We start from the raw sequence: 57,671 nt of genomic DNA, 5'->3' as shown, positions 1-57,671 counted from the left end.
ACTCACCTCACTGGAGCGCCTCGACGGCGTCGACCTCATGGCCCACGCGGACGAGCTGTCCTCGCAGCTCGATCCCGACGACCGCCGCGACGCCGTCCTCATCGCCGCAGCCGAGCGGGAACAGACCGAGAATACTCGACGAATCATGTTGCGGTACAAACTCTCTCCGTTGTCCATCCAGGGAGATGGCCACGTCGAATCGATAACGTTCGCACGATGGGACGGCACCACCGAGACGATCGACACTCCGCTGGTGCTCCGGGCCATCGGCTACCGCGGCCGCGCGAGTGTCGGCCTTCCGTTCGACGACGCCACCGGCACAATCCCCCATGAGCAGGGGCGCGTCGTGGAGGGCGGCGAACGGGTGAGCGGTCTGTACTGCTCCGGGTGGATCAAGCGGGGCGCGACAGGAGTCATCGGTACGAACAAAACCGATGCAATGGAAACCGTTGCATCACTGATCGACGACTTCGTCACCGGCAAACTCGACGAGCCCCCGCGCGCACCGGAGGAATTCTCGGCCCTTGTCCGCTCCCGCAAGAATGACGTGCTCGACTACGACGCGTGGCGGCGGATAGACGATGAGGAGAAGGCGCGAGGCCGCGCGACCGGGCGTTCGCGCGTCAAATTCGTCAGCGTCGAGGACATGCTCGCCTTTTCCCGATCATCCACTGCCTGAATAATTTTCGCTGTGCCGCGAGGCGCCGGAACACTCCCTTGACAGCCGCTGCGATGTAAGTCATAGTTAGAAAACAATCACTTGTTTTTGGTGGACACTCGGCTCACCCTTCCTTCTCGCAGAAAGTCGAAGAATGGACGTAGTCGGTACGGTCAAATCATCGAAGATGCGCCCCTATCAATGGCTCATCATTTTCTTGTGCATGTTCTGCAACATGGTCGACGGGTTCGACTTCTTCGCCATGGGGTTCGTCCTACCGCATCTGCCGGAGGGCTTTGCAACGCCGAGCGTCAAGGGCTACCTGATCAGCGCCGGCCTGGTGGGCATGGCCTGTGGAGCGATGTTCGTTGCCCCTTTGGCAGATCGGTACGGTCGCCGACCTTTGATTATTGCCGGACTCACGACAAACATCCTGGCGATGATCCTGACCGCCTTGGCCCCCAATGCTTCGACGATGCTGGCGGGCCGATTCCTGACCGGTATCGGCGTCGGCGTGATCAGCGCGACTATGATCGTCGTTGCCCAGGAATTCTCCTCCGTCGCGCGGCGAAACTTTGCCGTAGGTATCGTCACGGTCGGCTTCCCGCTGGGCAGCACGTTGGCAGGGCTGACGGGTGTGTCGATTCTGGCGCTCTTCGATGGAGCCTGGCAGGCCATGTTCTGGGTGGGAATGATCGTCAGCGCTGCAGGACTCATCCTCGTCTCTTCCCTCCTCCCTGAAACTCTGTCCTTCCTGGTCGCGTCCGACACGCCGAAGTCGCACATCAAAATAGGCCGGATCGCGGCGAGGCTCGGGATCCCCTATGAACGCCAGAGTAAGGAATGGCGGAGCGTATCCGCTGATGACAGCTCGAGCAGCTCGTCCTCCACCCGCGAGGGCGTACTCAGCCCGCAGTTGCGTGAGCGCACCCTTTTACTGTGGATCGGTTACACCTTTCTCACCGCTGCGTACTATTTCGTCGGCACCTGGACACCGCAGCTCATCGCCGATGCGAGCGGAAGTGCCCAGGAAGGTGCCGTCGCAGGAACTATCATCAGCGTCGGAAGCCTGGCGGGCTCGATCGTGTTCGGCGTCATCGGGCTCAAGTTCCTCGCCACACGGATCGCCTGGGTGGCGTTGAGCCTGGCAGTTGTCAGCCTCGTGCTCTTCACGATCACGATGCAAGGGCCTCTCGCTCTGGTCATGGCGGGGGCGCTCGGGTTGGCCGTTTTCGTCTCTGTCTCGTCGTTCACCGCCATGGCACCACCGATGTACCCGGTGACAGTACGGGCCCGAGGTTACGGATTGATGGTCGGCATCAGCCGCATCGGTGCGGTCGTCACACCTATCCTAGCCGGCTACGCCGCAGGATCATTCTCTGCGAACAGCATTTTCTTGGCCGCGTCGGTTCCGTTGATCATATCTGCGGTCGCGGCCTTCCGTTTGTGGTCGGTCACCCGCAATGATTTCGACCGCGAGTTCGCGGACGCGGCTGTAGCCGCGCGGAGGGCACTCACAAGGCCCGAGACGACGGTAGCGCCGACGAAGCGGGCATGACGCCGCGGTGTCAGATCCGTTCACGCCCAACGGCTTTACGTCGCAAGCGCGCTGACCCGTGCGCAGGATGAAGAAACGTCAGGAGGTAGACAATGCCCACGCGACCGTACGAAACGGCCTGCGGCCGAGCCGCTACGCCGGCTCGACGCGTTGCGGTCGTCGGCAGCTGGGGCCCATCGGGTCTCATGTGTAATGCGCTTGCGGCGCTAAGAGTGCCCATCGCGCTCGACGTACTCGCCGTCGATGGTCGTTTCGACGGTGGTGGACCAGAACCCGGGAACAGTGTGCGCCTCATCGGCGGCTTCGGTGTGGAGGACCACGTCGACCGTTTCGATCTCTCGGCTCGGTACGACGCCGTTGTCTACGCGTTCGACACGAACGACGCACCACACCAGCTGGGCAAATTCATCCGCTGCGGTCATCTGTTGGTCAACGACCGGGGACTGCTGGTCGGTAGCGTGAACGAGTTCATATTCGGCGGTATGCAACACGGTAGCCGCCAGGACCAAATTGCCTCGGCGGACATGGTTGCATCGAGAGTCTCTTCGATCGTGAGCGACCCCAAATACAAGTCGATGGGGTGGTCCGCTGTGGATCCCGCGCGCTGGATCGCAACGCAGTACCCGAACGCAGTGATAGTTGGGGGAAACTACGAAACCGATGACGCGATGTATGACGTGTCTGCGTAGCTTCTCGACTACGACGGTCCTGGGGCCGACGCACTGATCGACAGGCAGTATGCGGCTCGACGTACGTCGCTGCGCTGGACGATGTCCGACGGCACTCTTCGCGCACGTCCGGGGTACCGTGCCGCTCAGCCCGAACAGCCTTGTTCACCGACTCTGGGCTTGCGCGACAGGCACCTCACGTCCAGGCTCGAGCGCTACGTGGTGGAGCCTGCAGCAAGCCGGTCCCGGTTCTCGATTGCCCACTCCCGTAACGAGATCGAGGGGCGGCCGGCAACGAACTCCACGTCGTCTCGGACGGTACCGATGTATCCCATTCGTCCGTCGATGACTTGCCGGGTGAAGTCCACTCCTGCTTCGGCGTACCACGATTCGACATTCGTCGAGCCGTGAGCGATTGCGGCTGCGTAGTCTTCCGGGCCGCGGATGTCGCATCGGATTTCTGTGCCGAGCACCTTCGTCTGGCACCAGATGAAGCCGCAGCTGCGACGTCGGATGCCGATGGAGTGGTCATCTGCCACGACCGATCAGGGAGTTCGCGCAACAGGACGCTCGAGTTGCTCGAGTTCGCAAGCGGTGGCACGCCAGGGATGGTCCCCCCCGCTCCATCGAGGGTGAAATACTCGCCGGTGAGAGTACTCCGGTGCGGGTGGAGTTCCATCCGACCAACTCGGGGGAGCGATTCCCCGTCTTCATGGTCTGCGGGCCTGACGAGCCGAGGCGAGGTGTACAGCACCGAGCGGATCCGGACATTGCTCTGACATGAGGCGTCGTTCGTGATGCCCGACTACGCGGAGATCTGCGCCGGGGTGGCCCGGGCCTGTGACGCGGCCAGCTCAGGGCCCGCGCCGCCGACCTCGCCATGCGCTGCGTTGACGGCTATGCCCAATGGGAACATCATCGAGAGGTAACACAGCACACACGCGACGGTGCATCATCGACGATGCCGCGGAATCGAAGTAGACGATGATCGAGAACGATCCACTCCAGACGCGTCGCGATTTGCTTCCATTCATCACGGATGAGCTGGCAGCGGCGGGCTTCGACGACGCGCGGGAGATTGGGCGCGGTGGTTTCGGTGTTGTCTACCGCTGTACCCAGATCGGCCTTGACCGCACAGTGGCGGTGAAGGTACTTACCACGGACCTGGACGAGGAGAACCGCGCACGCTTTTTCCGGGAACAGCGGGCAATGGGTCGCTTGACCGGCCACCCCAACATCGTGGGTGTTTTGCAAGTCGGTGCCACCGACACCGGGCGCCCCTACCTGGTGATGCCTTACCACTCGCAAGGCTCCGTCGATACCCGGATCCGCCGGCAAGGGCCGTTCTCGGTGGAGGAAGTGCTGCGGCTCGGGGTGAAGATGGCGGGCGCACTCGAGACGGCGCACCGGGCCGGCATTCTGCATCGTGACGTCAAACCGGCGAACATTCTGCTTACCGACTACGGTGAACCGGCTCTGACCGACTTCGGGATCGCGCACATCACAGACGGTTTCAAGACCGCGACCGGAACCGTCACGGGTTCGCCTGCATTCACCGCACCGGAGGTTCTCGGCGGCGAGCCGCCGAGTCCGGCTTCAGATGTCTACGGGCTCGGGGCCACACTGTTCAGCGCACTGACCGGTCACGCGGCATTCGAGCGTCGCAGCGGCGAGCAGGTTGTCGCCCAGTTCCTTCGAATCACCGCGCAACCGATACCGGACATGCGCGAGCACGGCTTCCCCGACGACGTATGTGGCGTCGTGGAAAAGGCGATGTCTCGCGATCCACAGGTCCGTCCTTCTACATCGGTGTTCGGTGAGAAACTCCGAGCGTTGCAAATCCGCCGCGGTTTGCCGGTCGATGAGATGGCACTACGCGCTGAACCTGCGTCGGCGCAACCCTTCACCCCGACAGCGTTCGCGGAATCGTCCGCCGGAAGCGGTGAATCACACGGAGACCGGGAAACAAATACACCGTCGGTCTCGGACCCAACCGATGGACTTCCGCTGGAGTTGACCAGTTTCGTCGACCGCCGCACCGAACTCGCCGCAGCCAAGAACCTGCTGTCGACCGCCCGACTGGTGACGTTGACGGGAATCGGTGGTGTCGGGAAGACCCGTCTCGCCATACGGGTCGCAGCCAAGTCGCAACGCAGTTTTTCCGGCGGCGTGCGACTGGTGGAGTTGGGGGAATTGCGTGACGCAACGCTGTTGGGGGGCGTTGTGGCGTCTGCGCTGGGGCTACGAGGCCTGTCGGGGAGGCCGGTACAGGAGGTACTGGCCGAGTTTCTCGCTCAGCGAGAACTGTTGCTGGTGCTCGACAATTGCGAACAGATTGTGGCTGCGGTAGCGCAGCTCACCGAATTCCTGCTGCATGTCTGCCCGGACTTGCGGATTCTTGCGACGAGCCGCGAACCGATCGGCATCGGCGGGGAAGCTGTCCTGCTCCTTCCACCGCTCCCCGTCCCGGAGCCTGATCACCTACCCAGAGGCGGGCCTGGCAACGACGCGGTGAAACTGTTCGTCGAGCGCGGTGCAGCGGCTGTCCCAGGGTTCGAACTCACCGAGGACAACAAGGTCGCCATCGCATCGATCTGTCGGCAACTGGACGGGCATCCGCTGTCGATCGAGTTGGCGGCGGCGCGGTTGCGGGTGATGTCGCCCGAACAGATCCTGGAACGGTTGAACGATCGCTACACGCTCCTGACCCGCGGCAGCCGGGGCGCGCCGACGCGGCAGCAGACCCTGCGATGGAGTATCGACTGGAGCTACGACTTGTGCACCCCCGTGGAGCAGGCGGTATGGGCCCAGCTGTCCGTGTTCTCCGGCGGTTTCGAACTCGACGCCGCAGAACAGGTGTGCGGCGGAGATCGGACATCGACCGACATCCTTGACGCTGTGACGTCACTGGTCGACAAGTCGATCCTGATCCGAGAAGAGTCGGGCACGACGGTACGTTTCCGGATGCTCGAAACTCTGCGTGACTACGGGTTGCAGAAGGCGCAGGAGGCAGGTGAGCACGAGTACATCGAACTTCGCCGCCGGCATCTTTACTGGTGCGAAGGTTTGGCGTTTACTGGTGCGAAGGTTTGGCGCTCGCCGCCGAAGCCGACTGGATCAGCCCCCGGCAGGTCGAGTTGATCACCACGATTACTCGGGAGCACTCGAATCTGCGGGAGGCTTTGGAGTTCTGTGTGTCCGAGAGCCCTGAAATCGGTACTCGGATCACCGCTGCCCTGTTTCCGTTCTGGCTTTCCCAGGGCGCACTCACCGAAGGGCGGCAGTGGCTCAGACGCTTCCACAGCCTCCGGACGGGGCCCGCGACCGTCGATCAGGCCAAGGCGATCCAGGCCGGCAGTCTGATGGCCGCTGTGCAGGGCGATCTTGCAGTGTCGGCGGTCTGGTGGAGGAGGGCCGGGTGCTCGCGGATCAGACGACCGACCCTCTGCTGCATGCATACATCGAACAGGCGGTTGGATATTTTGCCATGTTCAGCGGGAACCTCCAGGACGCATGTCCGCACCTCGAGAAGGCTGTTGAGGTGTACTCCGAACGGAAGGTCGTGCTCTTCGAGGTCTTGGCTCTCTTGATCCTCGGTTTGACATTCGAACAGCTGAACGAGACGGACCGGGCAATCGAATACTACGAGCGTGCGCTCGCCATTACCGAAGCACACGGTGAAACGATGTATCGGTCGTATGTGCTGTGGGCACTTGCCATTGCGACATGGAGGCAAGGTGATCACGATCGAGCGGCTCGGCTGCTGAAGCAGTCGCTGCGGCTGGGGCGGAAGATCAATGACCGGTTGAACGCCGGCATGTGTCTGCAAGCGCTGTCATGGATCGCGGTCGACGACAAGGACGTCCGGCGCACGGCTGTGTTGATGGGCGCCGCGGAGGCAGCGAGCCGGTCGGTAGGAGGCACGAGTGTTGTCGTGCCCGGAATGATCGTCTTCCAAGACTCGTGTGAACGCGAGGTCCGACGCGCACTCGGTGAGCGGGCCTTCGGTGAGGCCCGCGGCCAGGGGGCCGCGCTCCGATTCCCAGCCGCCGTCGACTACGCGCTGGGCGAGCAACGCACGCACACACGAACGTCCACTACCGGTCCGTCGACCCAACCGACGAAACGCGAACTCGAGGTCGCAGAACTGATTGCCGACGGTTTGACAAACAAGGAGATCGCCGCTCGTTTGGTGATTTCACCGCGCAGGGGCATGTCGAACATCTGCTGATCAAGCTGGGATTCACCTCAAGGGCGCAGATCGCTGGGTGGGTCGTGGAATCGAGAACCGATCTAGCAGATCACTAGCGAACTGTGGTCGCTAGGAGTTTGAGAGCTGTCTTGAGTCTCAGAACGTGTTTGAGAACTCGTGATTGTGGGCGGTGCTGCGGGTAGAACGATGGACGGGCTCCTGGTTTGGTCAGTGATTACCAATGTCGCTGCCCGTGCCCAGGAGCCCACGAATGCCATCATCACCGATCTCGCTGTGCCCGTCGTGCCCGCCCCATCCGTCGCGCGGACATTGCTGCGCGATGTATCCGTCGTCGTCGCTGACCGACGCCCAGTGGGCGATCCTGGAACCGTTGCTGCCGCCGCCGGGCAACACGGCAGGTCGCGGCGGCAGGCCCGAGAAGCATTGCCGCCGAATGATTCTGGATGCCATCTTCTACCTGGTTCGGGGTGGTATCGCGTGGCGCCAGCTACCGGCGGAGTACCCGCCGCCGATGACCGTATACGCGGTCTTCGCTCGCTGGGTACGCGGAGGCGCGTGGCAACGCATGCATGACATGCTGCGAGACCGGACACGCACGCAAGGAGGGCGGGACCGGTGCCCGACCGCTGCGGTCATCGACTCGCAGACCGTGCCCGCAGCCGATACGGTGCCCCGATCCAGTCGCGGGTGGGACGGCGCGAAAAGAACAAACGGCCGCAAACGACACATCGCAGTGGATGTCAACGGCCTGCTGCTCGCCGTCGTGGTCACCGCCGCGTCCATCCAGGACCGCGACGCCGCGCACCGGCTACTCGCCGCACTGCGTGTCGCGTTCTCCACCATACGGCTGATCTGGGCCGACGGCGGCTACCCAGGTCGGCTACTCGTCTGGGCGGAACATGTTCTCGCCCTGCGAATTCAGATCATCAAACGCAAACCGGGCAGTACCGGATTCCACGTCCGCCCCCACGTCTGGGTGGTCGAGCGGACCTTCGCGTGGATCAGCAAGCACCGCCGCTGCGTCCGCGACTACGAAACCAGACCGGACCACCACGAAGCGATGGTCCGCATCGCCATGATCGTCCTCATGACCCGCCGACTCGCCCGAACGTGACCGGTTCTCAAACACGTTCTCAGCAGTGCGCTCTCGACAGTGACCGCGATCGCCGACACCGCGAGCAAGCTCGCCAGCAAAGGCTCCACGACGCTGCCGGCCTCATCTCCGGACCTGACCCCCCTATCGACCGCCGCTGGCACCCTCGACAGTCAGATCGCGCCGCTCACAACGACACCGAGCGACGTCCTTGGTTCCGCCTCCGGAGTCCTCTCCTTGCTCAAGCCCACGGTCGTTGTCAACCAAGTTCTCAACGTGGCCACCGGTGTCGCATCCCTGGACATGCCAGCGATTCTGGCGAACCTGAACCTCCTTCCGCAGAAGGTCGCCGCGCTCGACGCCCGGGGTGCCCATAAGGTCGCAGGGGATCTGAACAACCAGCTCTCGCCGTTGCTGAAGCTGGCCGCAGGTGTCGATCTGAAATGGGTCTCACAGGTCCTGTCGGCAATCCCGGATCCGTCCGGCTACTCGCAAGTCGCGGCGCTCGTCGCGTCGAACCTGGGAGGCGTCGACATCATCAAGCTCGCAAACCTCGTCGGACGGGTACAGGAAATCGCTTGGGCCGCAGTCGAGAAGCTGTTCCCACCGCCTGGACAGCTCCCCGACCCGATCGGGGCCGGAACTGTCATGACCAGTCTCGTCCCGGTCGGGCTCGAACTCGCCTCTGTCGCGGTCAACATGCTCTCCGGCAAAGCTACGAAGACTGATCCGGCATTGCTCGGCAAGCAGGCCTCGACGGCCGCGACCATCAATACCGCTCAGACGCAGGACCTGGAACTTCCAGCACTGGCTAATTCGTTGACCACCATGGCCAGTGAACAAGGCGCCAACGACCTCGCCTCCTTGATAGGGGAGGGGCTCGACGCAGCGTCCTTCTTCGCGTCCGGAGCACATCAGAACTACAACTCCCTGGTTGTCGACAATTCCGGCCGCAACGCGATCGAATGGATCGCCGACTGGCTCAACCTGCAGATCGGATACGCGTGATGAGAAGATGCTTTGCCTGTGTTGACATCTAGGTCTTCACCGCGCTGCCTCAGATTCGCTTTCGGTAACTTGCTGAACTGATTGGCGCTCTCAACCGTGGTCGTAACCGTTGAATTTGGACTCGAGCATTTGTATTCATCAGCGGGGTCAACGCGATGCGGCTGCGCTGACCCCGCTGATGAAAATATGCCTTTCAGTGACTATTTCGGCCAGGGGCCCTGAATTGTCATGCCGCCATCGGTGACAATTGGTTGTCCAGTGACGTAGCCAGCCTCCGGAGAGAGGAGAAAGGCGATCACTTCGGCAATCTCGGAGGGTTCGGCAAACCGGTTCATCGGTGTACGAGTGTGAACCGGACTCGGGTCCAGAAATCCGTCGTTGATCAACTGAGCGATTGCCGGAGTCTTGACCCACCCCGGTGCCACGGCGTTGACGCGAATCCGATCGGGAGCCCATTCCACAGCAAGTGTCTTGACGACGGCCTCGATTCCGCCTTTGGCTGCGCAGTAGCCGAGTCGTTCGGGGATGCCCAGGTGAGCTCCCATTGACGACATCGCCACGATGGCGGCGTTGTCGCTGACTTTCAGGTGTGGATACGCCGCTCGCGCGATCCTGATTGTGCCCATCAGATGAATGTCGAGTAGTCGTTCGATCGACTCGGATGTGGCCGACTTGCGTCGCTCTCGCGATGGGGGCTCTGCCGCGGAGCGCTCGCTTTCGATAGCACCAGAAGGCGCCCATCACGACACGCGCGGTGCGTCCGCCGGACCCTCTCCGAGAGAGAAGACGCAGAACGTGCAACGACGCCGTGGCCCGCGGAGTTTCGAGAGTTCTTCTCCCTTCACGACGGCCAGGTACGGCCGACCGGCGGATAGGACTTCGTCGGGAGTGTGTTCCCGGGCTTTGATCTGCTCTGTCTCGACGAGGTCGTCGCAGAGCGCCGATACTTGCGTGATCACCTCCATGACAACGAAGATTTGGGCGATGAGTGGGGGACTATCGCGCGGCAGCAGCCGGCGGGGGAGGTCGCGCACATGTTTGTGAGTGAATACATTACGTTCGCGGTGCACGGGTGCTGTGATGATCTGTTGTGCGTAGACACGCGCGGTGGGCAGCGACAAGGTTGCGTTCGCGAGTTCGGTTCGGAGGGCGCTGATGAATCCGAGCCTGAGTCGGCGTCGCGGCCGCGGTGGAGCATTCTCGCAGCTTCCCGCGAGGTCGATGTATCCCGAACCGCTGGTAACAACAAATCGAGTGGCTACAAGACTTACCGCAACGGTGCGGCCGTGGGATTCGTGCCTGCTTTGGAGCAGTTGGTGGTGCGTGAGATCAATGCTTGGTGTCTGTCCTGGGACGAACGCATCGAGATCACCGATCTACGCCATGCGGGACCGAGTATTCGAGCGATCGCAGGCTGGCTGGGTCGATCGCTCTCGACGATCTCGCGCGAACTACGCCGGATTGGAGTCGCGGGCAACGATTATCGGCCGTTTGAGGTCATCTACGTGTTGGAATTGAGGACGAGCAGATCGGTGAATTGCGAACCGTTGTCACCTTCTCCTGTCGCACGAAAGCCAACCGACTCTGCCGATGTGTGGCGGTTGTTGTTCTGTGAGGAACAACAACCGGCCCCTGATCGTCCTTAAACGCGGCGTTGGCTCTTCGCAGCTTCGCTCGCGGCCTTGCTCTTCTCCCGAGCTGAAGCCCAGTCCTCGTTCGACATCGAGGTCAACCCGGCGAAAGTGCCGGGGCCGGCGAGCATCTGACCACCGTCCATAGCAATTGTCTGGCCGGTGAGGTAGTCACATGCGTCCGACAGCAGGAACGTCGTCAGATTTGCGAGTTCCTCGATCGTACCCATCCGTCCTGCCGGTACCTGATCGGCTTGAGTGGCGCCGATGGCGCTCTCGTCAGTAGGATTGAGCATCTCCCACGCGTAGTCCGTCGGAATAGGTCCGGATGCAATGGCATTGAGTCGAATTCCATACCGTGCCCATTCCACTGCCAGTGACATCGTCATCGAGTGGACCGCGGCCTTTGCCATAGCGGACGGGACGACAAATGCGGAACCAGTCCACACCCAGGTGGTCAGTGTGGACAGTACGACACCTTTGGTCTGGCCTTCGATCCAGCGACGGCCGGCGGCATGGGTGGTGTTGAACGATCCGTTCATGACTGTGGAAGTGACGGCTTCGAATGCCCGTGCACTCAGTGATTCGGTGGGAGCGATGAAGTTCGCTGCGGCATTGTTGATCACGCCGGTCAACGGTCCGTGCTGGGACCAGATCTCGTCCATAGCGGCGTCGACTAGGTCAGCTTTTCGCACGTCGACCGCCTGCCAGTGCACGCTTCCCGGCCGCTCGGCGCTTGCTTCTGCTGCGGCTTCCTCGAGAATGGCAGGTCGTCGCCCCCATAGATGGACTTCGGCGCCATTGGCTACGAGGTGCCGAGCGACTCCGCGTCCGAGTCCTGTGCCACCACCGGTGATGAGAATCCTTTTGCCTGCAAGAGCATTCGGGGAAAACAGGGGAGTTGTCGTCATATGACTATCCTTTCGAAGTTCTGCTGGTGGGGAGCTACAGTCCCAGACTCTTGGAGATGATTTCGCGTTGAATCTCGTTGGTACCACCGTAGATTGGTGGGGCGAGAGAGCGTCGCACCTGCTCCTCCATTCCGTACTCACGGGTGTAGCCATATCCACCCATCATCTGCATGGCTTCCAGTGCGACCTTCTTTGCAACTTCGGTGCACTTGAGTTTTGCCATCGACCCCTGTCGGTCGAGGCTGTCTTCCTCGCCGGCGTCGATTCGTTCGGCAACGTGATAAACGAATGTGCGGCAGTATTCGATTTCCGTTGCCAGATCTGCGATGCGATGACGGATCGCTTGGAAGCTGCTGATGGTGCGGCCGAATTGTTCGCGTTCCTTGACGAAGGCGATGGTGTCGTCGAGTGAACGCTGTGCTGCTCCGATCGACATCGTCGCGATGATCAGCCGTTCGACGTTGAGGCCGCGCATCAGGTGTTTCCACGCGTTGCGTGGTTCACCGACAACCGCATCCACCGGTACTTCGACATCGGTGAAGTAGAGATCGTTGACTGTGTGAGCTTCCATGGTTCGAATCTCGTGGATCTTCAGACCCGGAGCGTTTGCGGGAACCATCAACAGGGTCAGCCCCTGGTGTTTGGAACCGGACGTGTCTTCCCGTGTAAGAACGAGAATGTTCTCGGCAACATGGGCGGCGGAGGTCCAGGTCTTCTGCCCGTTGATGACGTAGTGATCGCCGACGTGTTCGGATTTGATGCGTACGCCACCGAGATCGGAGCCGGCCCCCGGTTCGCTGAGCGCGATGGACTCGAGTTTTCCGGCCGTCATGTTGGCCACGACCGTCTTTTTCTGCTCGTCGGTTCCGTAACGCATATAGGTCTGCGCTGCAGTCAAACTGCTGGAGTAGGCCGTGATCGGAGCAAGCCCGCGCGAGGTTTCTTCGAGGAAGATGCACTCGTCGACCATCCCTGCGCCGCCACCTCCGAATTCCTCCGGGAGAGAGACTCCGAGCCACCCGAGTTCGGAGAACTTCTTCAGCAAGGCGGGACTGTTTGCCAGAGTGCCGTTCTCCGTCAGTAGGTCACGTTGACTGAGCGTGCTGCACTCGGCGTCACAGAACTTGCGTATCGCGTTCGCGAATTGCTGCTGTTCATCAGTGAATTGCATGGTTCGCCTGTTCCTCGATTGTGAAAGCGCTGCGCAGTGGCACAGTGCAGCGTTCTGGAACGCACCTGCGTCGTCGCCACCGGCCGTCGGGTGTGGGTTTAGTTGCCGCGGTCTTTGCTGAAGTCGGGTGTGCGTTTTTCGTTGAAGGCGGTGATGCCTTCTTTGGCTTCGTCGGATTCGCCGAAGATTTTGAGGGTGGAGATGGCCATGGCGCCTTGGGCGATGAAGTGTTCGGTGTCGGCGTTGAGGGATTGTTTGAGGATTTTGAGGGTGGTGGGGGAGAGTTGGAGGATTTCGTCGGCCCAGGTGCGGACTTCGGTGGTGAGTTGGTCGGCGGGGACGATTTTGTTGACCAGGCCCCAGTCGAGGGCTTGTTGGGCGGTGTAGCGGCGGCAGAGGAACCAGATTTCGCGGGCGCGTTTTTCGCCGATGGTGCGGGCGAGGTATCCGGTTCCTAGTCCGGCGTCGAAGGATCCGACGCGGGGTCCGTTTTGGCCGAAGATGGCGTCTTCGGTGGTGATGGTGAGGTCGCAGAGGAGGTGGAGGACGTGTCCGCCGCCGACGGCGACGCCGTTGACGGCGGCGATGACGGGTTTGGTGACGTCGCGGATGACGCGGTGGAGGGCTTCGACTTCGAAGAGTCCGCTGTCGGAGGGGCCGTAGTCGCCGGTTTCCATGCGTTGTTTTTGGTCGCCGCCGGCGCAGAAGGCTTTGTTTCCGGCGCCGGTGAGGGCGATGGCGCCGACGTCGTTGCTGCCCCAGGCGTGTTTGAAGGCTTTGACGAGTTCGTCGACGGTGCGGGCGCGGAATGCGTTGTAGCGGTCGGGTCGGTTGATGGTGATCCAGGCGAGGCCGTTGTCTACTTTGTAGGTGACGTCGGTGAAGTCGCTGCTGAAGTCGTTCATGTGACCTGGTGGTCCTTCCGTGGGCGCGTTCGTCGGGTTTGGTCCGACCGTATGACTGAATGTAGCGGTGATAACGATCGTTTTCAAGAGCCGATCGATCCTGCCTGTCGGGTATGGAGATTTCGACAGCTGAGGGCGTCGCGACTGCTTTTGAAAATGCCAATGGCGATCTACGCTGCGCGGGGTGTGTCTAGCTAGCGTATTTGCACTGTCTAACAGACATTTTGGAGGAACTGATGGATGAAAACCAGTTCGATGTGACCACACTGCGCGGCCGACGTGCGGACCGTCGGTGGAACCGCATGGTGGTTGGTGACATTCTCGAACGTGTCCGGTGCAGTTCCCCGGAGAAAGTGGCAATCGTCGGCTGTACGGGGGCGTACTCATCCGACCGGTTCGCCCGGATGACCTACGCAGAGGCAGGCGAGGCCGCGAACCAAACCGCTCACGCGTTGCTGACGGAGGGGCTCGAACCCGGGGACCGAGTTTTGATGTACTGCGACAACTCCGTCGAGGCGATCGTTCTCATGTTCGGTATTGCCAAGGCGGGACTGGTTGTCGTTCCAGTGAATCCGCTGCTCGCCGACGATGTCCTCGAATGGGTCGTCGGCCATGTCGAGGTCTCGCTCGCGGTAGTGGACGGTGAATACGCTGCGCGTGCCTCCGAGGTACTTGAACGGACAGGCACACGCATCGCGGTGACTATCCCTGTCGGCGGGGAGGTTGCGCCTGGCTCCCGAGCATTCGCGGAGTGGATCGACCCGTTCCCCGTCGACGAGGTCGACGTCGAGATTCATTCCGACGACGTCTGGAGTTTACTGTTCACCTCCGGTACGACGGCAATGCCCAAGGCATCGATGACCACACATACATACTCCTACATGTCCGACTTCTCGTACGCGATCTCGTTGACCAGGGGGTTGCAGTACGAGCGCGAGTTCGTGATGTGCACCTTCCTGCCCGTCGTCTTCCATTGCGGTCACAATTCGACAGTGCTTCCCGCGCTTCTGGCCGGAGGCACAATGGTTCTCGGTAGGAAACCGGATCCCGTGGGACTTGCCAGGGCGATCACCGATGAGCGAGTCACTGCTGTCTGGGCGGGTTCACCGGCGTGGGTGCAGAAGTTGGCCGACATCGCGCTCGAGGATGCGGGAGGAACCGACCTGAGTTCACTCACTGTTGCGATGTTTTCGTGGGGTGCGATGAATCCGGATATGCAGGAGGATCTCGAACGGGCCTGCGGTCCGCAGGTCAGGTTGCTTGAGGTGTTCGGGCAGACCGAGTCGATGTCGTGCTTTCGGTTCTGGCCTGATCAGCATCCGGAGAAGTTCGCCCAAACCTTCGACGGTATCAACTATGTCGGGACTCCGAATCCGCTTCTAGGTGCCGACGTGTTCGATCTGGACGGAAACAGCCTCCGTGGACAGGCCGGGGTTGCGGGCGAAGCGGTGTATCGCAGTCCGGTGATCACTGCCGGTTACTACAAGGATATCGACGCCACTCGAGATGCCTTCCGAGATGGTTGGTTTCACTCCGGTGACAGCTGCATGTACGACGACGACGGCTTGCAGATCATGGTCGACAGGTTCAAGGACATCGTGAAATCAGGCGGTGAGAACGTCTCCAGTCTCCGTGTCGAGGGAGTGCTCGCCGCACGCCCTGACGTCGTGCGCGCAGCCGTCATTGGGTTACCTGACGAAAAGTGGGGTGAGCGCGTGACTGCTGTTGGTACTTTGAGACCGGATTCGGTGTTCGATGAAGCTGCGATGATCGCTTATGCGCGTAAATATCTCGCCAGCTACGAGTCACCCAAGCAGGTCGTGTTTCTCGATGAGATGCCCGAAACCGTCGGCGGCAAGATTCTCAAGTACAAGCTACGAGAAAGTCTGGCATCGGCCGTGCATTCCGACGACCGTCATTCGTTCAGCGCTGACGTCACGCGCCCTGAGTGATCAATACCTGTTCTGCGGCATAGTGGCTGGCAGAATCCCGAGTGTGCAAGTTGCTGAGGAGGCTACGACGTACGCCCTCATCGACGTCAACCTAGGTTTGGGAGGTCACATACCGACCGTACTTGTCATTCGAAAGCGCTGCCGCAAGGACCGGTCGAGACTTCGGCTGAGGACCTGACCGAAGTGTGCACGTAATTCCCCGGTACGTTGCAAGCCCAGGTGGGGCTGGAATTTCTCTGGCGACGGGCGAACGCCAGAGGCTGGATCACCATCGCAGCTTTTGGGAAGCCGTCTTCCTCTCACCCCGGGTGCTCGGGTCTAGGGGCGACGAATTCCCATCGTGCCACATACCGGGAGCTTGAATTCTCGGTGTGCGGTGCGGTCTATTTCCGCATCGACGATGGCAGCGAGGTCGTCTCCGAACGGGACGACTCGACGGGTGGTCATGTCGACATGCGGAGCCACGACTTCGAGGCTGTAGACGAGCCTGCGGGTGTCGTCGTTGAGAAGAAATGCCATCCCGTGGAATACCTTGTCCGAGCGGTCGACGAATGTGTAGTAGCCCGATACCGATTCGCCCGCGTGAACTTCGGCGTAATACGAGAGATGGTGTTCGGCGGTGAAGATGCCTTGGCCTCGGCTACGGCGATACTCGTCGACGATCCCGATTCGTTCGAAGACGGTATTCACAGCGGTCAGCGCCAGATCGAAATAGTGGCGCACGTTCATGTGACCGTTTTCGTCCTCGTACTCCGCCGGTATGACGAACGGTCCGAGTTCACGAGGTAAGGCGGCTACCTGCTGGTACGTGGGGAGGACGCGTGGGGCTGCAGATGGGGGATTGATCGTCACGTGTGTGCCTTTCTTCGAAACCGGCGATGCGTGGTCGAAAGTGTAACGCTCGTTCACATGCGTGCTACGTTCGACGGGTGGACAGGCATCGAAGAATTCTGGACACTCCCGCTGAACTCTTCTACGAGAAGGGTTTTCATGGAACCAGTGTCGATGAGCTAGGTTCCCGCGCAGGTGTCAGCGGACCTGCGCTCTACCGTCAGTTTGCCGGGAAGGACGAAATACTCGCGGCGTTGCTCGACGAAGCGATGGACATCCTCCTCTCGGCAACCGATCCGGTGGTCGGGGATCCGCGAGCGGATTTGGAGCGGATGATTCGCCATCATGTCGGGTTTGCCGTCGAAAACCGACATCTTGTCAACGTGAATCAACGCGAGGACCGCTCGCTGGTTGCGCCGTTCAAACGACACTTCGATCACCGTCGGAAGCAGTATGTCGACGGTTGGGAGAGCGCCATCGCTCGTTTCCTGCCTGATGCGACTGTCGCTGAGGTGGCTGTTGCGGCTCAGGCATGTCTTGGCCTGATCTTCTCTATCGCGTACTGGCCTGGGAGCGCTGCGAAGTTTCCGTCTCTCGAAGACAGGATCGTAGAGATCACGCTGGCGGGGTTCGGTGTTCTCGGGCAATGAGTATGCCGAACCCCGCGTGCGCGGATCAGCGAACGGAACGGGTCGAACCGAAATCGAACATTTTACTCGCGATACGACGCAGTTGAAGCTCGTCTGTGCCCTCGGTGATACGGTATCGCCGGTGGTGACGGTAGATGTGCTCGAATTGCTTGTGCCGGGTGTAGCCCATGCCACCATGGATCTGGATCGCTCGATCGGCGGCTCGGCAGGCCAGCTGGTTTGCTCGGAGGTTGACCATCGCCACCTTGTCGCTGACTTCCGTTTTGCCGAGTTCGTCCATCATGGCGGCGGTCTTGTAGATGGTGTTGCGGATCAGTTCTGCATCGGTCTGCAGTTCCACCAACTGCCACTGAATTCCCTGATGTTCATGTAGCGGCTTGCCGAAGACCACACGCTCCTGGGCGTACGTCACACTCTGGTCGATGCAGTACTGCGCCGCGCCGAGGGAAGACGCGGCCTGACGAATGCGATTTTCATGGACGAACAACTGTGCGCAGTCGAGTCCACGGCCGACTTCGCCGAGTACCGCGGTGCTGGGAACCCGGACGTTGTCCAGATGCACTTCGGAGTGGTCGCTGGGCATGTTGAATGTCCAGTGGTTGAACGGAACCGAGAATCCGGGTGCGTCGGTCGGCACGATGAATGCCGTGATGCCGTCGGCTTTGCCGGTTGTGCCCGATGTTCGCGCAAAGACGACGTCGATCGCCGAGCAGTCGACGAGGCTGTTGAAGCGCTTGGCTCCGTTGATGATCCAATCGTCACCGTCTCGGTGTGCTGCCGTTTCGATATAGGTTGCATCACTGCCGTGTCCTGGCTCCGTGAGCCCGAAGGCGATCTCGATCTCGCCGCTCACGAGAGGCTCGAGGTACTGCTCACGTTGCTCGGCTGTGCCGAATGCATGGAAGACAAGAGCAAGGGGCAGGTTCGCGACGACGGATGCCTCGTCGGAGTGTGGAAAGTGCAGTCCGGATCCCTTTGTCAGCAGATGCTCACGAACGAACGCCATTGCGAGATTGCTCGCGTCCTGTCCGCCCAACGCTGCGGGAAGCGGGTACCGGAAGAAACCTGCGGCGTCGGAGCGGCGTCGCGCTTCCAGGAGCAGCTCGCGCCACTCTTGCTTCGGGAATCCATCGCGCTCCCAATCGGTTCGGGCAAATTCACGGCGATGATCGAAGTATTGCGGATGTTCGCGCTCGAGCGGTGAGATCTCCTGCGCGATGAACTCGTCGAGCGCTGTGACGAAGTCCGTAATGTCCTTCGGGATTTTCCAATCCATCGAGATGTCCTTTCGATTGGCCGTGAGTAGTGGCTTCAACGTAGGTCGGGGGCGCGCCGCGGCGTAGTCGACGGCAACGGGGCTATGTGGGTTGCTCCAGTTGCCAAGCGGCACAGACATGAGCGAGAAGACCATCGCGTGATTCGATGCGGTGATGTTGACACTCGACGGAATCACCGACCTCAGCTCGCGGGTGGGGCAGGAACTGGGCGTAAGCACCTGGCACACCGTGACCCAGCAGAAGATCACAGCCTTCGCGGAATCGACCGAGGATTTCGAACGGATATATCTGGATTCGCAGCGTGGGCGTGAGGCGGGCTTCGGTGGCACTATTGCGCACGGGCTCTACACCCTCTCCCTCGGGCCTAAGTTCCTGTACGAGATATTTACGATGCGGGGCGTCTCTCTCGGCCTGAACTACGGTTTCGAGCGGGTGCGTTTTTTGACCCCGGTGCCGGTGGACTCGAGAGTCAGAATGGCTGCGGCGTTGTCCGCAGCCACTCCGATCGCGGGCGGTACGAAGTTCACCGTTACCGAGACGTTCGAGATCGACGGCCACGACAAGCCGGCCTGTGTCGCCGACTCGATTCTCGCTTACTTCCACTGAAAGCAACAAGCTTGAAAGCAAATACAGACAAGGAGTTTCAATGAAGGCGATAGTGGTGTCAGAACTGTCCGGGCCCGATTCGGTACGACTGGAGAATGTTTCGGAGCCACACGGGGCACATCCCCGCGCGGAAGGCCAGCGGTTTCTGATCGATGTACGGGCGGCGGGGCTGTCGTTCATCGACGCACTGCAAACTCGCGGTGGCTACCAGAACGGAGTCCCGGTCCCGTACGTATGCGGTAGCGAGTTCGCCGGTGTTGTCCTCGAGACACCAACGGAATGCCGATTCGCGATCGGTGATCGCGTCGGAGGCATCGTGTGGCACGGTGCTGTGGCGGAGCGCGCGCTGGCACTGCCGGACTACACCGTCAAACTCCCGGACTCGATGTCCTTCACTCAGGGGGCCGGGCTGTACATGAATTATTCGACAGCGTGGTACGCCTACTACCGGGCCCGCGTGGAGCCGGGGGAGACGGTACTGGTGCATGGCGGTGCCGGCGGTGTGGGAACGGCGGCCCTCGACCTTGCCGACGCATTCGGAGTGCGAACCATCGCAGTGGTGTCTACCGAGGAGAAGGCCGACATCGCCAGGGCCGCAGGAGCACACGAGGTGGTGCGGTCGGACGGCGCGTGGCTCGAGGACGTGCGGGCCTTGACGGAGGGGCGGGGAGTTCATGTCGTGATCGACCCAGTCGGCGGTGACCGATTCACCGATTCGCTGCGTTCCCTGCGTCAAGGTGGGCGACTTGTCGTTGTCGGATTCACCGGCGGATCGATCCCGACGGTGAAGGTGAACCGATTGCTGCACCGAAACCTCACGGTTACCGGAATCACCATGGACAACATGGAAACCGAGTATCCCGGCACACTTCACCTGGTTCGCGACGCCGTCGAAAAGTTGGCGAACGACGGCAAGATCACTCCGCGTGTCGGTCGAACCTTTCCGATCGACGACACGGCACTGGCTCTGAACGCGTTGGAAGGCCGTGCGGCGACCGGGAAGATCGTCGTCGAGATCTAACGCGTCACCGATCGATTCTCGAATCGAGTCATTGCCTGTGTGCCGCGGGCAACGATGTCGGCAAGGTGCCGTCCGGCCACAACGAGCGTTGGGTCGGGATCTGGTCGTCGTCGATTGCGTTTGACGAGAGCGGAGACTGTGGACGCCGTCTTGTACATGCAGTACGCGAGAAACCAGTCGATACTGTCGAGCAATGCCGCGTCGCCGCCACCTCCGACGTACGCGGCCGCCAGGTCATCCGCTGAAGGCATTGCAGCCCCGGCAGTTTCATCTGCGACGCTGCGTTGCTCGTGGAACCGATGGGCCGGGTCGCTGTGCATCAGCAGCCATGCCAGATCTGTCCGCGGATCACCGACGGACCAGATTTCCCAGTCGATGACCGCCGTCAGCTCACTGCCGTCGAACAGCATGTTCGCAAGTCGGTAGTCGCCGTGTACAAGTCGCTCGGGAATCGTAGCCGGTAGTGACTGCGCCAGGCGCTCGTACAGTTCGCGGTGCCCGGAGCAGATATCGTCGTCGACGGTGTCGAACAGTCGTGCCCAGCGGTCGAGTTCTTCGGCGAGAGTTACCACGGGTTCGTCGTCTACACCGAGTTCTTCGGGAGTGAACGAATGCATTGAGGCGAGCATGCGTGCAGCGGTGTGGGCCCGGCGCGCGACTACCTCCGGGATCGGCGGTTCAGTCGTGACGTCGAGCAACGGTTCGTAGGAGTCGCCCGGCATCAATGTCATCACGAACAGGGGCGGGGATCCGTTGTCCTCGAAAAGAATTGAAGGCATCCGCATTTCAGGGCGTGCATCAAGCAATGCGATCACCCGCGACTGCCTCAGGACGTCGCGGTTACGGACCGGCGCGAGCCCGGGTGGGGCCACCTTGACCACGATGCCTGAGTCCGGAGCGCCGGGCCGGGTCAGGGTGGACCTGTACGTCAGACTGGACACGCCGCCGGGGAGGGGCGTAAGACCGGTGATGGCTGATCCTGGCCATCTTGTCTGTGCAGCTGCGCGCACACGGGCAAGGATAGCGGTTTCGTCGAGTTCGCTCACCGGCCCAATGTCCATCCGATTCCGGCCGGATGCAACTACATTCGAGGTCTCGGGGTGGAGATATCCACAGTGGCGCTCGCGGTGGCACCTTTTCCACCACGGGCACCCGTGGTAGCCATTGGCAATGTCGAAAACCTCACTGGCCCTGTCCGAAAGAATTTCACTCGAGGGACGCGTCGTCGTCGTGACGGGCGCATCGTCAGGATTGGGAGTCGCTTACGCGCACGCACTCGCCGAAGCGGGAGCATCCGTCGTTCTGGGGGCGCGGCGTCCCGACAAGCTGGAAGATACTGCTCGCGCCGTTCGGGATCGGGGAGGTGAGGTCCTCGCGGTGCCGACCGATGTGTCCGACATTGCGGCCTGCGAAGGCTTGATCTCCGCGGCTATGGCTCGCTTCGGCCGAGTAGACGCTCTTGTCAACAACGCCGGTACAGGCGGTCAGTACCACGCGGTCGATGTGGACCCACCCGAGCACTTCAGGTCCGTGGTGGACATCAATCTGAACGGTTCGTACTGGATGATCCAGGCATGTTCACGGGTGATGCAGCCTGGCAGTTCGATTGTGAACATTTCCAGCGTGATGGCGCTGACGACTGCCAGGATGCCGGCTGCCGCCTACAGTGCGAGCAAGGCTGCGATTCTGGGTCTCACACGAGACCTTGCTGCGCAATTGGGGCCCAAAGGTATTCGCGTCAATGCGATACTGCCAGGAGTATTTCCCTCAGAGGCGACAGCTCACTACAGCGAGAACTACACCCGCAAGATCATCGACGCTCGTATCCCGATTGGCCGGATCGGAGATCCCTCGGACATTGCGGCGACGGTGGTGTTTCTTGTCGGCGATGCCTCGAACTACATCACCGGCGTGAGCTTGCCGGTCGACGGAGGAGTGCTCGTCAACTGAGCCGCTACCGAACTCGTACGACCACCTTGCCGAGTGCCTCGCGACGATCGATCACCCCGAGTGCTTCGCCGCCGTCCGTGAGGCTCAGAACATTGCCGACATGCGGAGCGATCCGGCCCGACGCCGCGAACTGCCCGAGTTCACGTGACATCAGCTCGGCGATCTCCGGACGACGTTCGATGTACGGAGCAAGTGCCACACCGACGACGCTGAGATCACGCAGCAGCAACCTGTTGACCTTCACCGTCGGAATGGTGCCAGCGGCAAAACCGACAACTGCCACTCGGCCACCGACGTCCAGGGCCCGAAGAGAATCGGTGAACCGGTCGCCGCCAACCGGATCGACGACTACCGAGACACCTCGTCCATCGGTGAGGTCCTTGATCCCCTCTACCCATCCGGATTCGGTACGGACGACGTATTCGGCGCCGGCACCCCGGGCTGTATTCTCCTTCTCGGCAGTGGAGACCAATGCGATTACCTTGGCACCGAGCGCACGGGCAACCTGGATCGTGGCTGTTCCGACACCGCCGGCCGCGCCATGGATCGCGACGGTTTCTCCGGCGCGTAGCCCGACCCGATACAGTGCGAACCAAGCTGTCGAGTAGTTCAGTTGCAGCGCAGCACCTTCGACGAAACTCATCGAATCCGGAAGTTTGACGGTGTACTGCTCGAGGGCCAGCGCGCGTTCCGCCATTCCGCCCCACAGCGTCAGAGCGGCAACCCGGTCACCTGGCCGTAGTCGCGAATCGACCGGTGCTTCGAGAACAGTTCCGGCCACTTCACCCCCGCTGACGTACGGAACCGGGACGCCGTGCTGGTATTCACCGCGACTCTGGAGAACGTCGGGGAACGAGACTCCGGTTGCATGCACGTCGATGAGAAGTCTTCGGCCGTCGGCCCATTCGTGAGATCCGCGTGGTTCGTCGATCTCGCGTACCTCGCCGATCGGCGGTGTGCCCAGCTCTGTGACGACAAAGGCGCGCAAGTCAGCGCCGAACGACCGACGGCGTGACCGATCTGGTGTTGAGCTCGTCGCCGGCGTCGACGGTCAGGATCTGCCCGGTGCAACTGCGGGAACTGCGCGCTGCGAAGAACGACACCGCGTCGGCGATATCGTCAGGATCGACAAATCCGTTGGGAAGTGAGTCGAGCCAGGCGTCCTGGATGTCTTGTGGCATCGACAAGATTCCGGAGCTGGCTGTCATACCCGGGAGAACTGCGTTGGCAGTGATACCGCGGGTGACATTTTCTGCGGCAACCGTTTTCATGAGACCGAGCAAACCTGCCTTGCTCACACTGTACGAGATCTGGGCCGGCATCCCTTGAGTGGCTGCGGTGCTCGAGATGATCACGATGCGACCGAAGCCGCGTTCGCGCATTCCGGGCAGGCATCGCTGCAGTACGCGGAATGTACCGGTGAGATTGACATCGAGATCACGTTGCCATTTGTCGATGTTCATTCCGTGTGCAGACCCGAATGTAGTTGTCAGGCCGGCGTTGGCCACGTAGACGTCGATATCGCCGAACTCGGGCAGTTCGTCGACGGCGATGTCGGCGTTGAACGTACAGCCGGGTTCGCGATCGAGAGTCACGACAGTCATGCCGTCGGCTTCGAGGCGAGCAACGATCGCGCGGCCGATGCTTCCTTCTCGGGCTGCTCCGGTGACAAGTGCTTTCATGCCAGTTTCCTTCTGCTGTCGGTGTTGTGTTGCGTGGCTCGAAAATCGTCATCCGCGATGCTGTTCTCGTGCAGAGCCGCCGATGGCGCATCCCCGCGAAGGCGAAGTAGCAGCAACGCGGTTTGGACGCTGAGTTGATCGTTGGCGTCGGCAGCGACGTCGAGACCGGTAATTGTGTGTACCCGCCCCAGTCGTAGTCGAATTGTGTTCTCGTGCAGGTTCAGTAGTGCTGCGGTCGCGCGCACACTTCGGCCTTGGTCGAAATAGTGCTGCAACGTCAGCAGAAGGTCAGCGGTCCCGGTGGTGCCGGCAAGTAGTGGTCCGAGGACGTCGTCGACGTAGCTGCGGACTGCGGCGACATCGCTGTTGGCGAGGAACAATCGTGCCGGTCCCAGATCGTCGACGGCTAGGACGCGATGGTTGGGTAGCTGCGCAAATCTGTCGATGCACAGCACGACTTCACGCGCTTCGCGATATCCGCGCGCCAATGTTGCCGCGGTGCACACCGACGAGATACCGACGATCGCGGATTCGGCCGAGGTGTCGGTGACCGCGATCATGGCTGCTTTCACCCGCGCGATCATGGTCAACGTACCGGCGTGCTCGGGTGCCTCCACCAAGAGCATGACGCCCTCGGCGCCACGGGTGGCGAGCACCTCGACATCCAATTGACGTTCTACTCGAGTTGCCAGGTGCTCGTCGGCGCCGTCTGCGGACGTGATACGTCGGTCCAGAACATATACGACGACGCGACGTGCGCAGATATCGACGCCGAGATATTCGCCGCTCGCGGCAAGGTCGGCGGATTCCACAGTGCCCCGGACCAATTGGCGGGTGAGCGACGACCGAGCGTTCCAGGCGACGCGGGCAACACGCTTCTGCACCGAGTATTCGTAACCGAGCAGCCGCGCTGCTCGTGCCGCCGTGTGTTCGTCCAGCACCGTGAACGCGCTGGGATGCTCGTCGACGACGAGAAACCCGAATCGTTCTCCGGCTGCGGATACTGCCACAACCATTTTGCGGCGCGAGAGGCCGGTGATGCGGTCGGCGACAGCGATGTGCACGTTGTCGTCGTCAGGAGAGATGTCGTGGCAGGCGCAGAGAATGTCGTTCAGTGGAGCTGCCTTGACCGAGGTCCGCCCGGCGTGAGAAAAGGTGATGATCCGACCGTGATCGTCGAACAGTGTCACGGACTTCCCGGTCAACTGCGCGCAAGTGTGGACGAGGGCGGCGAGTCCGCCTCCAGCACGGGCGCATTCGGTGAGGCGTTGATCGATCACGGTCTGTGCGATTGCGTTCCGACGTTGCCGGTCCGTGTCGTTCAGTGCTGTCGTGAGAGTGTCGATTCGGGCCTGTGATTCGAGGGTGGAGGCCAACAAATCCCAGGATTCGAACGTCGCTGCCAGTCGGCTTGCGGTGACGGGATCCTCTGTCTGCAGGAGGACGAGGGCGGCGAGGCGCTCGCCGTTGTCGTGCTCGATGCGTAGTAGCGTGGAACGGCTAGGGGAGTTGGGGATCGGAGTGCGCCGGGATAGTGCCCGTCGTGCAGTCTCGGGTCCGATCGTGAGCCGGCTCGGGACCGCGCCTATCGCGAGAGTTTCGGTCCAGCCTGCATTGTGTTCGACGCGTTGCAGCAGCCGAACGCACGCAGCTCCGGTATCTGTGGCTAGTCGTTTCAGTAGAACGGCGACGGAATCGTCGTGCCGACCCGCAGGCGTCGATGGCATCGTCGTGCCGACCCGCAGGCGTCGATGGCATCGTGGCTGCCGTTGTCTAGGCGCCGGAATGGATGGCAGTCTCCGCGTGGGCGCCGATGAGGAGCTCTCGTACGGCGGCAGCATGATCGATTCCGGCATCTTCGGAGCGGGCCACGGGGATGACAGTGATGCTTTGGGCACCTGCTGAGACGAATTCAGCTAACCACTCCGCCACTTGCCGAGGAGTGCCCGCCGGTGCGACGTGCTGGAACTTCTCGCGCGGAAGATGGTACATCGATTGCATTTTGGCGGAGATGAGTTCTACCGCGACGGCGGGATCGTCGTCGAGTCCGCACCATACGTTGACACTGAAATCGGAGGGAGTCCGGCCGAGTTCTTCAGCCGCACCGAGGATTTGCTCGCGTGTATCACGGAATCTACGGGGGGAACAGAAGATTCCAAGCCATCCGTCACCGTATTTTGCAGTGCGTCGGACGGCGCTGTCGCCTTTTCCGCCGATGACGATGGGGATGGGAACGGCAGGGGGTGGGAGGATGCGCGCATTGTCGAGTTGAAAGAACTCGCCGTCATGCGTCACCGCGTCTCCGGTGAGGAGCGCACGGAGTAGCTCGAGGGTTTCGTCGAGTCGTCGCCCGCGAGTGCGGGGGTCGACACCGGAGTTGCTGATCTCGGATCGGTCTTCGCCGCCGACTCCCACGCCGAGGGTCAGGCGCCCCGGTGCAAGTTGGGCGAGGGTGGATAGTTGGCGGGCTGCGAGCATCGGGTGACGAAGCCCAAGGAGGTACACGCCGACAACGGCCTCGAGTGTGTCATGCGAGGAGAGGATCGACGTGGCGGAGATGAGTCCGTCGAATCCGGTGCCGTCGTGGAAGCTGATGTGATCGCCTACGGTCACGTAGTCGAGTCCGGCGTCGGCCGCCCGGTTCAGAACTCCACGGCGGAGGAGGGGATCTGGGACGAGGAGGGATTCATGTACGGACAATCCAACTTTGATCATTCGACTCTTCCTCGACTCGCATGCTGATAAAAGCGCTCTATTGGACTGACCATAATCCAGTGCGACCTATTGGGCAAGTAAAATCCCAGCTGATGCAAGGTGGTGGGAACGCAAGTGCGTGAGTAGGGGAATTGTCTGACCGCTGATCGAGCTTCTATGATGTGCCGTGAGTCACAATCATGGGTTGACCCGAATTCGCCCGACCGAGAGTGTGGCTTTTGGACAATACGAGGAGCGATCACCCGAATGGTTACCGTTTCGCCTGCAGTGGCCGCCACACCAGCGGGCCTGTTTCAGTATGCCCGCGACCTTCTCGGGCATACGGACGAACTGAGCCGGATCGAGCAGTCCGGCGGCGACCTCGACGACCTCCGGCGCTATTTGATTGATCATCTCCGCACCGAAGCGATGTCCCGCGAGATGGTCGAGATGGCCGCGCGTCTTCTGCTTCGAGTCGACTCCTACCGGCGCACGCAAGTTCGAGACGAGCTCGATATGTACTCCGGCCAGTTCGAAGCGCTTCGGTCGGTTGCACACACCGTCGCGTCGGCGACACCGGAAGCAATGGCACGTACCGTCACCGGCCAGCTGTGCGGCTCACTCGGATACCGAAAGGCTATGTTCTCCATCGTGAACGGATCCTCGTGGTCGCCGGCGTCTGTGTCGATGCAGCCCGATCTATCGTCGCGGTTCGAGGATCTCGTCACGGCAGTCGACGGTCATCGGATCGAGTTGCGTGACGCGCCCCGCGAAGCGGAGCTGGTGCGCAAGCGACGCTCCTACGTCCTGGACAGGGTCGACACCTACCGCCACACTTACCGGCCGCTGATTGATTTGTCGCGACCCTCGGGTTACCTGGCGGTTCCCGTCGTAGTCGGAGGCCGAGCCCGGGCGATCATCCACGTCGACCGACACGAACAGGGGCTCACGGATTCCGATCTGCATATCGTCGGAGCTCTTGCTGCTGTGTGTACGCTTGCCCACGAACGGGCTGAACTGCGAAGTTCGATCGGCGAACGCAGTGCCCTCGTCGAACGTCGAATGGCCCAGTTGGCGCGTGCGCTTCATGATCTCGAACTCGCGCAGATCGACATGCACGGTGGTGGCCGAGATGTCGACACTGTTGCTGCGGTGCCTCACGGAGATGATTCAAGTGGGGTCGGATCGGCTTCGCTCAGCGCACGCGAGTGGGAAGTGCTTAGGCGCCTGGCCGCCGGCGAGACCAATTCGACGATCTCACGAGGTCTGTGCATTTCGGATGGCACCGTGAAATCGCATGTCCAGCGGATCTTCCGCAAGATCGAGGTCACCACTCGCGCCGAGGCGGCTGCGTATGTCGCACGCCGCCGCGTACACGGCAGAGGTCGATGAAACCGGTGGCGGGGCAGTCTATTCCAGAGCATCGGCCGGACCTCATTGATGCTGTCGAAGCGCTGTTGCAGGACCGTGGGGTACCTGAGCGCGGCGTAGCCGAGGCTGTAGCCGATCTCTTCGACCAGGCACGAATCGAGGACGACCTGGCGCTCCGACGTTGCTCTCGTACGGCATCACAAATAGAGGAAGTGCTCGCATCGATTGTGTCCGCTCCGAGCTACGACGAGTTGGTCAAGAGAGCGTGTGACGGGGCAAGCTCCCTGTGCAACAGTCGGATCGCGGTGCTGTCCCACATCGAGCACGGGATTGCCACTGTTGTGTCGGTCGGACGCGAAGCCACAGACCGGTTCGTGGGTTGCTATCCGATCCTGGAATCGAGTATCGAACGCATCGCGTTGGACTGCGGCGTCGTTGCGGTGCAGGGCGTAGGTGAAACGACATCGATCACCTCGCTGCATCCGGGACCGGCGTGTCGGTGGTCGGTAACCCCCGTTACCGTCGACGGGGAATCTACGGGGCTGCTCTATGTCGACGTGGCCGTCTCCGAACCGATTCAGGGAATTCTTGCAGCCTTTGCTTCGGCGCTAGGGGGGTGCTTCGAACGAACTGGATTGGAAGTCAAACGGATTCGACAGGAACGAGTCTTGCGCGAAGGCGTCCGGTTGTGGTCAGAGGATCTGGACGATTTCGGGGCCGAAGCGAACGCTGAGGTGAGCGGAGAGGACGCCGGGATGCGGCGTGTGGGTGGGTCGGCGTTCGTGCCGGCAGAGCCACTGACCGACCGTGAAGCGGATGTGTTGCGTGCAGTGTTGACTGGAGCTTCCAACGCTGCCATTGCTGCCGATCTCGTGATCACTGTGGACACGGTCAAGTCGCACATGAAGAAGATTCTGCGTAAATACGGGGCCGTCAACCGCGCAGAACTGATTGCACTGCACGGTTGACGCCGGGGATTGATCAGGACAGCTCGGGGACCGTGACCGTCACGGTGGGAGTGTCCTTGCCGATAATCAGCTGGCATGCGAGGCGCGAGCAATCCTTTGCCCCGTCGAGGAACTCAACGAGGTCGAGTTCTTCCGCGGAGGGTTCATCGAAGATGCCGACGGCTGTCTCATCCAGATAGACGTGGCACGTTGCGCAGGAACAACTTCCGCCGCATTCGGCGATGATTCCGGGCAGATTGTTTCGTACGGATCCGTCCATCACGCTCTGGCCGGCGGGTACGTCGACCGAAGCATCGGATCCGTCGGGTAGGCGGTAGATGACTGTGGACATCGATAGCTCCTCGAAAAGACGTGCGCCGATCTGCGGCGTCGGCATTGCTGTCGACATCAAGTCTGCTTCGGACGGGCGCTTCGCCACATCACCACAACGGGCTAACCTCGCTCGTCCATCGGGGGGATTTGCTACCCGCGATGATGCGTAAATACCCCCAGTTGCAGAGGGAGTTCCACCAACGGGGTGATGTGCCATGCCTAGCGGGGCGGCAATGTGGGTTGGGCCACACTTCCGCAGCCCATGTGGTGTCGGCAGCACACTTACCAAGGAGACTCGATGACGACCACCGAGACAGGCTCAGCCGCCACACCGGCGATTCACGAGGGCGGAGTGCTTCAGGAGAACGCACTCATCCCCGACGCCACTGCACGTCAGATCGTTCTTCCAGAAGGCCATCGCGACGAGGCCGCTCTATTCGAGGCTTACCGGTGGCTGCGTGAGAACAACCCGCTTGGTCAGACTAATGTCGACGGATACGACCCGGTGTGGTTGGTGAGCAAGCACGCCGACATCATGGAGATCGAACGGCAACCCGACATCTTCACCAGTGCCGGTGCTGAGAACAAGGGGTCGGTCAATCCGATTCTGGCGAACCAGATGGGCGATCAATTCACGAAGAGCATCAACAACGGTAGTCTCCGGATTCTCGAGACGCTCACCTATCTCGACCCGCCCGAGCATACGGCAATCAAGGACATTGCACTGGACTGGTTCCGCCCAGGCAACCTCTCACAGTGGGAGGTTCGTATTCGCGAACTCGCGAGGAGCGCCGTGCAGCGATTGCTCGCAAGCGACGGAAAGATCGATTTCGTCAAGGATTTCGCGATTCACTATCCATTGCACGTGATCATGAGTCTGTTCGGAGTGCCGGAGAGCGACGAACCCCGGATGATGATGCTGACCCAGGAGTTCTTCGGAACCGCGGACCCCGATGCGGTGCGAGAGGACGTCGAACCGCTCAGTGCTGACGCCGCAGCACAGCAATGGGTCGCCACGATTCAAGACTTCTACAGCTACTTCGAAAAGCTCCTCTTGGACCGTCGCGCCAACCCCCAGGAGGATTTGGCGACGATCATCGCGCAGGCCCGCAAGGAAGACGGTGAGTACTACCCCAACGAGGTGGCGTACGGCTACTTTATTGCCATCGCGACGGCAGGCCACGACACCACCTCGAGCACGCTTTCCGGGGGAATGCTCGAACTCGGACGTAATCCAGAGTTGTTGGCACGGGTGCGTGAGGACCCCAAGCTCATTCCGAACCTCGTCAACGAGTCGTTGCGCTGGGCTTCGCCGGTCAAGCACTTCATGCGGATGGTGACGCAGCCGTATACGCTTCGCGGTCGGGAACTCAATCCCGGTGATCGCTTCATGTTGCTGTACCAGTCGGGTAACCGCGATGCCGAGACGATTCCGAACCCCGACGTGTTCGACATCGACCGAAGGCCGAACAAGCACATCGCCTTCGGCTACGGCCCGCACATGTGCATCGGCCAGCACCTGGCGAAGCTCGAGTTGCGAATCATGTTCGAGGAGTTGCTGCCACACGTCGAGTCGCTGGTCTCGATCGGCGAGAACAAGGTGATTCAGACCAACTTCGTCGGTGGTCTGAAGAACATGCCGGTTCAGATCGAGTTCCGTAGGTAATGAGCGTGTCAACTGAGCAACGAGGCCAGGTCGTCGTGGTCGGGGCAGGGCACGCCGGTGGAACTCTCGCCGGCGTGCTCCGCCAGCAAGGCTTTGACGGCACCGTGATCGTCGTGGGTGCAGAATCGGATCCGCCCTACCATCGGCCGCCCTTGTCCAAGAAGTTCGCAGCGGAGGACGAGCCGCAGTGGCTTCGTCCCCTGGAGTTCTATTCCGACAACAACATCGAGCTTCGGTTGTCCGAGACTGTTGTGCGGATCGACCGCGCGGGGCACGTAGTTCACACCGCGGGCGGAGATCGCATCGACTACGACATGCTCGTTATCGCAACGGGGGCGTCTGCGCGTTCGCTTCCGATCCCTGGCAATGACTTGCGTGGGGTAGTTTCGCTCCGCACTCTCGGTGAAGCCCAGGAGTTGCGCGACGGGGTGGCACGTGGCGCGTCGATTGCGATCGTCGGCGGTGGTTACATCGGATTGGAAGTAGCTGCCGCAGCTCGCGCGAAGGGCTGCGACGTGGTGATTCTCGAGCGCGAGGATCGAGTCCTCGCACGCGTCGCCAGCTCGGAGTTCTCATCGATCGTCACCGAGTTCCATCGAACCCGTGGGACTCGCATCCTGACCGAGGTTACGGTCTCCGAAATCCGAGGCAAGGCAGACGGATCCGTCGAATCACTCGTGCTCGCGGACGGCACCGAAATCGGTTGCGATCTTGTTCTCGTCGGGGTTGGCGCCATCCCGAACGACAAGCTTGCCCGTGACGCCGGAATTGCTTGCGAGTCCGGTATCACCGTCGACGGTGCATCGCGCACTTCGGATCCGTTCGTGCTTGCGATCGGCGACGTCACACACCGGATTCACGACAGGGTCGACGGTCGGGTGCGTCTCGAAAGTATCCCGAGTGCCGTCGAGCAGGCTAGACAAGCTGCCGCGGTAATCGTGGGTAGCGATGTCCTCGCACACGAAGTGCCGTGGTTCTGGTCGGATCAGTTCGACCTGAAGATGAAGATGGCCGGAATTCTGACGCCGGGCACCGAGGCAGTTCTGCGTGGTGATCCGAGTACCGAGAAATTTGCGCTGTTCCATCTCGAACCAGACGGCACTCTGGATTCCCTCGAAACTGTCAACGCCGCTGCGGAGTTCATGGCAGGTAAGAAGTACCTGGCGAACCGAACTCGGCTCGATCGAGAGAAACTTGTCGATCTCGGGACATCCATGCGTGACGTCACGCTGGCCGAGAGCGCAACTGTAGTAAGCACATAAGTGATTGCTGCCGTAGAAAAGGCCGACCACACCCTCGGGTGTGGACGGCCTCTTTCTTGCGGTTGTCAGAGTGACGTGCGGAACTTGATGGCGTAGTCGACGTACCACTGCAGGACGTCAGTATCGGCTACCGTGCCGCGGTTGACCGCTGCCGCTTCGTCGACGCCCTGGATGAGCTTCTTGATGGGAACCTCGAGTCGCTTTCCGGTGCGGGTCAACGGAATTGCCGGTGCCGCGAGGATCACATCGGGCACGTGCCGTGGGGAGACCTCGGTGCGGATCACCCTGTTGATCCGATCGACGAGTTCGTCATCGAGTGCGGTACCCGGCGTGGTCACGACGAACAGTGGCATATGGTAAGCGCCGCCGGGCAATTCGGCGCCGATGACCAGGCTTGACAGGACTTCGGGTAGCGCTTCCACAGCGTCGTAGATGTCGGACGATCCCATGCGCACGCCTCCCCGGTTGATCGTGGAGTCGGAGCGCCCGTGGATTTCGCAGGTGCCGGACGCCGTGATGGTGATCCAGTCGCCGTGCCGCCACACTCCGGGGAAAGTGTCGAAGTAGGAATCGTGGTACCGGGTGCCGTCGGTGTCGTTCCAGAAGTAGATCGGCATCGACGGCATCGGTGTCGTGATGACCATTTCTCCGACATCGCCGACAACAGGGCTTCCGTCCTCGGACCAGGCTTCGACTTTGCAGCCCAGGCATGCTCCCATCAACTCGCCCGTATAGACAGGATCCAGGGGATTGGCCCCGACGAACGCTGTAGCCACATCGGTTCCGCCGCTGTCGGATCCGAGCAGGACGTCACTGCTGACCTTGTCGTACACCCAGCGCCAGGTGGAGTCCGGCAACGGCGATCCGGTGGTCATGATCGACCGCAACGCCGAGAGATCGTAATTCGCGCCAGGTTCGGATCCTGCCTTCTCGCACAACGTGAGATAAGCTGCACCCGTTCCGAATCGGGTCACTCCGTATTCCCCACACAGCCGCAGTACGTGGTCTGCTCCGCCGGCCGTCGGGCTGCCGTCGTACGTCACGATGGATGCTCCGGTGAACATCGAGTCCACCAGCATGTTCCACACGACCCAGGCGGTACTGGCGGCGATGAGAACCCGGTCCGACGGTCCGAGATCGTAGGCGAGTGCATTGGCCTTGAGAACCTCGAGCAGAATTCCGCCGTGAGAGTGGACGATGCCTTTCGGTAGCCCGGTTGTGCCCGAACTGTAGAGGATCCACAGCGGATGCTCGAAGGGAACCTGCTCGTAGTTGGGCTCGGCCGTACCCGACGTCAGTTTCGCGAAATCGAGTTCGTCAGCCGGGAGTGGTGTTTCGGGATCGAGGTGGCGGACCGTGATGGTGTGCTGCACGGTCGGTAGTGCTCGGCGCACCTCGCCGATCACGTCGCGTCGATCGATTCTCTTGCCGTTGAAGATGTATCCGTCGACACCGATGAAGACCGTCGGCTCGATCTGCACAAACCTGTCGACGAGACCCTTCGTCCCGAAATCCGGTGCGCAACATGACCATATTGCGCCGACGCTGGCAGTGGCGAGCAATGCCACGACAGTCTCGGCGGTGTTGGGCAGCACGGCGGCCACTCGATCTCCGGGCCCGACACCCATCTCTCGTAGCTTCGCCGCGAGGTTCGCCGTCTGCCGTTCGAGTTCGGCCCAGGACGTGCCGTGCGGTTCCCCGGCTTCGGTGACTGCCACGATCGCGGTGCTATCGGGTGTTCGACGCGCTTGCCGGAGAAGGTTCTCGGCCCAGTTGAGGCGAGCACCCGGGAACCACACTGCGCCCGGCATGCGATCGTCGGCTAATGCGCATTCCGGTTCGACGGAATGTACGACGTCGAAAAACTCCCAGATGGACATCCAGAACGCGTCGGGTTCGGTGACCGACCACTGCCAGAGGTCGTGATAGCTCGTGGTGTCGACGCCGCGATTGGTGCCGACCCATCGCTGGAAATCCGCCATGCGGGATGCGTCAACGCGTGCGGCAGACGGCGTCCACAGCAGCTCGCGGTCCGGAGATTCGGCCACGGTTCCACCTCTTTCGGTTAAACGACTCGGTGTGACCCACGCTATCGACCTCAGGGTCGGTATGGTTAGACCTAATAGGTCTGGAAAAGTATAGAAAGTGGACCGATATGGCCAAATCGACGATGGCTGATGCTTACCGCGCACTTGCCTCGATCGCGACCCGGTTACACGGTAGCGACGGGAACGTCGACGACACATTTGAGCTCGTAGTAGCCGCCGCCGCGGAACTGGTCGGCACTGAAGTGTCGTGGTTGTCGTTGACCGACGACGCAGGCACCCTGCTGCGGCCGGCGGTACTGCACTCGTTCCGCGACTCCTCGTTCACGGACTTCGCGATCCCGGTAACCGAAGGACTTGGTGGGCGGGCACTCCGAGAGAAGCGCACCGTTGTCGTCGAGGACTACCCGTCGTACACCGACCCTGCGAATCCGGACAGCGTCTGGGAGGCGTTGCATGCCGAGGGAGTGATCTCGGTGATGTGCGCGCCGATGATTCTGCGGGACAAGCTCGTTGGCGCGCTGTACGTGGCCACACGGACACCGGCGACGTTCGGTTCCGCTGACATCGCCCTTCTCGATGCGCTGGCGTCGCAAGCGACGGTAGCAATCGAAAACCGTCGACTCTATCGGGGTCTCGAGACGCAAAATGCTCTCCTCGAACAGTCGCTCACCGTGCATCGGCGATTGACGCAGGCGAGCGCTGACGGCGTCGGGATCGCAGGTATCGCTGCAATTCTCGGCGATCTGCTCGGTGCTGCGATCAGCGTCGACTCGACGCTTCCCGGTGTCGAGGTGGTGTCGATCGGCGTTGCCGACGTGGCTGGCGCAACGTCATATCCGATCCGTGCCGGCGCCGAGGTTGTGGGTTCGCTGACCGTATTCGGAGTCGGGAGCCTGACGCCGTCCCAGCGGCAGGCCGTCGAACACGGTGTGACGGTGTTGGCGTTGGAATCGGTGAAACTTCGTTCGCAGTGGGAGATCGAGGATCGCATGTCGGCAGATCTGCTGGGGGATATCCTCGATCACGATCAGCTTTCGACGCCGACGATCGCGCGTCGAGCGGCGCGCTTCGACGTGGATATCTCCGAGGACTTTCGAGTTCTGGTCATCGGAGCGAGAGAGGGTACCGACGCGACGCCACTCGCGGCGTCGGTCCTTCGGACGCACTCGCTGACCAGGCTGCTGTACACCGCCAGGGCGGGCAATCTGGTTGTTGCGCTGCCGGGTAGCCGCGTCGCTGCAGTCAACCGGATCGTCACGGCCGTACGCGAGGGTCTTCGTAGTGACGGGGTCGAGGCCGTATTCGGGATCGGTTCTCTCGGCTCCCCGCGTGATTCCTACGTTGCGGCGATCGCGTGCTTCCGCCTCGCGCTGGCCGGTCGGTACCGGTCGCAAACACTCGATGCGGTGGCTGTGAGTTACGACGAGTTGGGGCCGCTGCGTTTTCTGCTCGACGCGGCAGACATCGAGCAGACCGAGCGGATGGTGCTCGTGCGGTTGTCGCCGTTGATCGATCATGATGCAACGCATTCCGTGCAACTGTTACCTACACTGCGCGCTTTCATCTTGTCGGACGGGCACTACGAGCGCACGGCCGCTGCGCTGTTCATCGGAACGACAACGCTCAAGTATCGGTTGGGGAAAACGTTGGAAAAATTCGGAATCGACGCGCGCGATCCGGACGTGCGTTTCGAATTGCGGCTGGCGTTCGAGTTACTCTCGTTGATCGAAACACGAATTACCCCAAGCTAACCGGAAGACGGATTCGCTGCGAGCAGGTATTCCCGGTGGAGGTTCCGTAGAGCGATCAGTTCGTGAACCGAACTCTTCGGGGCATCGAGATGGTGGACGAGAATGGTGGTGATTCTTGTCCGACTATATGGATGGAGTGAGAATGACGAACACCCACCTCGAGTCCGGTGAGGGCCACGGCACGCGAGAGGGCGCTCTTGCCGGCATCGTGGTCTTGGATCTCGGGCAGGTCTACGCGGGCCCGTATTGCACGCACTTGTTGCGGGCGCTCGGTGCCACAGTGATCAAGATCGAGCCGTTTGATGGTGAGCCGATTCGTTGGCGTTCCTCGGGTGCGACTTCTGGCCAAGCGTTCCTGATGCTCAACGCCGGTAAGCAAGGTGTCCGCCTCGATCTCAAGAAGGCGCAAGGAAAGCAGTTGTTCCTCGACCTGGTACAACAGGCGGATGTGGTTGTCGAGAACTTCGCCCCTGGGGTGATGGATCGCTTGGGTATCGGATGGGACGTACTACACGCGTCGAAGCCGGAAGTTATTCTTGCATCGGGCCGCGCCTACGGGAATCATCCTGCCGCCGAGGGTATGCGGGGAATGGACGTGACTGTGCAGGCGATGTCGGGAGTGGTCACAACGACAGGTTTCCCCCACGGAGCACCGGTCAAGGCCGGACCTGCGGTTGTCGATTTCGCCGCGGGCAGTCATCTCACTTCTGCAGTGCTCGCCGCGCTGTTCCAGCGTGAGCGGACCGGTCTCGGCCAGCGCGTCGAAGTGGCGATGCAGGATGCGATTGTGCCCACCTTGACATCCAACATCGCTGGGTTGCTCGAAGCTGACGGAGATTTTCCCGAGCGCACCGGAAACCGGCACGGCGGTCTTGCGCTGTGCCCGTACAACATCTATCCGGTTACAGATGGATGGATCGCGATCTTGTGCCTGCGCCCGAAGCACTGGACGGGCCTGTGTCACGCCATGGAACGTGATGACCTCGCCGAAGACCCAACTCTCGCAACCCCTGCCGGTCGCGTCATGAAAATGGATGATGTCGATGCTGCAGTCACCGCCTGGACGTCAGGCCTGACAAAGGGCCAAGCATTTCGACAGTTGCAGGCAGTCGATGTTCCGGCCGCGCCGGTACGGTCGCTCCACGAGGTGATCCACGATCCTGTTCTGCGTGACCGCGGGATGTTAAACGAGATCGGTGAAGGGGAGCGCGCATGCACCGTGCTCGGCAGCCCGCTGCAGATGGGTGCCTCTCCGACGTTGCCGGTTACGCCGGCGCCTCTACTCGGGGAGGATACCGACGAGGTGCTTCGTACATTGCTTCATCTGTCGCAGGCCGACATCGCGGGCCTTCGGGAAGACAACGTCATCTGAGTTCTACGGCGTTGGGGAGAACTGCGCTGATTCGGCGGCAGGTACAGCGGTGCCTGCGGGCGGCTAACCAGAGAGTGGTTGGGTCGGGAGCGTGTAGGAGAACCATTTGTACTGACGGCGTTCGCGTTCCGTCAGTCCGCCCCAGATTCCAAACTGTTCGTCAGTGTGCATGGCGTGTCCGAGGCATTGTTCGCGCACGGGGCACCCGGCGCAAACGGCCTTTACGTGTGCGACTTCGGCGGAATCGCTTTCGGTGACATCGAAGAACACCGTCGGATCGCAGTCTCGGCACCGAGCGCGTAGTTGCCAGTTCCAGGACTCGGCGATGGGAGGCGGCAGTTTTACCGGCAGCTCGCGCGACAAGGACTGTCGTGTCACGGAAGACCTCCAAAATGTTGATGTCCGATAGTTGGACGACCAAGTATATGGTTGTGAAAACACCGCCGGGGTATGTCGCCCCGGCGGTGTGATTGAGGGTCAGCGAACGATAGTCGGCTGATACTGGTAGGACTTGCTGCGGGTCAGAGCGAACTCGAAGATCCCGCGACCGCGCGTCTTCACCAGACGGTCGGACGCCCCATCCGAGCCGTCAACCAGTGTGAGTTCGAAATCGGCCAGGCGATCGGTCAAGGCGGAATCGAGGGTCTGCTGGGTCACGGAGCCGTCGAGGGGATAGACGTCGGATTCGACGTGGTCGATTCCTGCGGGCGTTCCGTGGTGGCCGCCGTACCCGGCCCCCGACATGTAACCACCGCCCGAGGACGCGTCGGTGTCGATCTCGTACCGTCGGCCGGCTGCCGTTGTCACTTCGACCACCCCGGAGCGGAGATCAAGATTTGAATCGAAGTTCAGGTCGTGGCGCACCTCGATGATGGTGTCGAGTTCGCCGTCCTCGTGCATAACGGCGCCTTCGAGCAACAAGCGAGTGTGATCGCGGGTTTCGACAAGGAGGAAACCGACACTGCGATCGGCGAACTGAGCCTGATACCAGACGTGCAGACCTTGCCCGCCGGACATTGTGCGCACACCCCGTGAGCGGTCGCGTTGACCGTCCCATCCGTCCACCGAGCGAGTTTCCCCGTCGATGGTGAGAGTGCCCTTGTAGTAGCCCGATTGGAAGAGGTGGTCGAACGCGGATGCAGCCGCACCGGTGTTGGTAACGGCCACCTCTCCGAACCACGCGGGCGTGCGTGAATGCCAGGTCAGATCGAACTCGACGCCGATCGGGTTGGGTGCGAGGACGAGTCGCCACGTCGTGTTCGGTTCGAGAACCTCGAACGAGAACGGTCCACCGCCGTTGCCGTCGGTAGCGCTCAGTTCGGTCGAATACCGTAGGTTGCGCTGCTCGGTTCCGTCGGAGACGACGACGAATCCGTCGACGGTGTTCTTGGGTGGATACATACCGAATCCGAAGAGGACCGAGATCGGTTCGCCCGAGCGGGGGTGCATGTTGAATACGAACCGGTCGAAGAATCGTTCTGGGAGCCCGGGGGTTTCGGGGCGAACCAACTCGTCGTGAAAGGCCTTGTCGTCTATAGCGCTGGTCATCAAAAAATCCTTCCAATCGGAACCGTGTAGCGTCGGTCAGTCGTTCACGAGAACAACTTTGGTGACTTCGCCGTCGTGCTGGGCGGTCACTGCTTTGTTGATGTCGCTCATCGGAAACGTCGTGATCATCTTGTCGAACGGGAACTTGCCGACGCGGTACAGATCGAGAAGTTCGGGAATGAACTCGTCCGGATCGCTGTCGCCTTCGACGATGCCCTTGACGGTCAATCCGCCCTGCATGGCCGCGACGATGTTTATGGGCAGATCCACGGAGAAGTCCGAGGGAACTCCGACCAAGCCGAGGGTTCCCATGCTGGCTATCGACTCGATCGCTGCTTTGAGGACGCCGACATTTCCAGTGGTGTCGAATGCGAAATCGACTCCCTCGGAACAGATTTCCCGGACCCGCTCGGTGAGTGCGCCGGCCGCGGGATCGAGGACATGCGTTGCGCCGAGTTCCAGTGCCAGATCGCGACGCCCGGCATGGGGCTCGGAGACGATGATCTTGCTGCACTTCTGCACCACTCCACCCAGGACGGCGGCGAGTCCGACGGGGCCGGCTCCGAGTACCAGCAGGGTCGAGCCCTCCGGGCATGCCATCGAACGCATCACCGCACCCGCACCGGTTTGGATACCGCAACCGAGTGGGCCGACAAGTTCGAGGGGAATCGACTTGTCGATCTTGACCACGTTGCGCTCCGATGCCATCGCGTGACTCGCGAGTGAGGACTGCCCGAAGAAGTGTCCGTGCAACTCACCGTCAGGCAGTCCGCCGAGGGGGTTGGTGCCGTCGGGGCGGCTGCCGATGTAGTTGTACACGGCGAACTGGCTGCAATAAGCCGGGCTGCCCTTGGTGCACGGCGTGCATTCGCCACAGCTGTTGAAGGAGATTGCTACGTGGTCTCCGGTACTGACTTTGGTCACGCCGGAGCCGGTGGAGACGACAACACCGCTGCCTTCGTGACCGAGCACCAGCGGGTAAGGGAGTCCGTAGACCCCGTCCCGGGCAGCGATATCGGTGTGGCAGAGTCCCACGCCCTTGATCTGCACCAGCACTTCGTTGTCACGCGGATCTCCGATTGTGACCTCTCGAAGGTCGAAATCGGTGTTGGGTCCGACTGTGACTGCGGCAGTGATCTTCATTGTGTGCTGGCCTTCCAGAGTGCGTCCGTGCGAGTGGTTGAGGTAACCAACTAATGGACCGATAGTAGAATGGTCAGGCCGAAAGATCAATCATTGACGGAACTGGGAATCCGAGGATCGCACCCTGGGTCGGCGCTCTGCACTCTAAGTCAGGAGGGTCTCGGGTGTGGAGTTGCAAGCATGGGGTCGACTTCAACTCATGCAGGTTCGGGGGGCCCGGTGTTGCTGGGGAAATCGCGGTGGGCAGTGCCGACATGATCGAGGCTGGGACTTTTCGCCTTCTTTGATCTCGCAGCGAAACCGGTCGACTGCCGCTCGTGCTAATTCATCTCTGTGGACGGCGGGTTGAGTCGTAGCGGTGAAGCGAAGGATCGTCGAATTTCGGTACCGATGAATCGGTTTCGAACGCGCGTGACATCTCCCGATGGGATTTGATCCCGAGCCGGCGTCGGCGCCGACGATAGCTCAGGCGGGCGCCGCCGTCGTAAAGCCTAGCCCTTGACTTTCTGGTCCAACCATTATACTTTCAGACTGAAACTGTGTGACAGCGACCACAGGCCTCATATCGGGAACGGAAGGCTTGATATGCCGACAACGGCTGATATTCACGACCGCTACACCGACACTCAGATCACGAGCTACTTCGAATCAGGGCTCTGGACCACCGAGTCACTGTTCGACGTCATCGAACGTCAGGCAGATGTCTGGGGTGAGAAGAACTTCGTATTCGACAGCACGACGTCGGTCAGTTACGTCGAGCTTCGTGATCGCGCAGTTGCATTGGCCGCCGGCCTGAAGCGCGAGGGACTCAACCCCGGAGATCATGTCGCAGTTCAGCTTCCGAACTGGACCGAGTTCGCGGTCGTGACTGCTGCACTATCGAGATTGGGTGCCGTTCTGGTCCCGATCATGCCGGTGTACCGCGACGAAGAAGTTCGATATGTTCTCGGCCACGCCGAGATCAAAGCTGTCATCACCTGCGAAGAGTTCAAGGGTTACGGCTACGGCGAGATGTTCACGCGGTTGCAAAAGGAGTGTCCGGATGTGCGCACTGTCTACACGGTGCGCGCTTCCGAATCGTGCCAACTCCCGCGACTCGAAGATGTCGAGTCCGGTACATCTGATGCGGAAAAGGCGAGTCTCGAACCAGGTGCAGCCGCGGATGATCATTTTGCGATCGTCTATACATCAGGCACCACGTCGCGGCCGAAAGGCTGCCTGCACACCTTCAATACCTACCGAGCAAGCGCTGCGGCAATCGCCGCGAGTATCAATTACACCGACAAGGATGTGCAGTTCGGTCCGTCACCGATCAGCCACAGCACAGGGCTGGTCACCAGTCTCGTTCTACCGTTGCTGGCCGGAGCATCCTCGCACCTTGTCGAAGCGTGGGAGCCGAACGACGGTCTCGAGCGCATTGCGAAGTACGGCTGCACGGTGTCCGTCACCGCGACTGCTTTCCTCCAGATGTTGCTTGCTGCTTACGATCCGAAGGTTCACGACGCGAGCAGTATGCGGTTGTGGGTTGCGGCCGGCTCACCCATCCCCGGAGCTGTGGTGCATGCCGTGAACGAAACCTTGCCGAATTGCCGAGTGTTGAGTTTGTACGGACGGTCCGAGAACCTACTGACCACAATGTGCACGGTTGCCGACGATTCGGAACGCTCAGTAGTCTCGGACGGCTCTGCAGTTGCCGGCTCCACCGTGCGTATCGTCGATGAGCAAGGCGTCGAAGTTCCACGCGGCACCGAAGGGGATATCGCCTACCAGGGGCCGAGCCACATGCTGGAGTATTACCGCGACCCAGTTCAGACTGACGAATTGTTCACCCCAAGTGGCTTTTCGCGTTCGGGTGATCTCGGACGAATGGATGCCGACGGATTCGTCCGTGTGACGGGCCGGTTGAAGGACATTGTTATTCGCGGTGGCATGAATATCAGTGCGCGAGAGATCGAAGACCTGGTGGTCGAGTTGCCGTCGGTGGCAAACGTTGCCGTCGTCGGAATGCCTGACGAGAGACTGGGCGAAAAGGTGTGTGTGTTCGTCGTCGCCGCCCCCGGTGAAGAGCCGCCCACCCTCGATGACATCGCTTCTCACCTCACCGGCCGCAAGGTTGCGAAGCAGAAATTTCCGGAGCGGATCGAGGTCTGCTCCGCACTCCCGATGACCGCGACAGGCAAGTTGCAGAAGCATCTCCTGATGGCCGAACTGGCGGAGTCGCTCGCAGAATCAGTGGTGAGTTGAGGCCTGAATCAGGCTGTCTCAAAGTTGTCAACAATATCGCCCGCTGCCACGTCGCTCCGGGGATCACCGTGCTGAAAGGATCGCATGAAGACTAAAGGTGCATTGATCTGGGGAGTGAACGAGCCCTGGTCGATCGAAGAAATCGAAGTCGGGGAACCACACACCGGCGAGGTTATGGTCGAGCTGGCTGCATCCGGTCTCTGTCACTCGGATCATCATCTTGTGACCGGTGATTCGGCGGTTCCGTCGTTTCCTGTCCTCGGCGGGCACGAAGGTGCCGGCGTCGTTGTACAGGTGGGTGAGGGAGTCGACGACGTCGAGGTCGGCGACCACGTGGTCCTCTCGTTCACCTCGCCGTGTGGGAAGTGTCTGCAGTGCACTGAAGGGCATCCCAACCTGTGTGAGTCCAACGCGCTTTTGCTGACCGGCCAGTCGATCAGTGACGGAACGGCGCGGGTCACGGCTCGTGGCAAGGATGTCATCCCGATGTGTTTGCTGGGAACGTTCTCTCCGTATGTCACTGTCGCGCGCAACTCCGTCGTGAAGATCGACAAGTCGATTCCCCTGGAATTGGCAGCGCTTGTGGGATGTGGAGTCACGACGGGTTGGGGTTCGGCCGTGAACATCGCTCAGGTCAAGGCAGGCGATACTGTCGTCATCGTCGGCGTGGGAGGCATCGGCATCAACGCGCTGCAGGGAGCGGTCGCCTCTGGTGCAGGTGAAGTCATCGCGATCGATCCGGTGGAATTCAAACGTGAGTTCTCCGTGAAACTCGGTGCTACGCAAACCTTCTCTTCCATGGACGAAGCGCTCGAACCGCTAGCTGAAATGACCCATGGCCGAATGGCAGATCGCGTGATCATCTGTGTCGGCCGAATGGAAGGCCATGAACTCGAGCCCGCGATGAAGCTTACGAAAAAGGCCGGGCGATGCGTTGTTGTCGGCCTGGGGTCGATGGTGAACGAAGACGTGAAGCTGAACCTCTTCACGCTCACGAATTATGAGCAGGAGATCAAGGGCGCCTTGTTCGGTGGGGCGAATCCGCAGTTCTCGCTTGGCGAACTGCTGAAGATGTACCAGTCCGGAAAGCTGAATCTCGATGATCTGGTGACGACGCGCTATCGCTTGGAAGACATCAACCAAGGCTACGCGGACATGCTGGAAGGCAAGAATATTCGAGGTCTCATCGTCTACACGGATGAAGACCGAAACGGAAAGGCAAACCAGAAATGACCATCGACTACTCCACCCTCTACATCGGCGGAAAATGGGTCGAACCTGCCACCGCGGCAAAGATCTCTGTGCACTCACCCACCACCGAAGAATTGATCGGCTCGGTGCCCGAGGCAGCGGAAGCTGACATCGACATGGCTGTCGCCGCAGCGCGATCGGCATTCGACGACCCGATCGGTTGGGCATCGTGGAGCAGCTCGGAGCGCAAGCATGTCATCGAGCGGTTTGCCGCCGAACTCGAGAAGCGTAGCGAAGACACCGCACAACGAGTGACGATGCAGAACGGAATGCCGATCACCCTGGCGCGGGCGTTCGAGGGCGCGTTTCCCGCCGTCATGCTGCGGTACTTCGCCGATCTCGCGGTCGCGACTCCGCAGGAAGAAGTCCGTCCCGGGCTGCTCGGTGGGTCGACGCTGGTGTCGCGGCTCCCGGTCGGCGTGGTCGGTGCGATCGTGCCCTGGAATGTGCCGCAGGCGATTTCGTTCCTGAAGCTCTCACCGCTCTTGGCAGCAGGATGCACTGTCGTGCTCAAGCCGGCGCCGGAGACCGTGCTCGACGCCTTCCTGATGGCAGAGGCAGTCGAAGCCGCAGGGTTCCCGCCTGGCGTGATCAATATCGTTCCTGCCGGCCGTGAGGTCGGCGCCTACCTGGTCTCGCATCCCGGCGTCGACAAGATTTCGTTCACCGGCTCGACCGGTGCGGGACGCAGCATCGCCGAGACCTGCGGTCGTCTGCTTCGGCCGGTGACACTCGAGCTCGGCGGAAAGTCCGCGGCCGTGGTGCTCGACGACGCAGATCTCAGCAAGACCATCGAGAGTTTTGTCGGTGCCACCATGATCAACAACGGCCAGATCTGCTGGCTCAACACTCGAATTCTCGCGCCTAAGTCCAGGTACGGTGAAATTCTCGACACCATTACTGATGTCATCGGATCGATGACGGTGGGAAACCCGCTCGAGGATTCGACGCAGGTCGGCCCGTTGGTTTCCTCGCGGCAGCGTGACCGGGTCGAGGGCTACATCGCCAAGGGAATCTCCGACGGTGCAAGGTTGACCGCAGGTGGCAAACGCTCCGGAGACACCGGCTGGTTCGTCCAGCCCACGGTGTTTGCCGACGTCGATCCCAAGTCCGCAATCGCTCAGGAAGAGATCTTCGGGCCCGTTCTGTCGGTGATTCCGTATATCGACGAAGCGCAGGCCGTTGCGATCGCGAACGACAGCGAGTACGGCCTCGGTGGCACGGTGTGGTCGTCGGACCCCGAGCGCGGCACGGCCGTGGCACGCAGGATCCAGTCGGGCACTGTGGGTGTCAACGGGTATCAGAACGACCCGACGGCGCCCTTCGGCGGCATCAAGAGCAGTGGTCTGGGCCGCGAACTCGGCCCAGAAGGCCTTGCCTCCTACCAGTACCCCAAGAGCATCTACCTCGACGCCAACGCGGGCTGACCGCTGTCGGTTTCTGTTCAGGTGCCGGACTGTCGTAGCGCAGTCCGGCACCTAGATGTAGGAGGAACGGACGTTGGTGACGCGGTGCCGGCGGTAAGCGGCGGGCGGTCGTCCTCCGCGTGTTGAATGCGGTCGGTGGACTCTTCTATGTTCGTCAAGCACCGACTGGAGCCGAGTGCAGCGCTTCGAGTGTTCGGTAGATTCGGCGAGCGAGGTAGCGCTTCAAGCAACGTCGAATTTCCTTGGTCGTGCGCCCCTGTGCTTGTCGTTTGTCGACGTAGGCACGCGTCTCGGGGTCGTGGACCATGCGCGTAACGGTCGCCATGTGCAGAGCACGATTGAGTCTCCGGTCTCCTCCGCGGTTGAGTCGGTAACGAGTGGTGTTCCCCGATGAGGCCGGAATAGGATTCACGCCTGCAAGTGCAGCGAACGCGGCTTCGCTGCGCACTCGCCCAGGGTGTGACCACGCTGCATAGGCAACGGCCACGGTTACTGGACCGAGGCCTGATTGGTCCAGTAGTGGGGCTGCTTCGCTCTGCTCGATCAGCTTCTTGAGCTTCGTATTGTTTTGGGCAAGTTCAACATTGAGAGCATGGATTCGCTTCGCCAGTCTGACGCCCTCGGCTCGTGCGACCGAGAGTGCGAGATCCTCGACGCGGCTGCGCCAAGAGGCCACCTCGGTGATCTGTGCGTTCGTCAGCGGGCGGCGAGCATCGGTGCCGAGATCGACGACCCGCAACAAGGCAGTGAGCGCGTTGACGCAGGCGGTGCGGTCGTTGCTCATATGCTCACGAGCGGTCGTCAGGACACGCAAGGCAGCCCGCACACCATCGTCGGCGCGGGGATGACGTAGCTGGTCGAGTTCGAGAGGCAGTACGGCGGCACCAATGCGACGGGCATCGAGGCAATCCGACTTGCCGACCCCGCGGTGCGCTCGCGCATCCATGCGGGCAGCCTCGACGACGTCGTAGCCGGCGCCGGTCGCTGTTCGCGCCAGCCCGGCCCCGAACGTTGCTGCGCACTCGATGACCCACAGTACAGCGAGATCGCCGCCCGTGAGGCGAGCGACCCAGTTCAGGGCCCTTTTCATCCCAGCAGGAGTCGTTGGGAACTCGTTGGTGGCGATCAGTTCGCCGGTGACTGCGGTCAGGATCGCGTAGCTGTGTTTGCGGGCATGGGTGTCCACTCCGATGACGAACGGGCGGGTATGCGCGACGATAGACATGGCGGTTCGTGCTTCCTTCCGGGACGGGAATGATGACGCGGCTGCTGCGGGCCGGTGCGAGCCTGGGTGGAAGTCACTTCGGGGCAATACTGTGATGAGTCACGACCTCGCCGACGCGGCGCGGAGCGGACAGTCTTCTGATCAAGCCATCGGAGTCGACCCGGGCGAGCGTCGGCCACCCCGCGCCGGAGCCGGACATGTCCACCGAAACGCATCCCGATAGGGAGCGAATAATTGTATGAGTCACGACCACGGCGCGGGAGCGGCACGATGCCTACCCTGCCAGCCAGTTCCAGACCAGCCACTCCAAGACTCACAATAATTGTAGTGAACATTCCGACTTATATGTGTGTCACGGCAAGTGACCGGGATTGCAGCCCATAGCGTGTCGTAGTAGGCCGGTGGGAATGACTCGTGAACGTTCTGTCTCCCCCAGGTCGGGGATGGCTCTCGTGTGGTGTGTCGCCCCCTCCGGTCTGCGTTCGCGGTGTGACTCGAGAGAGGCGTGACCCCAAGCTGCTGTGAGAGGTACTTGAAGTCGGATTGTCCACCGCGGATTCCCCATCCATCGAGCGAAAGGGAACCGAACTCCATGATCGTCATCGGTATCGATCCGCACAAGTCCACCCACACCGCGACCGCACTGGACTCCGCCACCAACACCGACCTCGGCTCGATCCGCATCGACGCCTCGGTCATCGAATACAAGCGATTGATCGTCTGGGCCAAAGCCTGGCCGGACCGACGCTGGGCGATCGAGAACACCGACGGCCTCGGACACCACCTCGCCTTGTGGCTGCTTGCCCTCGGTGAGGTCGTGCACGATATTCCCACTACCGCCACCGCCCGAGTGCGTGAACTTTCACGTGGTGGACGACGCAAGAACGACCGCATCGACGCTGCGGCCGCAGCCAGCGTCGCAGCCCTGCACGGCGACGCCAGGCAGGTCTATCCGGAGACCGTCAACGATGCACTTGCTTTGCTCGACGAACGCCGAGTCAATTTGTCGTCCAGTCGAACTCGCACCGTCAATCAACTCCACGCCTTATTGCGTGAGCTGATGGCCGGCGGTGCGCCAACGTCGTTGACACCCAAAAAAGCTGCTGCCACGATCCGGAGATTTCGGGCCAGAACCGCACCGGACGAGATCCGACTCGAACTGGCCAAGGAGTTGATCACGGACTTCGCCCGGTTCGACGAACAGCTCGCGTCGAACAGTCGCAAGATCACGCGACTGCTCGACGCGCACGGCACACGCCTGCGCAAGATCGACGGAGTCGGTCCGGTTCTTGCTGCCCGCATTCTAGGCCGCAGCGGCCGAGCCAGCCGATTCCCCACCGCCGCCGCGTATGCCAGCTACACCGGAACTGCACCCGTCCAGATCGCCAGCGCCGACGCCTCTCATCACCGATTGTCGAGATTCGGCGATCGGCAACTGAACTCCGCCATCCACACGATCGCCATGATCCAGATCCGGATGCCGTCGAGCGCCGGTCGGGCGTTCTACGACAAGAAAATCGCCGAAGGAAAATCACCCCGATCAGCTGCCCGCGCACTTAAACGCCACCTCGCTACACACCTGTGGCGGGTCATGCTCGCAGATGAAAAACGGAGCATTCGAGCCGTATCGAGAGAATCCCTCACTGCCGCTTGACAAATAGAGAGGCGCCACACCTCAACGGCAGTACGTCGTTGCTCCTCGCTGGTGTACTCACGGGAGGACAGCAGCTCTTCGGCGAGGATGCGGTTGTAGCGTTCCACTTTCCCGTTATGTTTCGGGGTGTACGGCTTGATCCGGTAGTGCCGCGCCTCTCGCAATGAAGCAGTGAAATCTGCTGCCCGATAGCATGATCCGTTGTCGGTGATCACGCGCTCGATACGGGTGATGCCATGCGCCGCGAAGAAGACGCGGGCGTTGTTCATGAAATAGACGGCTGTTGCTGCGGTTTCGTTGTCGCGGGCCTCGGTGTACGCCAGGCGCGTATTGCCGTCGATCGCGGAATGCAGATAGGTGTAGCCGATGCGGGCCTGCTTGTTCCTCGTTTTCCTGCGCTGGGATCGCTTGGTCTGCTCGGAGCCTCGCCCGTGGACGCGCCAACCTCCGCCGTCCGGAATTTTTCCGACTTTCTTCACATCGACGTGGATCATCTGACCGGGTCGTTTCGCGTCGATGACCTGGGGTTTGCGGTTCGTTTCGCCGTTCGGGTCGATGAACCGGCGACGGGGCAACCCCAGATTCCGCAGGATTTTCGTGACGGTCCGGCGAGCGATGACCGTTCCGCCCATTCGGAGTTCGAACGTGATGCGCGCGGACGACCATTTCCGGGTTCGTCGCATCGCTTCGATCTCGGCCACGATCTCTGCGGTGGTGGCGGTGGGTTGATGGTTCGGGGTGCTGGATCGGTCTTGTAATCCCAGGTCACCGTACTTGCGGTACCGGTTGACCCACGTGGAGGCGCACTGGCGGGAGATACCCATCTCGGCGGCGACATGCGCAACCGGACGACCCTGGCATCGTTCGACGAGTCGTCGTCTTCCCTCGACAGTCAGCGGAGCATTACGGTGTGTCACAGGGCTGGTTCCTTTGCTGTTGATGGTCAGTTTCGCAACTTCCATCCTGCCGCGAAGGACCAGCCCGTCTACTTCAATCCAGCGTCAGCAACGTCCATACCCACAACACCTAGACGTGTTGTCACCCCATCTGCTGACGTCAATAGGCACATGGGGTGATGCGCATTCTTCGGATGTGGACAAGAGTTATCCTGTGCGTCTTCCTGGTAGGTGGCACTACCGAAAGGGCGCACAGGCGAAGCCAGATGTGTTGATGCCGTGTACTTCTGGCACGGTTGGACGCTGACGGTGGCAGTGGCCCTTCATTGATCTTTCGGTCTAACCATTCTATTGTTGTGCCAATCGCACGTAACTTCGGCCGCTCTGCGGTCTCGAGGAAGGCATCGCATGACTTTTGCAACAGTGTCGGATAGGTACACGGAAGGTGAGATTGCAGAGTTCTATGCAACCGGGCAGTGGCAAAAGGAAACTTTGTTCGAGTTGCTCGAGGCTCAGGTTGACGCGCAGTCTGAACGTGTATTCCTCACCGATGACACCACCGCGCTGACATTCGGCGAACTTCGTGACCGTGCGCTCGGTCTCGCGGTCGGGTTGAAGCGGCTGGGCGTCGAGCGTGGCGACCGCGTGTCCGTGCAGATTCCCAACTGGACCGAATTTGGCATCATTGCTGTCGCTCTCTCGCGAATCGGTGCTGTGATCGTTCCTATCATGCCTATCTACCGCCGCGACGACGTTGGCTACATTGTCTCTAATGCCGGAGTGCGCGTATCGATTTCGGCAGTATCCTTCAAGAAGTTCGACTACCGTGAGATGTACCTGTCCTTGCGTGACGAGGTCGACTCGCTCGAGACGGTCGTGACTCTCCGAGGGCAGGACGAGATCGACGGATCTGTAGACCTCGCTTCGCTGATCGTCGATATCGACCCCGCGGCGGCAGCCGCCGAACTCGGTGACGGGGTGGGACCAGACGATCACTTCGTGATTGTCTACAGCAGCGGAACCACTTCGCGGCCCAAGGGATGTCTGCACACGTTCAACACCCTGGCGTGTGGCTCGCGGTTGCTGGCAAAGGGGTTCGAATACACGCCGGCCGATGTGCAGTTCGGTCCGTCGCCGGTCACTCACACGACAGGTCTGGTTACCAGCATCATTCTCCCGATGATGCATGGTGCCGGCTCGCATATCATGGAGTCGTGGGAACCCAAGCTGGGTATGGAGCAGATTCGCCAATTCAACTGCACCGTAGCCGTTTCGGCTACAACCTTCCTGCAGATGCTCATGAACGAGTTTGATCCCGAGCGCGACGACATCAGTAGCATGCGTTTGTGGGTGGCAGCCGGCGCTCCGATTCCGGGCACATTTGTCGAGCATGCCGGTGCGCTTTTTCCGAAGATGCGAGTGCTGAGCTTGTACGGCCGTACCGAGAACGTCACGACAACAATGTGCGTCGTGAGCGACGAACCGGCGCGTTCGGTGAAATCCGACGGAAGGCCGTTGCCGCTCCAGAGCGTTCACATCGTCGACATCGATGGTAATGAGGTCTCTCGCGGTGAGGAAGGTGACATCGCGTACAAGGGCGCGATGCATATGCTCGAGTACATCGGCAAGCCGACGGAAACAGCTGAACTCTTTACTCCGGACGGATATTCGCGTTCGGGTGACCTCGGCTACATGGACGAAGATGGCTACGTGCGAGTCAGTGGCCGCACGAAGGATATCGTCATTCGCGGTGGAATGAACATCAGTGTGCGTCATCTGGAAGATCTGCTGTCGGCGCATCCTGCCGTTCGTGGCGTTGCTGCTGTCGGTATGCCCGACGAGCGGCTGGGGGAGACGGTGTGCTGCTTCCTCGTTCCGGCGCCGGGTCATGAGCCGCTTACGCTCGTTCAGATCAAGGATTACTTGCTGGGTGAGGGGCTGGCAATTCAGAAGGTGCCTGAGCGGCTCGAAATCGTCGAGTCACTGCCGACGACGGCCACCGGAAAGATTCAGAAGCACCTGTTGCGCAAGGAGATTGCCGCCAGAATCGCCTGAGAGCCGTCTCAGCTCGATGCGATACTGGCAAGTGCCGCGGCTGCCACCCCTCGGGGGGATGGCAGCCGCGGCTTCGTTTGTAGTGGGTCTCTTCGGCGCTGGCGGATTTCTGTTTCTCCATGGCCGTCCTTCGTTAAGTTTTGGTCGGACCTATAGTAGAATTAAACCAATTACGGGATAGGAGGACGAACATGGATCTTGCCGACTCGAAGGAAGAGGCGCAGTTCCGCAGTGAGGTCAGGGCGTGGGTGGCCGAGGTTTTGCCACGTCTTCCCTGGCCCGAGCCGGTGACCTTGGTGGACAAGGTCCCGTTCTGGAAGCAGTGGCAGCAAATTCTTTTCGACGCTGACTACGCCGGACTGTCCTGGCCCAAGGAACACGGAGGGCAAGGCGCCGATCCGATCCGCCGGGCGATCTTCGCGGAAGAGCTCGACAGAGCCGGTGCGCCGGAGCGTTTGAACACGATCGGTGAGGATTTTGCGGGTCCCACCATCAGTGATTTCGGAACCGACGCGCAAAAAGAACGATTCTTGAAGCCGATTCTGACCGGTGACGAGATCTGGTGCCAGCTCTTTTCCGAGCCCGACGCCGGCTCCGACCTGGCCTCACTGCGCACGAAGGCGTCGAAAGTTGACGGCGGGTGGAAGATCAACGGTCAGAAGATCTGGACCAGCCGCGCGCATATCGCCCAACACGCAATCCTCCTTGCTCGCACCGGCGGTGGGCCACGGCACAAGGGCATTACGTTCTTTCTGGTGCCGATGGACAGCCCCGGCCTCTCCATTCGACCGCTCGAGCACATGCTCGGTGAGGCCGAGTTCAACGAGGTGTTCCTCGACGACGTCTTCATCCCCGACGAACTGGTAGTCGGGGAGATCGACGGCGGCTGGACGGTTGCAATGGGAACCCTCGGCTACGAACGCGTTGCGATTGCGACGGGTCGCGTAAACACCACACGAGCGGTGTCCGACATCATCGAGGATGTTGCCGGCATGGTCGACGACGACGGGCCGATCGGCGCGAAGCCGGCGATCCGCCAGAAGGTTGCTGACCTCTACGGGCGTGCGTTGATTCACTACCTGATAGGTCAGCGTGTGGTGACTCTCGCTGCCGATGACGGTCCTCCCGGGCCTGTGACGTCGATCGGTAAGCTCTACTTCTGCCCTTTGGTTGAAGACTTGGCCGATTTCCGGCTCTCGCTCGAGCCGCTCGGTGGCCAACTCGACGTTGACGATCCGGGCCAGGGCGCTGCAAAGTGGATGCGATTGGCGTATCAAGGGCGTGGCACCGCCATCGCCGGCGGATCCACGTTCATCCAACGCAATATCGTCGCGGAACGCATGCTCGGAATGCCTCGCAGTTGATGGCGCACTGACGCCCGAGTGGCGTCGAAACATGAAGGGCCCGGGAGCAGTTCAGAACTGCTCCCGGGCCCTTCGGCGTAATCGCGTGGCGGTGGACGCTGACGCGTCTTCTCCGCTGGCACTGACTATGAGCTGGGTGGAGGATTCATGTCATTTGACCGGTACCTGCACCGATTCGTCTGTGGATGTCGCTGTGGTGTCCGAGGTGATCGACTTGTGGTCGAGAGTGAATCGGTAGGGACCCATGAAGAGCAGGCACACGATGCCCACTGCGACAAGCACGACAATCGGTATCGTGCCGGCGGTGTACGAGCCTGTTGCGGAGAAGATCTGGCCGAGCGCAAAGATTCCGAAAGCTGAGCCCTGGGCATAGAGGAAGTAGATGAAGCCGAGAACGCGCCCATAGGAGTGCTGTGGGAAATAGCGGCTGACCATGTACGCGGCGAGGTCGCCTTCGGCACCCAATCCGAGTCCGATCATGGCTGCTGCGAGCACCAGAACAGAGACGGTGTCGGATCCGATCATGAGAAAGACGCCGACAGCGCACAACGCAAAAATTATCGTGCCGATGACAGGTGCGTAGAAGCGGTCGAGAAGGAATCCCACCAGCAGACGCGCTGCGATGGACGAGAGACTCATTGCGGACAATATGGCGACAGCGGTGCTCTGCGAGATGCCCTTGTCCGTCGTCATCGGTATTACTTGAGACATGATCCCGAATGTGGCTGATGAGACCAGGAAAATGGCTATCGACAGCAGCCAGAATTGGCGGTACTTCGTGGCGATGGTCCACAGCGATTCACCGGCAACCCTGCCTTCGGTTCGTGCGGACTTTCGTTCGGCGTCATGGGTATCCGGCATTCGAGTGATGAACGCGTAGACCGATGCGGGAATGATCGTACTGAGCGTGCCGATGATCAGGAACGCCATGCGCCAGCCGGCGAGATCGAGGATGAGGTTGGCGAGGTACGGCATGACCACGCCGCAGGCGCCGAGGCCGGCCATGAGGATGCCGAGCGCAATACCGCGTCGGTCGTGGAACCAGGCACTGACGACGGTCGAGTGCGCTACGGGATTGACCGCGCCCGCTCCGGCGCCGATCAGTACGCAGAGTGCGTAGAACGCCAGCTGACTGTTCGGTAATGCTGCCATGAGCACGAGACCGATTCCGAAGGCCAGTGACATGGGCACTGACGGTGTTCGGGGACCGTATCGATCGATGAGAAAGCCCAGCACGACGATACTGATGCCCACCACGACGGTTTCGATCGACAATCCGTTGCTGATGACGCTTCGTTCCCATCCGAATTCTTCGCTCATCGGCTTGCCGAGAACGTTGAACAGGACATTGACGATTGTGGTTCCGAACAGCAAGGTGATGAATCCGGTGCCGACGTACCACCACCGGTTCAGCTGTCGGCCAGTGTTTTGCGACTGCAGGCTCGCGGTGTTCACTCGAGCAACTCCCTTGGGTCTTTCGCGGCCTCCTGGCCGTATGGCAAGGAGACTGGCGAACGTAGCGGTTGTGGTGTGTTGTGTCACATATCGAAACATATGGCCTGACCAAATTCAATATCGACCAAATTGCCGTGGGCTGGCAACTGTAACCAGAAGGCCCTGGGAGTCGACATTACTGGTCTAACGGTCTGACCTAATGTAATATCCGACCTATGACTGCATCGTTCGGATGCAGATAAATCGCTGTCCTCAAGGATTAGGAGCTGGCGTATGCGATGGGAGCTCTCCCAGGATCAGGAAATGTACCGCGAGTCCATGCGTGGGTGGGTCGAGAAGTTCGCGCCGTCCGACGCAGTTCGAGGTTGGTTCGACTCCGGTGACTCATCGGACTTCGATTCGAAATTCGTCTCGGACGGTTGGTTTTCGGTCGGGCTGTCGGAGGATATAGGTGGTCAAGGCGGTGGACTGCTCGAATTAGCGTTGACAGCAGTGGAATTGGCGAGGTGCGCCGCGCCGTCCAGTGCCTGGACTGCCTCGGTCCTCGCTGCGCCGCTGTTGCCGCCGGACCTCGCAGAAAAGGTGTTGCAGAGCGGTGAATTCGCCGCGGTGGTCGCGGACTCGTCGCGTCCGTTGGATGCACCGCCCACACTGGCGGTTTCGGGCAATGTGGTGACCGGTGTCGTCGCTTCGGTCCTCGGTGCGGATCGTGCAGATCACTTGGTCGTTCCGGTGGCCGGAGCTGACGGAGTGCAGCTCGTTTCTGTTGCGTCCAGTGCTCCGGGTGTCTCGGTGGAGAGGTCGGTTCTGCTCGATCGCTCGCGTTCGGTGGCGACAGTCAGGTTCGAGGGGGTGGCGGTCGAGCCGCTTGAGGCGGGTGCTGGAGCATTGTCCGAAGTCTCGCTGGCTTCAGCTGTTCTCACGGCGGCTGATTCGCTCGGGGCTATGGAGAAGATGCTGGAACTGGCGGTGGAATACAGCAAGACGCGTCAGCAGTTCGGTGTTCCGATCGGTTCGTTCCAGGCGGTCAAGCATGCTGCGGCGGCGATTCTCGTCTCGGTGGAGGCGGCGCGTTCGATCGTGTACTACGCGGCAGAATCCGTTCGTACGGGGCACGAAGAACGGGCGTTGCATGCCGCCACGGCCAAGGCGCAGGTGACGGCATCCGGTGTGGGAGCGGCAGATTCGGCGCTCACGATTCATGGCGCCGTCGGCTACACCTGGGAACATGACCTGCACCTGTTCTACAAGCGCGCGAAGCTCGACGAGAACTTGTTCGGTGCCCCGGCGGTCTGGAATGAGCGTATCGCTGAGGCGCTTCCGTTGCTTCCGAATGTTGCCGTGTAGGCGTTGACTTTTTGGTCTGTCCTTTAGTATATTAAGTCCAAACATACTTTATGGAGACGGGACGACTGCTGTGGACTTCGATCTCACCGAGGATCAGGTAACGATTCGCGACGCCGTACGTGAGCTCGCCGGAAAGTTCGACGATCAGTACTGGATGGACAAGGACGCCGAACATGAATTCCCCAGGGAGTTCTACGACGCATTCGCACGCGGCGGCTGGCTGGGCATCACGACGCCGGAAGAGTACGGCGGACATGGAATGGGCATTACCGAGGCATCGATTCTGCTTGAAGAGGTGGCAGCCTCCGGTGCAGGTATGAACGGTGCGAGCTCGATGCACCTGTCGATCTTCGGCATGCATCCGGTGATCGTTCACGGCTCCGAGGAACTGAAGCAGCGAACGCTGCCGCGTATCGTCAGTGGTGACCTCCACGTCTGTTTCGGTGTCACCGAACCCGGTGCAGGTCTTGACACCACGCGTATCACGACTTTTGCGCGTCGTGAAGGCGACAAGTACATCGTCAACGGTCGCAAGGTATGGATCTCCAAGGCGATGGAGTCCGAAAAGATCCTTCTTCTCACTCGCACAACCAAGTTCGAGGACTCCAAGAGGAAGACCGACGGTCTGACTCTGTTTCTCACCGATCTCGACCGCAGCAAGGTCGAGATCCGGCCGATCAAGAAGATGGGCCGCAACGCGGTCACCTCCAACGAGCTGTTCATCGACGGCCTCGAGATTCCGGTCGAGGACCGTGTCGGCGAGGAGGGGCAGGGCTTCAAGTACATTCTCGACGGCCTCAACCCCGAGCGCATGCTGGTTGCCTCAGAAGCGCTCGGCATCGGACGCGTTGCGCTGCGGAAAGCTGTGCAGTACGGCGGGGAACGTGAGGTATTCGGCCGCCCGATCGGCAAGAACCAGGGCATCCAATTCCCTCTCGCGGATTCGCTGGCTCGCCTCGATGCCGCGGAACTCGTACTACGCAAGGCTACGTGGCTCTACGACAACGGTCGGGCGTGTGCACGCGAAGCCAACATGGCCAAATACCTATGCGCGGATGCAGGATTCGAGGCGGCAGACCGTGCCCTTCAGACGCACGGCGGCATGGGCTACTCGGAGGAATACCACGTTGCCCGCTACTTCCGTGAAGCAAGACTCACCCGGATCGCGCCGCTCAGTCAGGAAATGGTCCTGAACTATCTGGGCGAGCACGTCCTCGGACTTCCCAGGAGTTACTGATGTTTGATTTGAGCGGTAGGTCCGCCCTCGTTACCGGAGCCGGCAGCGGAATCGGCGCGTCGGTGGCCCGAGCATTCGCGAGAGCCGGTGCCGCAGTATTGGTTACCGATGTCAACGGTGACAGCGCAGCGGCTGTCGCGGCGTCGATCGTGGAAAGTGGTGGAATCGCGAAATCGGCGATTCTGGACGTGCGCGACGGTGACCAGGCAGCCGCGGCCGCTGAGCAAGCTGCAGCTCTCGCTGATGGAACTCTCCACATCGTCGTCAACAACGCGGGGGCGATTGCACCGAACATGGTGCCGAACCTCAGCGCGGATGACTTCCGGCGCATTGTCGACATCCATCTGAACGGCAGCTTTGTCTGCTCGCAGGCAGCTTTGCCGTATCTACCCGAAGACGGCAAGGGCCGGATCATCAACGTGACGTCAGCTGCCGGACTGACCGGGACCATCGGTCAGGCGAACTACGGCGCAGCAAAGGCCGGCATCATCGGCTTGACCAAGTCCTTGGCAAAGGAATTGGCGCGCAAGCAGATCACGGTCAACGCCATTGCGCCGCTCGCGGCAACACCGATGACGGAGAACATCCGAAGCAACGAGAAACTCGCGGCGAAGACCCTCGCCCGCATCCCGCTGGGCCGGTGGGCAGAACCAGACGAGATCTCGGCAACGTTTGTCTTCTTCGCATCCGACGGGGCTTCGTACATCACCGGGCAGGTACTGCCTGTCGACGGCGGGACGGTCATCTGATGAGCAACCGGAGCAATCCCTTCATCCGTTCTGCCCGTGAGGTTCTTGTCGTCGACGGAGTCCGGACTCCGATGGGCAAGTCGCATCCCGATCGTGGTTGGTATCGGGACACGCACCCCAACGAGATCCTCGGCGCGGTCTATACCTCACTGATTGCACGCAGTGGACTCGACCCGGCCGTAGTCGAGGATCTGATCATCGGTTGCACCGCGCCGTTCGGCGAGCAGTCTCGCAACATCGGTCGCAACGCGTGGTTGCAGGCAGGCTACCCGGCCGAGGTTCCGGCCGTTACGCTTGATCGGCGCTGCGGATCGGCGCAGACAGCAGTGGAAATGGGTGCGGCGCTGATCGGTTCGGGTACACACGATATTGTCATTGCCGGTGGTGTCGAACATATGCAGCACGTTCCGATGAACTCGCCTGCCAAGATTTCCGAGCTGTACGGCGAACCGTGGCCGAGCGAACTGCGCGATCGGTACTCGTTCGTCACGCAGGGCGAAAGCGCGGAACTCATTGCCGAGCAATGGAATATCTCCCGCGAGGAGATGGACGAGTTTGCCGTCCGTTCGCACCGATTGGCCGCCGAGGCGTCCGATGCAGGCCGCCTCGCTGCGGAAATGATTCCGCTCGAGCTGGCCGGCGAGATCCGTACAACCGACCAGACTGTGCGGCCAGGCACCGACATAGAGACGCTCGCCAAGCTGCGAACCGTGTTCCGTGAGGTAAACGGCCGCGTCACCGCAGGTACGTCGTCGCCGATTTCGGATGGCGGTGCAGGTCTTCTGCTGGCCTCTCGTGAGGCTGCAGAGCAGCACGGTCTGACAGGTAAGGCACGTATCCTCGACCA

The 57,671-nt window shown here is 61.1% G+C and carries 45 protein-coding genes and 4 pseudogenes (2 of these 49 cut by a window edge); 28 read left to right on the top strand and 21 right to left on the bottom strand.

The features are described 5' to 3' along the window. The 3 genes from YH3_RS32130 to YH3_RS32120 form a co-directional block, all read left to right on the top strand. Nucleotides 1–679 carry the final stretch of an FAD-dependent oxidoreductase gene (locus YH3_RS32130; RefSeq protein ID WP_064444804.1) on the top strand. It extends 923 nt beyond the left edge of the window, so 679 of the gene's 1,602 nt are visible here — the last part of the coding sequence; its start codon lies beyond the left edge, outside the window; the stop codon is at nt 677–679. Nucleotides 680–812: 133 nt separating this feature from the next. Continuing rightward, entirely contained in the window at nt 813–2,216 is a 1,404-nt protein-coding gene (locus YH3_RS32125; protein WP_238592752.1) for an MFS transporter, read from the top strand. Nucleotides 2,217–2,308: 92 nt separating this feature from the next. Next, a complete protein-coding gene (locus YH3_RS32120) occupies nt 2,309–2,905 on the top strand; it encodes a hypothetical protein (RefSeq protein ID WP_154100391.1) in 597 nt (198 codons plus the stop codon). 194 nt (nt 2,906–3,099) lie between these two features. Here the strand turns inward: YH3_RS32120 and YH3_RS32115 are convergent, their stop codons facing one another. After that, nucleotides 3,100–3,423 carry a hypothetical protein gene (locus YH3_RS32115; protein WP_064444802.1) on the bottom strand — a complete coding sequence of 108 codons (324 nt, stop codon included), beginning with the start codon at nt 3,421–3,423 and terminating at the stop codon, nt 3,100–3,102. Nucleotides 3,424–3,868: 445 nt separating this feature from the next. On the opposite strand from YH3_RS32115, the pseudogene YH3_RS37210 reads away from it, so the two are divergent. The 3 genes and pseudogenes from YH3_RS37210 to YH3_RS32100 all read left to right on the top strand — a co-directional run. Then, nucleotides 3,869–7,192: pseudogene (locus tag YH3_RS37210) on the top strand (protein kinase). 155 nt (nt 7,193–7,347) lie between these two features. Continuing rightward, nucleotides 7,348–8,211, top strand: coding sequence for an IS5 family transposase (locus YH3_RS32105; protein ID WP_223304550.1), 864 nt, complete (start codon nt 7,348–7,350; stop codon nt 8,209–8,211). An 18-nt stretch (nt 8,212–8,229) separates the two neighbouring features. Further along, nucleotides 8,230–9,198 (top strand): annotated as a pseudogene (locus YH3_RS32100) (cutinase); the annotation flags it as partial. A gap of 200 nt (nt 9,199–9,398) precedes the next feature. Here the strand turns inward: YH3_RS32100 and YH3_RS32095 are convergent. Together YH3_RS32095 and YH3_RS32090 are read right to left on the bottom strand one after the other, a co-directional pair. Further along, nucleotides 9,399–9,920 carry an SDR family NAD(P)-dependent oxidoreductase gene (locus tag YH3_RS32095; RefSeq protein WP_274522707.1) on the bottom strand — a complete coding sequence of 174 codons (522 nt, stop codon included), beginning with the start codon at nt 9,918–9,920 and terminating at the stop codon, nt 9,399–9,401. An 18-nt stretch (nt 9,921–9,938) separates the two neighbouring features. Next, nucleotides 9,939–10,163, bottom strand: a complete 225-nt coding sequence (locus tag YH3_RS32090; RefSeq protein ID WP_064444801.1) for a hypothetical protein — start codon at nt 10,161–10,163, stop codon at nt 9,939–9,941. 231 nt (nt 10,164–10,394) lie between these two features. Between YH3_RS32090 and YH3_RS36955 the strand changes: the two are divergent. Then, nucleotides 10,395–10,694 (top strand): annotated as a pseudogene (locus YH3_RS36955) (helix-turn-helix domain-containing protein); the annotation flags it as partial. A gap of 146 nt (nt 10,695–10,840) precedes the next feature. Here YH3_RS36955 and YH3_RS32080 read toward each other — a convergent pair. The 3 genes from YH3_RS32080 to YH3_RS32070 all read right to left on the bottom strand — a co-directional run bounded on the left by YH3_RS32080 (nt 10,841) and on the right by YH3_RS32070 (nt 13,816). Further along, on the bottom strand, nt 10,841–11,740 hold the full coding sequence (locus YH3_RS32080) for an SDR family oxidoreductase (protein WP_042446811.1): 900 nt from the start codon (nt 11,738–11,740) through the stop codon (nt 10,841–10,843). A gap of 34 nt (nt 11,741–11,774) precedes the next feature. Then, a complete protein-coding gene (locus tag YH3_RS32075) occupies nt 11,775–12,911 on the bottom strand; it encodes an acyl-CoA dehydrogenase family protein (RefSeq protein ID WP_042446808.1) in 1,137 nt (378 codons plus the stop codon). A 98-nt stretch (nt 12,912–13,009) separates the two neighbouring features. Then, entirely contained in the window at nt 13,010–13,816 is an 807-nt protein-coding gene (locus tag YH3_RS32070; RefSeq protein ID WP_064444773.1) for an enoyl-CoA hydratase-related protein, read from the bottom strand. Between the two features lie 236 nt (nt 13,817–14,052). Here YH3_RS32070 and YH3_RS32065 point away from each other — a divergent pair, with 236 nt between their 5' ends. Then, complete coding sequence (locus YH3_RS32065; RefSeq protein ID WP_064444799.1) at nt 14,053–15,768, top strand: class I adenylate-forming enzyme family protein; 1,716 nt, start codon at nt 14,053–14,055, stop codon at nt 15,766–15,768. 318 nt (nt 15,769–16,086) lie between these two features. Here YH3_RS32065 and YH3_RS32060 read toward each other — a convergent pair whose 3' ends face one another. Continuing rightward, on the bottom strand, nt 16,087–16,620 hold the full coding sequence (locus YH3_RS32060; protein WP_042446889.1) for a thioesterase family protein: 534 nt from the start codon (nt 16,618–16,620) through the stop codon (nt 16,087–16,089). Nucleotides 16,621–16,697: 77 nt separating this feature from the next. Here YH3_RS32060 and YH3_RS32055 point away from each other — a divergent pair, with 77 nt between their 5' ends. Beyond that, entirely contained in the window at nt 16,698–17,249 is a 552-nt protein-coding gene (locus YH3_RS32055) for a TetR/AcrR family transcriptional regulator (RefSeq protein WP_064444798.1), read from the top strand. A gap of 25 nt (nt 17,250–17,274) precedes the next feature. On the opposite strand, the gene YH3_RS32050 is transcribed toward YH3_RS32055, so the two are convergent. Further along, on the bottom strand, nt 17,275–18,525 hold the full coding sequence (locus YH3_RS32050; protein WP_042446887.1) for an acyl-CoA dehydrogenase family protein: 1,251 nt from the start codon (nt 18,523–18,525) through the stop codon (nt 17,275–17,277). A 154-nt stretch (nt 18,526–18,679) separates the two neighbouring features. Between YH3_RS32050 and YH3_RS32045 the strand changes: the two genes are divergently transcribed. Together YH3_RS32045 and YH3_RS32040 are read left to right on the top strand one after the other, a co-directional pair. Next, a complete protein-coding gene (locus tag YH3_RS32045; RefSeq protein ID WP_064444853.1) occupies nt 18,680–19,132 on the top strand; it encodes a MaoC family dehydratase in 453 nt (150 codons plus the stop codon). Nucleotides 19,133–19,172: 40 nt separating this feature from the next. Then, a complete protein-coding gene (locus YH3_RS32040; protein ID WP_042446799.1) occupies nt 19,173–20,153 on the top strand; it encodes an NADPH:quinone oxidoreductase family protein in 981 nt (326 codons plus the stop codon). Here the strand turns inward: YH3_RS32040 and YH3_RS32035 are convergent. Further along, nucleotides 20,150–21,199, bottom strand: coding sequence for a phosphotransferase family protein (locus YH3_RS32035; RefSeq protein ID WP_064444852.1), 1,050 nt, complete (start codon nt 21,197–21,199; stop codon nt 20,150–20,152). The genes YH3_RS32040 and YH3_RS32035 overlap by 4 nt on opposite strands. Nucleotides 21,200–21,323: 124 nt before the next feature. Here YH3_RS32035 and YH3_RS32030 point away from each other — a divergent pair, with 124 nt between their 5' ends. Next, entirely contained in the window at nt 21,324–22,103 is a 780-nt protein-coding gene (locus YH3_RS32030; RefSeq protein WP_064444797.1) for an SDR family NAD(P)-dependent oxidoreductase, read from the top strand. 4 nt (nt 22,104–22,107) lie between these two features. Here the strand turns inward: YH3_RS32030 and YH3_RS32025 are convergent, their stop codons facing one another. The 4 genes from YH3_RS32025 to YH3_RS32010 are packed head-to-tail and all read right to left on the bottom strand — an operon-like array spanning nt 22,108 to nt 26,500. Next, nucleotides 22,108–23,091, bottom strand: coding sequence for an NADPH:quinone oxidoreductase family protein (locus YH3_RS32025; RefSeq protein WP_064444796.1), 984 nt, complete (start codon nt 23,089–23,091; stop codon nt 22,108–22,110). 1 nt (nt 23,092) lies between these two features. Further along, nucleotides 23,093–23,785, bottom strand: coding sequence for an SDR family NAD(P)-dependent oxidoreductase (locus YH3_RS32020; protein ID WP_064444795.1), 693 nt, complete (start codon nt 23,783–23,785; stop codon nt 23,093–23,095). Then, the gene (locus YH3_RS32015; RefSeq protein WP_064444794.1) at nt 23,782–25,512 is read right to left on the bottom strand and encodes a CdaR family transcriptional regulator; all 1,731 of its coding nucleotides are present in this window, start codon (nt 25,510–25,512) and stop codon (nt 23,782–23,784) included. Before YH3_RS32015 ends, YH3_RS32020 begins: the two co-directional genes overlap by 4 nt. A gap of 46 nt (nt 25,513–25,558) precedes the next feature. After that, the gene (locus YH3_RS32010) at nt 25,559–26,500 is read right to left on the bottom strand and encodes an LLM class flavin-dependent oxidoreductase (protein ID WP_064444793.1); all 942 of its coding nucleotides are present in this window, start codon (nt 26,498–26,500) and stop codon (nt 25,559–25,561) included. A gap of 246 nt (nt 26,501–26,746) precedes the next feature. Here YH3_RS32010 and YH3_RS32005 point away from each other — a divergent pair, with 246 nt between their 5' ends. Continuing rightward, the gene (locus YH3_RS32005) at nt 26,747–27,871 is read left to right on the top strand and encodes a LuxR C-terminal-related transcriptional regulator (RefSeq protein ID WP_082920729.1); all 1,125 of its coding nucleotides are present in this window, start codon (nt 26,747–26,749) and stop codon (nt 27,869–27,871) included. A gap of 5 nt (nt 27,872–27,876) precedes the next feature. After that, nucleotides 27,877–28,818 carry a response regulator transcription factor gene (locus tag YH3_RS32000; protein ID WP_238592750.1) on the top strand — a complete coding sequence of 314 codons (942 nt, stop codon included), beginning with the start codon at nt 27,877–27,879 and terminating at the stop codon, nt 28,816–28,818. A gap of 13 nt (nt 28,819–28,831) precedes the next feature. Here the strand turns inward: YH3_RS32000 and YH3_RS31995 are convergent, their stop codons facing one another. Further along, on the bottom strand, nt 28,832–29,149 hold the full coding sequence (locus tag YH3_RS31995; protein ID WP_042446873.1) for a 2Fe-2S iron-sulfur cluster-binding protein: 318 nt from the start codon (nt 29,147–29,149) through the stop codon (nt 28,832–28,834). A 279-nt stretch (nt 29,150–29,428) separates the two neighbouring features. Here YH3_RS31995 and YH3_RS31990 point away from each other — a divergent pair, with 279 nt between their 5' ends. Together YH3_RS31990 and YH3_RS31985 are read left to right on the top strand one after the other, a co-directional pair. Further along, on the top strand, nt 29,429–30,796 hold the full coding sequence (locus YH3_RS31990) for a cytochrome P450 (RefSeq protein ID WP_080726552.1): 1,368 nt from the start codon (nt 29,429–29,431) through the stop codon (nt 30,794–30,796). Continuing rightward, a complete protein-coding gene (locus YH3_RS31985) occupies nt 30,796–32,058 on the top strand; it encodes an FAD-dependent oxidoreductase (RefSeq protein ID WP_064444791.1) in 1,263 nt (420 codons plus the stop codon). Before YH3_RS31990 ends, YH3_RS31985 begins: the two co-directional genes overlap by 1 nt. A gap of 65 nt (nt 32,059–32,123) precedes the next feature. On the opposite strand, the gene YH3_RS31980 is transcribed toward YH3_RS31985, so the two are convergent. Continuing rightward, the gene (locus tag YH3_RS31980; RefSeq protein WP_274522704.1) at nt 32,124–34,106 is read right to left on the bottom strand and encodes an acetoacetate--CoA ligase; all 1,983 of its coding nucleotides are present in this window, start codon (nt 34,104–34,106) and stop codon (nt 32,124–32,126) included. A gap of 107 nt (nt 34,107–34,213) precedes the next feature. Here YH3_RS31980 and YH3_RS35755 point away from each other — a divergent pair, with 107 nt between their 5' ends. Together YH3_RS35755 and YH3_RS31970 are read left to right on the top strand one after the other, a co-directional pair. Further along, entirely contained in the window at nt 34,214–35,857 is a 1,644-nt protein-coding gene (locus YH3_RS35755) for a GAF domain-containing protein (RefSeq protein WP_064444790.1), read from the top strand. Between the two features lie 142 nt (nt 35,858–35,999). Further along, nucleotides 36,000–37,229: a CaiB/BaiF CoA-transferase family protein gene (locus YH3_RS31970; protein WP_064444789.1), complete on the top strand. Its 1,230-nt coding sequence runs from the start codon at nt 36,000–36,002 to the stop codon at nt 37,227–37,229. Nucleotides 37,230–37,292: 63 nt separating this feature from the next. On the opposite strand, the gene YH3_RS36950 is transcribed toward YH3_RS31970, so the two are convergent. From YH3_RS36950 to YH3_RS31960, 3 genes are all read right to left on the bottom strand, one after another. Beyond that, on the bottom strand, nt 37,293–37,499 hold the full coding sequence (locus tag YH3_RS36950) for a WhiB family transcriptional regulator (RefSeq protein WP_274522706.1): 207 nt from the start codon (nt 37,497–37,499) through the stop codon (nt 37,293–37,295). Nucleotides 37,500–37,706: 207 nt separating this feature from the next. Then, the gene (locus YH3_RS31965) at nt 37,707–38,777 is read right to left on the bottom strand and encodes a hypothetical protein (protein ID WP_064444788.1); all 1,071 of its coding nucleotides are present in this window, start codon (nt 38,775–38,777) and stop codon (nt 37,707–37,709) included. 36 nt (nt 38,778–38,813) lie between these two features. Beyond that, entirely contained in the window at nt 38,814–39,920 is a 1,107-nt protein-coding gene (locus tag YH3_RS31960; protein ID WP_064444787.1) for an NAD(P)-dependent alcohol dehydrogenase, read from the bottom strand. A 585-nt stretch (nt 39,921–40,505) separates the two neighbouring features. Between YH3_RS31960 and YH3_RS31955 the strand changes: the two genes are divergently transcribed. From YH3_RS31955 to YH3_RS31945, 3 genes are all read left to right on the top strand, one after another. Then, a complete protein-coding gene (locus YH3_RS31955; protein WP_064444786.1) occupies nt 40,506–42,164 on the top strand; it encodes an AMP-binding protein in 1,659 nt (552 codons plus the stop codon). Between the two features lie 84 nt (nt 42,165–42,248). Continuing rightward, entirely contained in the window at nt 42,249–43,397 is a 1,149-nt protein-coding gene (locus tag YH3_RS31950) for an NDMA-dependent alcohol dehydrogenase (protein ID WP_064444785.1), read from the top strand. Next, the gene (locus tag YH3_RS31945; protein ID WP_064444784.1) at nt 43,394–44,842 is read left to right on the top strand and encodes an aldehyde dehydrogenase; all 1,449 of its coding nucleotides are present in this window, start codon (nt 43,394–43,396) and stop codon (nt 44,840–44,842) included. The genes YH3_RS31950 and YH3_RS31945 overlap by 4 nt, the downstream gene beginning before the upstream one ends. A gap of 154 nt (nt 44,843–44,996) precedes the next feature. Here the strand turns inward: YH3_RS31945 and YH3_RS31940 are convergent, their stop codons facing one another. After that, nucleotides 44,997–46,067, bottom strand: a complete 1,071-nt coding sequence (locus YH3_RS31940; RefSeq protein WP_064444783.1) for an IS110 family transposase — start codon at nt 46,065–46,067, stop codon at nt 44,997–44,999. Between the two features lie 592 nt (nt 46,068–46,659). On the opposite strand from YH3_RS31940, the gene YH3_RS31935 reads away from it, so the two are divergent. Continuing rightward, a complete protein-coding gene (locus YH3_RS31935) occupies nt 46,660–47,721 on the top strand; it encodes an IS110 family transposase (RefSeq protein ID WP_064444782.1) in 1,062 nt (353 codons plus the stop codon). Between the two features lie 17 nt (nt 47,722–47,738). Here YH3_RS31935 and YH3_RS36945 read toward each other — a convergent pair. Then, nucleotides 47,739–48,638, bottom strand: a pseudogene (locus YH3_RS36945) (IS481 family transposase); the annotation flags it as partial. A gap of 387 nt (nt 48,639–49,025) precedes the next feature. Between YH3_RS36945 and YH3_RS31925 the strand changes: the two are divergent. Next, nucleotides 49,026–50,672: an AMP-binding protein gene (locus YH3_RS31925; protein ID WP_042446756.1), complete on the top strand. Its 1,647-nt coding sequence runs from the start codon at nt 49,026–49,028 to the stop codon at nt 50,670–50,672. Between the two features lie 191 nt (nt 50,673–50,863). After that, a complete protein-coding gene (locus tag YH3_RS31920; protein ID WP_042446865.1) occupies nt 50,864–52,036 on the top strand; it encodes an acyl-CoA dehydrogenase family protein in 1,173 nt (390 codons plus the stop codon). Nucleotides 52,037–52,186: 150 nt separating this feature from the next. Here YH3_RS31920 and YH3_RS31915 read toward each other — a convergent pair whose 3' ends face one another. Beyond that, nucleotides 52,187–53,491: an MFS transporter gene (locus tag YH3_RS31915; protein ID WP_064444780.1), complete on the bottom strand. Its 1,305-nt coding sequence runs from the start codon at nt 53,489–53,491 to the stop codon at nt 52,187–52,189. Between the two features lie 273 nt (nt 53,492–53,764). On the opposite strand from YH3_RS31915, the gene YH3_RS31910 reads away from it, so the two are divergent. The 4 genes from YH3_RS31910 to YH3_RS31895 all read left to right on the top strand — a co-directional run. Next, a complete protein-coding gene (locus YH3_RS31910) occupies nt 53,765–54,838 on the top strand; it encodes an acyl-CoA dehydrogenase family protein (protein WP_064444779.1) in 1,074 nt (357 codons plus the stop codon). 70 nt (nt 54,839–54,908) lie between these two features. Continuing rightward, nucleotides 54,909–56,075 (top strand): acyl-CoA dehydrogenase family protein, encoded by a 1,167-nt coding sequence (locus YH3_RS31905; RefSeq protein WP_064444778.1) that lies wholly within the window; start codon nt 54,909–54,911, stop codon nt 56,073–56,075. After that, complete coding sequence (locus tag YH3_RS31900) at nt 56,075–56,824, top strand: SDR family NAD(P)-dependent oxidoreductase (RefSeq protein ID WP_064444777.1); 750 nt, start codon at nt 56,075–56,077, stop codon at nt 56,822–56,824. The genes YH3_RS31905 and YH3_RS31900 overlap by 1 nt, the downstream gene beginning before the upstream one ends. Then, nucleotides 56,824–57,671, top strand: partial view of a thiolase family protein gene (locus tag YH3_RS31895; RefSeq protein WP_082920726.1) — the 5' portion only. It continues 346 nt past the right edge of the window; only the first 848 of its 1,194 coding nucleotides appear in the window; the start codon lies at nt 56,824–56,826; the stop codon falls past the right edge of the window. Before YH3_RS31900 ends, YH3_RS31895 begins: the two co-directional genes overlap by 1 nt.

Source organism: Rhodococcus sp. YH3-3 (assembly GCF_001653035.1).
GTDB lineage: Bacteria > Actinomycetota > Actinomycetes > Mycobacteriales > Mycobacteriaceae > Rhodococcus_F > Rhodococcus_F qingshengii.
The sequence above is the reverse complement of the archived record's forward strand: the minus strand, read 5'-3'. Positions and strand labels throughout refer to the sequence as shown.

What these genes read in the sequence shown, in the direction of transcription:
- YH3_RS32125 (WP_238592752.1), top strand. Translation starts at nt 813, where the DNA reads ATGGACGTAGTCGGTACGGTCAAATCATCGAAGATGCGCCCCTATCAA.
- YH3_RS32120 (WP_154100391.1), top strand. Translation starts at nt 2,309, where the DNA reads ATGCCCACGCGACCGTACGAAACGGCCTGCGGCCGAGCCGCTACGCCG.
- YH3_RS32105 (WP_223304550.1), top strand. Translation starts at nt 7,348, where the DNA reads ATGCCATCATCACCGATCTCGCTGTGCCCGTCGTGCCCGCCCCATCCG.
- YH3_RS32090 (WP_064444801.1), bottom strand. Translation starts at nt 10,163, where the DNA reads ATGGAGGTGATCACGCAAGTATCGGCGCTCTGCGACGACCTCGTCGAG.
- YH3_RS32080 (WP_042446811.1), bottom strand. Translation starts at nt 11,740, where the DNA reads ATGACGACAACTCCCCTGTTTTCCCCGAATGCTCTTGCAGGCAAAAGG.
- YH3_RS32075 (WP_042446808.1), bottom strand. Translation starts at nt 12,911, where the DNA reads ATGCAATTCACTGATGAACAGCAGCAATTCGCGAACGCGATACGCAAG.
- YH3_RS32070 (WP_064444773.1), bottom strand. Translation starts at nt 13,816, where the DNA reads ATGAACGACTTCAGCAGCGACTTCACCGACGTCACCTACAAAGTAGAC.
- YH3_RS32065 (WP_064444799.1), top strand. Translation starts at nt 14,053, where the DNA reads ATGGATGAAAACCAGTTCGATGTGACCACACTGCGCGGCCGACGTGCG.
- YH3_RS32050 (WP_042446887.1), bottom strand. Translation starts at nt 18,525, where the DNA reads ATGGATTGGAAAATCCCGAAGGACATTACGGACTTCGTCACAGCGCTC.
- YH3_RS32045 (WP_064444853.1), top strand. Translation starts at nt 18,680, where the DNA reads ATGTTGACACTCGACGGAATCACCGACCTCAGCTCGCGGGTGGGGCAG.
- YH3_RS32040 (WP_042446799.1), top strand. Translation starts at nt 19,173, where the DNA reads ATGAAGGCGATAGTGGTGTCAGAACTGTCCGGGCCCGATTCGGTACGA.
- YH3_RS32030 (WP_064444797.1), top strand. Translation starts at nt 21,324, where the DNA reads ATGTCGAAAACCTCACTGGCCCTGTCCGAAAGAATTTCACTCGAGGGA.
- YH3_RS32020 (WP_064444795.1), bottom strand. Translation starts at nt 23,785, where the DNA reads ATGAAAGCACTTGTCACCGGAGCAGCCCGAGAAGGAAGCATCGGCCGC.
- YH3_RS32015 (WP_064444794.1), bottom strand. Translation starts at nt 25,512, where the DNA reads ATGCCATCGACGCCTGCGGGTCGGCACGACGATTCCGTCGCCGTTCTA.
- YH3_RS32010 (WP_064444793.1), bottom strand. Translation starts at nt 26,500, where the DNA reads ATGATCAAAGTTGGATTGTCCGTACATGAATCCCTCCTCGTCCCAGAT.
- YH3_RS32005 (WP_082920729.1), top strand. Translation starts at nt 26,747, where the DNA reads ATGGTTACCGTTTCGCCTGCAGTGGCCGCCACACCAGCGGGCCTGTTT.
- YH3_RS31995 (WP_042446873.1), bottom strand. Translation starts at nt 29,149, where the DNA reads ATGTCCACAGTCATCTACCGCCTACCCGACGGATCCGATGCTTCGGTC.
- YH3_RS31990 (WP_080726552.1), top strand. Translation starts at nt 29,429, where the DNA reads ATGACGACCACCGAGACAGGCTCAGCCGCCACACCGGCGATTCACGAG.
- YH3_RS31985 (WP_064444791.1), top strand. Translation starts at nt 30,796, where the DNA reads ATGAGCGTGTCAACTGAGCAACGAGGCCAGGTCGTCGTGGTCGGGGCA.
- YH3_RS35755 (WP_064444790.1), top strand. Translation starts at nt 34,214, where the DNA reads ATGGCCAAATCGACGATGGCTGATGCTTACCGCGCACTTGCCTCGATC.
- YH3_RS31970 (WP_064444789.1), top strand. Translation starts at nt 36,000, where the DNA reads ATGACGAACACCCACCTCGAGTCCGGTGAGGGCCACGGCACGCGAGAG.
- YH3_RS31965 (WP_064444788.1), bottom strand. Translation starts at nt 38,777, where the DNA reads ATGACCAGCGCTATAGACGACAAGGCCTTTCACGACGAGTTGGTTCGC.
- YH3_RS31960 (WP_064444787.1), bottom strand. Translation starts at nt 39,920, where the DNA reads ATGAAGATCACTGCCGCAGTCACAGTCGGACCCAACACCGATTTCGAC.
- YH3_RS31955 (WP_064444786.1), top strand. Translation starts at nt 40,506, where the DNA reads ATGCCGACAACGGCTGATATTCACGACCGCTACACCGACACTCAGATC.
- YH3_RS31950 (WP_064444785.1), top strand. Translation starts at nt 42,249, where the DNA reads ATGAAGACTAAAGGTGCATTGATCTGGGGAGTGAACGAGCCCTGGTCG.
- YH3_RS31945 (WP_064444784.1), top strand. Translation starts at nt 43,394, where the DNA reads ATGACCATCGACTACTCCACCCTCTACATCGGCGGAAAATGGGTCGAA.
- YH3_RS31940 (WP_064444783.1), bottom strand. Translation starts at nt 46,067, where the DNA reads ATGTCTATCGTCGCGCATACCCGCCCGTTCGTCATCGGAGTGGACACC.
- YH3_RS31935 (WP_064444782.1), top strand. Translation starts at nt 46,660, where the DNA reads ATGATCGTCATCGGTATCGATCCGCACAAGTCCACCCACACCGCGACC.
- YH3_RS31925 (WP_042446756.1), top strand. Translation starts at nt 49,026, where the DNA reads ATGACTTTTGCAACAGTGTCGGATAGGTACACGGAAGGTGAGATTGCA.
- YH3_RS31920 (WP_042446865.1), top strand. Translation starts at nt 50,864, where the DNA reads ATGGATCTTGCCGACTCGAAGGAAGAGGCGCAGTTCCGCAGTGAGGTC.
- YH3_RS31910 (WP_064444779.1), top strand. Translation starts at nt 53,765, where the DNA reads ATGCGATGGGAGCTCTCCCAGGATCAGGAAATGTACCGCGAGTCCATG.
- YH3_RS31900 (WP_064444777.1), top strand. Translation starts at nt 56,075, where the DNA reads ATGTTTGATTTGAGCGGTAGGTCCGCCCTCGTTACCGGAGCCGGCAGC.